The following is a 57671-nucleotide window of genomic DNA, read 5'->3' on the forward strand; positions in this document are numbered from 1 at the left end:
GAATGCTTCGACAATGCGATCGGTGATGGGAAAGTCAGCCATCTTCGGACTTCGATCGTAAGCAACCTTGTCGATGCGATACGACTCAGCGCCGGGAACCAGGCCGGCGGCCAGTTCTCTGGTGAAGTAGAAGGCCGCTTCGATGATCCGCGCGCGCACGGGCGTCGCAGTCAGCGGCCGTGCTTCGATGTCCGGGGTGATACCGCCACCGCCGTAAAACACTCTGCCCGCCGCCGTGCGAAAAGCCGGCGCATTCGAGCTGCGCGGCTCGGATGATTCCACCGGCGAAGGCTGGCCGGGTTGAATGACTTGCGGTTCGCCGCTTTCGTCATGCCGCACGTAGTAGTCGTACAACGAGCCACTCGAATAGTCGCGCTGTAACGAGCGGCCGTACGGCGTGTAGTAGCGCGCCGTCGTCAGCGTTAATCCGGTGGTGAAGGGCAATTGAAATACGTGCTGCACCAGGCCCTTGCCGAAACTGGTTTCACCCACCACCAGGCCGCGGCCATGATCCTGAACGGCGCCGGCGACAATCTCGGAGGCCGACGCGCTGTTGCGATTGATCATCACGACCAGCGGCAAGTCTTCCGGGTCGCTGCCGGTGGATTTGTAAACGGCCGGCTTCGTGTATTCACTGCGGCCTTTAACTGAGACCACAACCTTGTCGCGCGGCAGGAACTCGCTCGAGACATCGATCGCCTGATCGAGCAGCCCGCCCGGATTGTTCCGCAGATCCAGTACGAGTTGCCGCATCCCATCCTTCTTCAAATCGGCGATTGCCTGGCGCAGTTCTTCCTGAGTCGTGTGCTGAAAGCCGCCGACCAGGGCGATATAGCCGGTGGCGGGCGCGATCATGAAAGCGTTGCGAATCGAAGGAAGCGGCACCGCGTCGCGCACGATGCGGAAGTTCGAGCCGGATTGCTGGCCGGCACGCTCGACTGTGATCTTGACTTCCTTGCCACGTTCGCCGCGCACGTTTCGCGAAACTTCATCGCTTGACCAATCGCGCGCGTCTTTGCCGTCAACATCGACGATGCGATCCCCGTAACGCAATCCGGCGCGCGAGGCGGGAGTGTTCTCGACTACCGACTGCACATAGACGCCGTTGTCGCGCCGCAGGATCTGCACGCCTATGCCGTAGAAGCTCGACGCTTGGTCCTCTTTCAGCTTCTTGAATTCAGCGGATGGAAAATAAAGCGAATGCGGATCCAGCGTGAACAGCATTCCCTGGATCGCCGCCTGGGTCGCTTTTTCGTAATCGATGTCGCCCGCGTAGTTCTGTTCGACCGTTTCGATCGCCTCGCTGTAGTCGCCTTCAATTTTCTCGGCTTCGTACTTGTCGGCGGCTGAAGACGCCGAGGAAGTGCCGAGGTTCAACGCCTGGCGCCGGCGAGTCGAGCGCGAATAGAGGCCGCCCGCCAGGGTTGCGGTAACCAGAATCAGCGAAGCGGCGATGGCAAAACTGCGAGTCATGACTAAACCTAAGGTGAAAAATATAGCACAGCGCGGAGGCACACCCCGAGCGGGCTTTGCCTCAAAAGTCAGAGAGTTCCAAGTTCTCATTCACACCGGGCTTTAGCCCCGGTGATCTTTGGCAGGAGAATCCGTGAAACCGTTTTAACGGTTTTCACTTCTCACGGAGCCGAGAGCTTGGTCATCATCCAGTTGCGTTTGCACCGGGAGATACCGTTGAAACGGTTCCTTTACCTCAGCGGCTGTGGATCACCGGGCTGAAGCCCGGTGTGAATGACAGGCGAAACCTGCTTGTGTGCCCGACCGTCTTCACGGACAATGCGTAATTCTATGCCGCCGCAATTGACAATTGTTGTCCCTGCTTACAATGAAGCGGCGCGCCTGGGCCTCTCGCTTTCAAAGATTGTCGAATATCTGAACCAACATTTTGCATCCTCGGAATTGATTGTGGTGGATGATGGTTCAACCGATGACACGGTTGGCGTCGCGGAAAGGGCGCTGGCTCAATCGCAGGGAGTGAGCACCCGCGTAATTCGTTACGAAAAGAATCGGGGCAAGGGCTATGCAGTGCGGGTGGGCTTGTTAGCAGCCGCCGCTGACGTGGTGCTGTTTACCGACGCAGATCTTTCGACGCCAATTTCCGAGACTCCGAAGCTGATCGATCCGATTCGAAACGGCGACTTCGATGTGACCTTTGGCTCGCGGGCCCTGGATCGTTCACTGATTGGAGTTCATCAACCCTGGCGGCGCGAACAGGGTGGGCGGCTCTTCAATTTGATCGTGCGCGCGGCCACCGGCTTGCCGTTTTGGGACACGCAGTGTGGCTTCAAAGCTTTTCGCATGAGCGTCTGCCGGCCTCTGGTCGAAAGCGTCCAAATTGAACGATTCGGCTTTGACGTCGAACTAATTTACGTGGCGCACCTTGCCGGGCTGCGGTTAAGCGAGATCCCTGTGCGTTGGAATAACGATGCGGCCAGCAAGGTTTCGGTAATTCGCGACAGCTTCCGAATGGTCGATGAAGTATTGCGGATTCGGCGCGCCGCCGCGCAAGGTGATTACGACGAGGGGATCAAAGCCGCACGAGCCGCGAAAGACCGAGACATGACGGTCGTTGTGACCGCCTGATTGATCTTTTGCCTTTTTACTTTTACCTTTTCCATTCTTCGAATGACCGCCAGACTCAACGTCAACATCGACCACGTCGCCACGGTGCGACAAGCGCGCCGCACGATTGAACCAAGTGTGGTGGCCGCCGCAATGGCTTGCGAACAAGCGGGCGCCGACGGAATCACGGTGCACATTCGCGGCGACCGGCGTCACATTCAGGATGCTGATCTGTTCGTGTTGCGACAAGCCGTCACGACTTACTTGAATGTCGAGATGGCGGCCACGGAAGAGATGTTGAAGATCGTGATTGACGTGAAGCCTGACGCAGTCTCTTTGGTGCCCGAAAATCCGCGCGAAATTACCACCGAAGGCGGATTGAATGTGCGGACGAATATCGCCATCGTGCGCGCGGCGGTAAGTAAGCTGCGCGAATGCGGCATCCTGGCGAGCCTCTTCATCGATCCCGATCCCGAACAGATAGAAGCCGCCCGCGAGGTGAACGCCCAGCAAGTCGAGTTATGCACGGCCGCTTATGCAGAAGCTACCCTCGGCGCGGTGGGAATACATGGCGAGGGGGCCGCGCGCGCAAATCACGAATTACGACGTCTGCGTGAAGGGGCCGCACTCGCGGCTCAGTACGGCCTGCATGTCGCCGCCGGTCACGGATTGACGACAAGAAACGTGGGCGCCGTCGCGCGGATAAGTGAAATTGCCGAATTCAATATCGGCCATCACATCGTGTCCCGTGCGGTATTTGTTGGATTGGATCAGGCGGTACGCGAGATACGCGATGCGATTGCGTCAGCGTGATGGCTTTGCCACCGCTCATTACGGTGAGCCTTCCGCTTACCGGCTAGCGCACAAAAAATCCGGAGGCCGAGCCTCCGGAATTCTCTTACGTCTTCCTCGGAAAGCCGTCGGCTTTCCGCAATTTGCTGCGGCATAGCCGCACTCTCGTAATTACCGCGATCCTGAAGCCAACTGAAGTCTCACCATCGATCGCTCCAGCTTAACCCGGGCCTTTTCGAAATCTTCCTCAGTCCCGCTCCACGCACTCAATTGCTTTTCACTGTGGTCGCGTGCGAGGCGGGCGCGAGCGGCGTCGATTTCTTCGGGCCGTTCAGCGATTTCGGCGAGTACGGAAACGCGATCATCGCTGACTTCGACGAATCCTCCGGACACGTGCAATTGCTGCGTGGCTCCGTCCTGGTTGTAGGCGAGCACGCCGGTTTTAAGTTCAGAGATCAGCGCGGCGTGGCCCGGCAGAATCTGCATCTCGCCGCTGCGACCGGGGACGGTCACCGAGCTTACGGATTCAGAAAGAACCCGGCGTTCAGGAGTGACGACTTCTAATTTCAGTTGATCAGCCATAATGTGGCACAGGCTTCAGCCTGTGATTTCAACTAAGCCTCGATTCAACGGGGCTGACAACATCGCGACGCAAAAACACAGACTAAAGTCTGTGCCACTACTTACTCCATCTTCTTCGCGGCTTCGATCACTTCCTCGATGGTGCCGACCATGTAGAAAGCCTGCTCCGGAAGCTCGTCGTGCTTGCCGTCGATGATTTCTTTGAAGCCTTTGATCGTGTCTTCCAGCTTCACATACTTGCCTTCGCGGCCGGTAAATTGCGACGCGACGTGGAACGGCTGCGAGAAGAATTTCTGAATCTTGCGCGCGCGTGAAACAACCAGCTTGTCTTCGTCCGACAATTCGTCGAGACCAAGAATCGCGATGATGTCCTGCAGATCTTTGTAACGCTGCAGAATCTGCTTAACCGCCATGGTCGTGTTGTAGTGGTCCTCGCCGACAATGCGCGGGTCGAGAATGCGTGACGACGAAGAGAGCGGATCAACGGCCGGATAAATTCCCAGTTCGACGATCTGGCGCGACAGAGCGGTGACCGCATCGAGGTGCGCGAACGTAGTCGCCGGCGCCGGATCGGTGTAATCGTCGGCCGGCACGTAGACGGCCTGAATCGAAGTGATCGAACCGGTCTTTGTCGAAGTAATTCGTTCCTGCATCTCGCCCATTTCGGTCGCGAGGTTGGGCTGATATCCCACCGCCGAAGGCATGCGGCCTAACAACGCCGATACTTCGGAACCTGCCTGCGTAAACCTGAAGATGTTGTCGATGAAGAGCAGAACGTCCATCCCCTGGTCGCGGAAATACTCGGCGACGGTCAATCCCGACAACGCCACGCGCAGACGCGCGCCCGGCGGTTCGGTCATCTGGCCGTAGATGAGACTTACTTTCGAATTTTCAATGGCCTTGAGATCGGCCTTCGTCATGTCGAAGGCGCCGGTCTCTTCCAGATTCTGATAGAAGGCCTCGCCAAAATCGATAACCTTCGACTCGACCATTTCGCGCAGCAGGTCGTTTCCTTCGCGCGTGCGCTCGCCGACCCCCGCGAACACGGAAAAGCCTGAGCGCGCTTTCGCGATGTTGTTGATCAGCTCCATCACGATGACGGTCTTGCCCACGCCCGCGCCGCCGAACAAACCGATCTTGCCGCCGCGAAGAAACGGCTGAATCAGGTCGATGACCTTGATTCCGGTTTCGAACATCTGGAGTTCCGTAGATTGCTCGTCGAACGCGGGTGCGTGACGATGAATTGGATAGCGCTGTTGATGCGGAATGTCGCCGAGATTGTCCACCGGCTCGCCAATCACGTTCATGACGCGGCCAAGAGTGCCTTCGCCCACCGGAACGGTAATCGGGCCACCGGTGTCGGTGGCATTCATGCCGCGGACCATGCCGTCGGTCGGCAGCATCGAGACGGCGCGCACGCGGCCTTCGCCCAGGTGCTGCTGCACTTCCGCAATGACGTTGATCGGATCCGGGACATCGAAGCCGTCGGACGTGATCCGCAGCGCCTGATAAATCGGCGGCAGGTAGCTTTCTCCAAACTCAACGTCGACCACCGGGCCGATGATTTGCACAACTTTTCCGACGTGACCATTCGCCGCAGCGCCGTTAGACGTAGCCATATTTATTCAGTCAACTCCTTCGAATTAAAGCTGAAGCCTTACAGATCGAAACTGGAAGGGTTTTAAAGAAGGGAGAGGTTAGCACAGGCCTACAATGTTCACAAAACGCCGGAAAACGGGCAAATCCGAGCGGGCTGTCGTGCCGAGCAAAGGAAGCGCCGTAGGCGCTTAATGTCTATAGAAACCACGCTGACCCAAGATGACTGAGCCCGCGAGAACGACAATGTCGTTCTCGCGGGCAACTGTTTCTGGGTACTCGAATTCTATAAACATCTCGCGCCTACGGAGCGAAGAACCAAATCCAACGGAGAATCATTCCTCCGGATCAATCTTGATCTTCATCGAGCGCAGAATCCGCACGTCTTCCTCCGTCAACTCCAGAGATCCGTCACCCTGCGGTTCGCGTTCGTCATCCGTCTGTGGGCGCAAGCCGATTTCAAGCTTCAACGTCAGCTCCATGTCGAACCCGGCTTCGCGTAAACGCTCGATGGCGGCGGCCACGGTGGCCGAGTCCTGAACGGATTCGTTGATGGCCGTGCCAACCTGCTCAGCCAATTCCTTTACATAATCGTCGAGTTCCAAAGTTATTACCTCCTGCTGTTGTACTAACTCAATTCCGGAGGCTTGCGCGCAATCAGATACGCCGTATCGTGATGATGACCGCCTTCGTCTGATTCGCCTTCGCGATAGTACGTGATTTCCCAATCTGCAAACAATCGTTTTAGTTCGCCCGGTTCAAGCAGGAACGCGGGATTCGCAGGCTTCGCGTCCTCTTTCCCATCATTGAGATGAATTGCGCCGACGACCGTGCCGCCCGGCTTCACCCCAGCGCGCATCGGGGAAAACAGATTCCGCTGAAGATAATAGAAGACGCAAATCAGATCGTAGGTACCGGGTTCGATGTGGCACTCGCCTGCTTCGAGATCCCCGACGCGCGCTTCGACAGCCACGCCCGCTTCGCGCGCACGTTGTTGCAGAATCTCGATGCCGACGCGCGAAGAATCGACCGCCGTCACCTGCCAGCCGCGCTCGGCGAGAAAGATCGCGTGACGGCCAACGCCGCATGCAATGTCCAGGGCGCGGCCAGGCTTCAGACTTTTAACAGCTGTGCGGATAAGCGGCGAAGGTTCTTTGGTAGCGTGCTCGCCATTGCGATAACGCTGATCCCAATCAGGCATGTTGGGCTTCAGCGGCAGGATGTTCAGCGATGGCGCCACGGAGATGGCCGGCCACGGTGTCAGGAGCTAACTTCGACGCGGCAAGCTTTCCACTGTCGTCGCGAAACTTGATAGCCGATGCGAGTTCGGTGTCGTCGATTTGCCAGCGACCGGCGGTGCTCTGGTCAAGCTCATTGAACTGGCGAACGAGCGCACTGAAATCTCGACGCGCGATCCGGGGACGCACGACGGTTTCGGCCCAGGAGTAGTACGGATAGTCGATGCGGTAAGCCCAGCCTTCACCTAGCGGCGTCGCGATCAGGAAGAGATCGCCACGCGCCTCGTGCGAAATCGCTGTGAACGGGGCCGCATGGTGATACGGGTCAAAGCCGATAGCCCCAAAAACCTCAGGCGCGAGCGTCACCACGGACAACCGTGTATTCGGGTCTTCTTCAACGCGTGATTCGCCTTTCGCAAAACTGTCGAGCGCGGCTTCGATTCGCGTCCACGATTCGCGCCACAATTCTTCGAAGGCATTCGTGTGGGTAATCACACGCTCCACGTGTGGCAGAACCAGTTCATAAGCGCGCGCCTCGTCAGTGATCTCTTCGCCCGCCAGCTGCCGCGCCAATGGCGACCCCGACTTATCGGTCGGCGAATCCGATCCCTGAATGACGATGCTGGCGCGCACGCCGTCCGTCGTGCTCAATTCGCAAAAATCGCCGGCCTCCGCCGCGGCAATTAATTTCTCGCGCAACTCGGGCGCGCGTTCGCCATTCAGCATCGACCAGACGGACAACACGCCGTCCGTATCAAAGTGATTGTTCGTGACGAGGTCGATCCCCTGCGTCAGTTGATCGCGGTTCGCCGCGCCGACGACGTTCAGGACGATCTCAGTGGAAGTATCGGCCTTCACTGAGGCCGGTGTTTCGTTCCCTTTCCAGTGTGAAAAGTGAATCGCGTTATCGACGGTACCGTCAACCGAGAGCTTCGGCTCGGCGGCGATCGCATCGCTGTAGAACTCAAATCTCATTTTCTTCATCTGGGCCGTAGCAGCCGATCTTTGATCTCAAAATCTGGGGTCTCAGATCTCAATCTGAAATCTCACGTCCCCGGTCACGCGGCCGTGGCCGTGGCCGTGGCGCACTCACGCTGGGAAAGGAAATCGTGCACAGTTTTGATTAGCGTTTCGATGTCGGGTTTACACACGAAGGCGTGCGCCCCGGCGGCCATGGCCTGTTCCCGATGCACTTCGTAAACATCACCCGTGTAAACGATGCTGGGGATACCGGGCGTTAGTGTTTCCAGCTGCTTGATCAATTCCAAGCCCGAGCCGTCCGGCAGACGCTTGTCCACCACGTACAGGTCGAACTCAATCTGCGAAGCCAGTTCCAGCGCCTGCTTGAGGGTGCGCGCGGATTCAACTTCATAGTCCACGTCCGCCAGCACAAGCTTCAGCATCTCAGCACTATCATCATGATCGTCAACGTAAAGGATGCGGCATTTGAAGTCAGACATACCTACCTCCTGTCGGGTCCTAATCCTCTCGGTTTCAGAATGAAAGTAGTAGGGTTAGCGCGCCAATTATAATCGAAGGATGTCATCCGCTGCCAAGGCTTTTTTGACGCGGCCCGGCCCGGCTCGTTAGCCCTGAGCCGATAATGCTATTATGCGCCGCAAAAGGAGTATCCCATGCTTTTGCACCGAACGAATCTTCACCCTGCCACTCACGCTGGAATGCCCAGAATCGGCTTTTTGCTCGCGCTTTTAGTGCTCGCCGTTGTGACCCTCGCGCCAGCTCTTTTGAAGGGCCGGACCGCCCGCGCTCAACAACCCAACGGCGCAACTTACGAAGAAGAGATACAAGCCGGCAACCTGTTCATGCGGCAGCGGAAGTATGAAGACGCGCTCAAGGCTTTCAAACGGGCCAACGATCTAAAGGGTAAGGCCTCAGCCGAAGCTTACTGGATGATGGCGAATGCCTTCATGGGTCTCGAGGCCTATAAGAATGTTGCGCAAAGTGCCGACAAGGTGGTGGAGTTCGGCGCCAACGACGTGGCGTTGCAGGCGCAGGCCCACAACCTGAAAGCCATTGCGATTCAGAAACAATCAGACGCCGGAAAAAATCAGAAGAAGCTGCAAGAAGCAGAAGCAGCCTTGCGCCTGGCCGTGACCGCGAAGGCGGATTACGCCGAGCCGCACTACAACCTGGGTGTCGTGCTGCTTCAGCAAAACCGCGACCCGGAGGGAATAGCCTCGTTAAAGAAGTACCTTGAACTGGCCCCCGATCAATTCTTCTCAGCTGATGCGCGGAAGATTATCGAGAACCCGCGCCGTGCGCGCGAACCGTTCGCACCGGACTTCTCAGTTACAACTTCGGCAGGCGAATTCATTTCGCTCGACGATCTTAAGGGCAAAGTTGTGCTGCTGGATTTCTGGGGGACCTGGTGCCCGCCATGTGTGGCTTCACTGCCGGCGCTACGCAATCTGAACAAGCGGTTTACGAAGACTGAAAAGTTCGTCCTGCTGGGAATCAGCTCAGATGGTGACGAAGACAAGTGGAGTAACTTTATCGTTAAGCAGGAGATGATTTGGCCGCAGTTCCTCGACCGGGAGCGTGCCGTGCAACGCGCCTTCAGGGTCAACAGCTTTCCCACCTACATCGTAATCGACCACGAAGGCGTAATTCGCTTTCGCTCAAGTGGCTTGAGTTTTGAGAAAGAAGCCGAGCTGTCCCACGCCATTGATAAACAAATAAAGATAATGCAGAAGGCGGGGTCGCCTAATTAGCTGGGGTACACCGCTCAACCAACCGCGTAGCAGTTCGTTTAGAGGCGGGCTACTGTCCGCCGGTTTGGCTTCGAACGAGGTGCGCAGTAGCCCGCCTTCTAAACTTTCGGTGCGGTTCGTGCGAAGTCACTGATCGTCCGCCTCGGCGCCACCGGGCCGCCTCGGCGCTGCCGGCGCCGGTCGCTCCGTGTTCAGCGAATCGAAGTTAAGCGCGGCATTCCAGATCAAAAAGAAGCTCCCATGATTCTGATGACGCCACATCGGATTCGTGGCGAACATGACGATGTGGCCCTTGCCGACCGGCACGTCGATCACGGCCGGCGCATTGGCCAGCTCGGATCCACCCGCGAGCATTCCGCTAATCAAAAGGTTCTTTTCGTCGGACGCAAAGCGCAGGATCACGCGCGGCCGTTCTGCCGGCGGCACGTAAAACGCGCCGAGCTGCTGACGCTGTTCCGCCGTCGGCTCGCCCGGAGGTCCGGCCGGTCTTTGCGCCGGCGAAGCCTGCGGCATGGCCTGGACTATGTCCGGATCGGTCAACGTACCGCGTCCCGTTACCCGGCTTCCGGTACCACCTTCACCGCCGCCACCGCCACCACCGCCGCCAGCTCCACCGCCACCACCGCCGCCGGCAACTTGAAACACCGGCGCCTGATTAAAATAGATGGGCAGGGTCTCGTCATAGCCGTACGCGATCGGACTCTTACGATCGGTAAAGCGCGCATTGAAGATCGATCCGCGCGCCTGCAACTGCCGGGTTTCCTGAATCGACACGCCGGTCGTCAATCCATACTCGATCGGAAGTCGGGTCGTGTTCGCGACGGTGATGAAGAGACCGCCTTCGCGCACAAACTTTTGCAGGTTCGCCACGCCGGGCAAGCCCATGCCGCCGCGAATGTCGTCCGATTGATCAGGTGACAGGCCCATGTTGGGGGTTAGCTCTGATCCTTTCCACGGAATGGCGTCGCCGCGCATGGGAATGCCGTTTACGATCGCCTGCGCTGAACCGCCCAGCGGCGGAAAAATGATCACGTCGAATTTCTCACGCAGGTTCGGTGTGTTGCGCACTACTTGATCCGAAATGTAGGAAAACGGAATTTGATAACGATCAAACTCGATCCGATACCAACCGTCGTTCTGGGTGTTCGTCCACGTGTGCAGGATTGCGATGCGGGGAACGGCCAGTTCGTGTGTCTTCACGTCCGGCAGCTTGTCGACGGCGAGCGCCGTTAGTCCCAACTCTTTCACCGCAGCATCCAGGCGTTGCCGCACGTCCGTGGGATTGCCTTCAGTCCTGATGACGAACGAGCCGGCATTGAACTGCTGGTTGCCGATTTTGAACGAGTCTTCAGCCGTGCTCATCTTCACGTCTTTCAACTTGAAGCGCAGCGTCGCCAGATTGTTCTCGGTGTTGTGATTGATTATGTAACCGGCCGTCGAAGCAGTACCCGTGATTTTCCCGACCACGCGCGCATCTGCCGTGAGCATCGTCATCGGGGATTGCAGAACTGCCTTGTCGGTAACGCGCACCGTCTTAACGTTGCGCAACGGACCCATTGTCCAGCCGGTGTCGTCATAGGGTCGCGGATCGTTCACGTTGTAGTACTGCGTGTCGAGCAGCATGTCGGCCATGCGCGAGTAAGGCTGATCCATGCGCACGACGTACGACCCGGCCGGGTACTTCTGGTCCTTGATGCTGATCTCTTTGTCGGCTTTGTGAACTTCGACACCCATTAGCCGAAGCAGATTAACCATGTCCGCGGCTTCTCCCAACCGAGATTGGTCGGAAGGAACCACGTAAGCAGCCGGGCCTTCATTCGTCGCTTTTGCGACCGAACGCTTGCTCTTCAAATAGAAGTTCTGAAGAAATCTCTCCTTGTTATTCGCGACGAAATTCATCGCCAGCAGAATCGCCGACTGCTGCATGTTGACGTTGTTCCGCAGCGACCACTTCACGCGCGGCTGCGGCGGATTCGGCCGAAACCAATCGCGCTGTGACTGTGCGCCGACCGTGCGATCCATCGTGTCCGCGCCGCCGTTGCCAAATGTCTCGTAGAACCGGCCGATCGCGTTGTGACCATTCGCGACATAGAACATGTAATTCGGCGCCCAACCATCATAGAAGCCGTGCGTCCACACACCGGGAACACCCCGCTTCGTCATCTCTTCGATCTCGTGATACGCGAGCAATTGCCACTCATTCACCGTGATCGGATCAAGCCAGGCGTTGTAAGGTCCGGTGCCCGTCGACGTGTAAAGAAACGGCACAGACTCATGCAAGTCGTGCAGAATCGCCGGATGGTATTCGAGGAAAGTCTTCATCTGATTGCGCGAGAGCGCCAGCGCCATTCCCAATCCATCGCGGTTGTTATCGTGCGCGACATACTTGCCCCAAAAGATCAGTCCCGGGGAATTTTTGCCGGGGTTCGCTTTGCGATAGTTGTACAGATCGACCATGCGATCGCGGCCATCAACCTCCAGCGCCGGCGTGATCAGCACAATTACATTTTTCCGGATCGCCTGGATGAAAGGGCTCTCTTCCACCGCCAGCCGATAAGCGAGTTCCATAAGCATCTCTGGCGAGCCGGTTTCGGGAGAGTGGATTGAACCGGAAGCCCAGTAGAAAACTTTTCCTTCGCCGATCAGCCGCTGCGCTTCCGCATCGTTAATTCTGCGCGGGTCGGCGAGCTTGGCAGTGATCTCTTTATAACGATCAAGTTTCGCGATCGATGCTTCGTCGCCGACGGCGATCAGAAGCTGCTCTTTGCCTTCTTCCGATTTTTCCGCCGCGGTGAACGTGCGCACGCGGGGACTCGCGCTGTCCAGTTCGCGATAGTAGCGATGGAGGTCCTTTGTGTAAGTCAGTTTGTTTGGCGTCCCCACGACGTAACCCAGCACTTTCTGCGGCGACGGAACGGTGTCTGACAGCGGCAGGTGATCGACTAACTCAGTCGAGAAGTACGGCTCGGTCGTGTACTCCTTAACTTTCTCGGCGAACACCGGATCGGGATTCGGCGCGTTGGCGCTGGAGAAGAGAGCGTCACTGTTACCATTCTTTTCGACAGACTTTGTTTTCGCGTTCGGCTTTTTCTGGGCCCAGGCGGGCGGCAGAGTGAACGAGAGGAAAAGGGCCGCGGCGCAGAACACGACGAGCGCGACATTTCTGGTTCGATGCATGGCAACCTCCATCGGAAGACTGGTTTGAAGTTGGACTAAACCCTGGCGTGCGGCGGCATATTACGAGCCTCGCCAGCAAGAGTAAAGTTCGACGCTAGTCGGTTGTCCGTGGTCAGTGGTCCGTGGTCAGTTGTCCGTGGTCAGGGTCAGTAGATTAGTTAGTGCCAAAACACGAATCGCCAATTGAGTCGTACAACTGACCACTGACCACTGACCAGTAACTACTGACTACTGACCGACGCGGTGATATTCTCTTGCCGCCTTTCGCGGAGACTCCAATCATGTTTCAAAAGCCCCTTCTGACATTCGTCACTCTTCTGCTCGTTTCAACGATCCAGGCACAGACCGGCGCCAGCCGGCAGCCGTTGATGGCATCCGTCGATCCGTCGTTCTTTCAGGGATTGCGTTATCGGCTGGTCGGTCCTGCGCGTGGCGGCCGCGTCACGACAGTGACGGGGGTACCTTCGCAGCCGAAGACCTTTTACATGGGCGTGGCGAGCGGCGGAGTGTTTCGCACCATTGACGGCGGCGCGAGCTGGGTCCCGATCACGGACGGCAAGGTCCCGTTGGGCTCAACCGGATCGATCGCAGTGGCGGACTCAGATCCGAATGTCATTTACCTGGGCACTGGTTCTGATGGAGTGCGCAGCAATGTCTCAACCGGCCGCGGTGTTTACAAAACGATAGACGGCGGGCAAACGTGGAGTTTTGCCGGGCTCTACGATGCCGGACAGATTGGGGCCGTGCGCATTCATCCGACGAATCCAAACATCGTTTGGGTATCGGCCGGAGGCGACATCTTCAAACCGAACTCGGAACGCGGCGTGTTCAAGACAACTGACGGGGGCAAGACCTGGCGCAAAGTTTTGTTCGTTTCCGATCAGCTCGGCGCGATGGATGTTGAGCTGCAACCGGGCAATCCGAACGTCGTCTACGCGTGGATGTCGCGGCTCGAGCGGAAGCCCTGGACGATCATCAGCGGCGCGCGTGAAGGCGGCTTCTACAAGTCGACTGACGGTGGCGAACACTTCACCAAGATCATGACGGGATTGCCGAGCGAGTTAATCGGCAAGGGCAATCTCGCCGTCACTGCGGCAAAACCGAATCGAATTTACCTGCTGGTTGAAGCGAAACCCGGTGGTGGTTTGTATCGATCGGATGATGCAGGCCAAACGTGGGCGGCGATGAATCCGCAACCTCGAAACGTCGGCGCGCAGATGATTCAGCGGCCGTTTTACTACGTAACGCTGGGCGCTGATCCGACGAACGCTGACGTGGTTTATGCCGGCGCGGAAAGCTTCTTTAAATCGACTGACGGCGGCAAAACATTTTCGGTGATGCGCCCGCCGCATGGCGACCATCACGACATCTGGATCAGTCCCAAAGACGGCAACACGATGATTCAGGCGAACGACGGCGGCGCCAACGTTTCGTACGATGGCGGCCGTACCTGGTCGAGCCAGATGAATCAACCGAGCGCAGAGATCTACGGCGTCTGGGTGGACAGCCAGTTTCCCTACAAGCTCTACGGCGCGCAGCAGGACAACACGACCCTGATCATTTCCAGCCAGGCGAATCCTTACGCGACGGACGATTGGCGCTCCGGCCCCGGCTGTGAAACTGGGCCGATCATGCCGCATCCACGCGACCCGAACATCGTGTACGGCTCCTGCAAAGGGCAGTACGGCGTGATGAACCTGAGAGTGGGACAGGAGAAGAGTTACTGGGTCGGCGCGCAGTCACTCTACGGAAATCCCGCGAGCGATCTGATCCTCCGCTTTCAACGCGTTTCGCCCATGGCGACGTCGCCGCACGATCCGGATGTGCTTTACTACGGCTCGCAACACGTTCATCGCACGCGCGACAAAGGCGTCACGTGGGAGAAGATCTCACCGGACTTAACTGCGAAGCCTGAGTGTTGTCAGGGAATCAGCGGCGAACCGATTACACGCGACATCACCGGTGAAGAGTTTTACAGCACGCTGTACGCGATTACTGAGTCGCCGCTCGAGAAGGGCGTGATTTGGACCGGCGCCAACGATGGCCCTTTTCACGTCACGCGTAACAACGGCAAGACCTGGACGAACATCACGCCGCCTGATCTACCTACGGGCGGTCGCGTGCAGTTCATCGAAGCGTCGCCGCATCGCAAAGGCTCTGCCTACTTCGCCGTCTTTCGCTATCTGCTTGGGGACTATGCGCCTTACATCTATCGCACCGACGATTACGGAAAAAGCTGGACGCGTTTGACGGATGGGAAGAACGGCATCCCAGCGGACTGGCCGACACGTGTCGTGCGCGAGGATCCTGATCGCGAAGGCTTGCTGTACGCCGGAACTGAATTCGGTATGTTCATTTCGTTCGACAACGGCGCGCACTGGCAACCGTTTCAGCTGAACCTGCCGAATGTTCCCATCACGGACATCAAAGTGCACAACCAGGATTTGATTGTCTCGACGCAAGGCCGTGCGTTCTGGATTCTCGACAACATCAGCTCGCTGCATCAGCTGGCACCGCAGATTGCGAGTAGTGACGTTCATCTGTTCGAGCCGCGCGACGGCTATCGTACTCGCGTCGCGCCGGCGAACCTCGGACCGGCCATTGAATACTACTTGCCGGCAAACATTCCGGGCACAGTCACAATCGATTTTGCGGATGCGAAGGGTGCGGTCGTGAACTCATACGCCATTGAACCGGCGACAAGCACGGGCCGGGAAGGTCGCCCGGGCCCCGGCATGCCGGGCTCAGGCGGCGTGACCGCCGACCCGGACGATGCTGACGCGCCTTCATCGCGCCGGGGCGGAGCGCCGCCACCGCGGGTCACCAAACTACCGGGAATGAATCGCGTCGTTTGGGATCTGCGAAACAAAGACGGTGTGGTCGTTCCGCCTGGTCAGTATCAAGTACGGCTGAAGGTCGGCGACAAAACCTTCACTAAAAATATTAACGTGCTGATCGATCCGCGTGTGGCCGCCGATGGCGTCACGGTGGCTGATTTGCAGGAGCAGTACGAACACAACATGCGCATGCGAGCGATGGTGAACGACATGAACCGGCTGGTCGCCCGAGTGCGTGAAGCGCAGCGAAACTCAAACGCGAGTGCCGGGAATGGCGAATCAACCGCGCGGCTGAATGCCCTCGCGGCGAAGCTCATGAATGAGCCGGTGCGTTACGGCAAGCCGGGTCTTCAGGCGCACATCACGTATCTTGCAGGGATGACGGCGAACGTCGATCAAAAGATCGGCCGTGATGCGATTGAAAGATACGCGGTGCTGAAAAAAGAATTCGATGCGGTGAAGGCGGAAGCTGATCAGTTGCTGGGGCGTTAACGCAAGTCACATCCGCGAAAGCGGATGAATTTAATAGCCGGTGGCATGCCTCTCGAACTCGCCTCTTGTGCGTCGGATTCGCGGGCGCGACTGTTTGTACCATTTGCAACTGAGAAAACTTCTCATTCACGCCGCCGCTTTAGCGCGGCGTCGTGGCGTGGACGTCGAACGGGGAAACCGTTTAAACGGTTTCGGTGTGCTTGCTTCGCGTGACACCGGGCTAAAGCCGCGGTGTGAACATTCGAAATCAAACTGAACCACTACCTGCTAGAGGATGCGGTGAGTCTTATCGCGACCCGCTTATTGTTGTCGTGGTCAGAGTCACAAATTGGCTTTCCAGAAGTCGAGCATCAGCCGGTACAAATGACGTGTGGCCGCTGGATCCTCGATCCCATGTTTACGCATCGGGTAGGTCATCATTTCAAACTTTTTGCCCGATGCGACGAGGGCGTCTATAAACGCCAACTGATTCACCGGGTGGACATTATCGTCGTAGCTTCCGAAGACGATGAGAAGATTTCCGTGCAAGTCTTTCGCGCGCGGCAGTAGTGAAGTACTTGCGTAGCCCTCCGGGTTTTCCTGCGGCGTTCGCATGGGTGCCTCAGTCCACTTGGTGTCGTAATAACGCCAGTCGGTACCAGGCGCAACGGCGATACCCGCTTTAAACTCCTGTGAACGCGTCAGCAGATTCAAAGTCATGTAGCCGCCATAGCTCCAACCCCACACTCCGACGCGTTTGTCATCTACCCATCTCTGCTTTTTTAGCCAACGGGCGGCGGCGACCAGGTCGGGCGTCTCCGCTTCGCCCATCCGCTTAAGGACTGTGTTCTCCAACTGTTTGTTTATTGCGGTGGCCGATCGATTGTCGACTTTGACGACGACATAGCCGGCCTCGAGGAGCAGTTGGTTCCACAAGGTGTCGCCTTGCCATGCGTTTGCCACCTGCGGCGCAGCCGGTCCGCCATAGACAAACATGATTACCGGATACTTGCGATCCGTCCGGAAACTCTTTGGTCTCATGATCTGCGCCGGCATCGGAAAGCCATCATCCGCGGGAATTGTGGTCGTGTCGGGAAACTGAACATCGTACGGCGCGATTAACTGCGGACGTGGTTCGGCAATGGTGCTCAACTTCGTCCCGTCGCTGCTATGCACGCGCAATGCGGGAAGCGTGCGCACGTCTGAATAGCGATCCAGAAAATAACGCGCGTCAGGCGACATGGAAATGCGGTGAGTACCAGATTCGTCGGAGAGGCGTTTGAATTCCGAGCCGTCGACGCGCACGCGATATAGTTGTCTTTCGATAGACGATCTCTCGAGCGCAGTGAAGTAAACCCAACCGTTCTTTTCATCGACACCGACAAGTGCCTGCCGCACCCAGAACGCTATTCCACCCGCGCTCGCCAAAGCCCAGGGACCTTTTGTCACCTGGTTGGCAAGCGTGCCGTCCATTCGATAGCGGTACAGATGCATGTAGCCATCACGCTCAGATGGCCAAAGGAAATGCTGTCCGTCATTAAAGAAATAGAGATCGTCTGCCAGATTGACCCAACCGGGATCGGTCTCGGTAAGAATGTGCCTGGCCGCTCCCGTTCGCCGATCGGCAAAATAAAGGGACAGCTCAGTCTGCAGACGCGGCATCGTTTGCACGCTTAAGCGACGGCCATCCGGTAACCACTTTGCCCGGACGATGTACTCAAACGGTTTATCGGTTACGCGAATCCACTGCGTGCGCAGGTTGTTGAGTTCAGCTATTCCCAGACGCACGCGGGGATTGGCGCGGCCCGCTACGGCGTAACGCTGCCGAATCACGCGCGGGGGAAAGGGCGCAATATCGGTGAAATACGCGAGGTCAACTTTCGACTCGTCCGATTGAAGATAGGCGATCGCTTTCGAGTCGGGCGCCCACCAATATCCGATGTCGCGACGGCCGAAAACTTCTTCCCAATACACCCAGGAAAGCGTGCCGTTCAGAATCGTCTCAGAACCGTCCCGGGTAACTCGCGTCTCGCGATTCGTATTCAGATCGAAGTAATAGAGATCGTGATCGCGGACGTATGCGACGCGGTTACCATTCGGAGAAAAACTGGCTGAGGTCTCTTCAGTTACAGTCCTCGTGAGGCGTTGGAACCGCGCACTGGCAAGTTCGAGAACAAGAACATCTCCTTTGAGAACGTACAATGCGCGCCGGCCCAAACCATCGAATGCGATCGGCCAGGGCAACGTATTGACGTCAGCGCCCGCGCCTGACGACTTGAGACTCGCCAACGCCTTGCCTGCATCGACGACTTTCTGTCGGCGCCCGGTAGCCGGATCTAATTTCTCAAATGTTCGCTCAGCCGGCGTCTGGCGATTGTCGAGCATCATCAGCGTGCTGTCTTCGAGCCATGTCGTCGCAGGCACGCCGGCCACTGCGCGACCTTCGGGGCCGAAAATCCATTCGATCGTTAGTTGGCGCTTATCAGTCTGTGCGCTGGCGATGCCGGCACAGCACAAGAGCAAAGCGAGCAGGTTGAGAATTCGACAGCGATATGAAAACCGGTCAGTCATGGCGCGCCTCCTGGCTGGCAATTTAAGAAGTGGCGACGATTCTAGCCGAGCCGGTAAGCGACGGGAAGCTTCTTGAAAGGTGAACACCCGATTGCGACCCGGGTCGTACCTTGTCTTCTTCTCTGACTCTCTTTAGACAGGATTTACATGATTCACACGATTTGCGAGAACAATAAACAAGACCATCCCAGGCCCATCTTGTAAATCGTGTTAACCCTGTCCACTAAACGCTCGAACCTGGCTTAACCAACGGGCGTATAATCCATGGCGATGGACTTCATTTCCACACTGGCAGTCAGCCTGGGCGCCTCATGGGTGTCGGGCATCAACCTCTACGCCACGGTGGCCACACTCGGGTTGTTGAGTCGCTTTGCGAATCTGAAGCTGCCGGGCGAGCTTGATGTGGTGACGAACTGGTGGGTGATTGGCGTCGCGCTGTTTATGTTCGTCGTTGAGTTCGTGGCCGACAAGGTGCCGGTCGTCGACAGCATCTGGGATGTAATTCACACCTTTATCCGCATTCCCGCGGGCGCGGTGATCGCCGCAACCGCGTTCGGCGAATTTGATCGCAGTGTGCAGGTGATTGCTTTACTAGTCGGCGGCGGACTGGCGCTCAGTTCGCACGGAACAAAAGCCGCGACCCGCGCGCTTATCAACACCAGTCCTGAACCCGTCTCGAATGTGGTCGTCAGCCTCGCGGAAGACGCGCTGGTGATCGTCGCGGTGGTGCTCGCGCTGTTTCTTCCCATAGTGGTGTTCTTTGTGATTGGGGCGGGGTTGGCGGTCTCGATTTGGATCCTACCGCGCGTGATTCGCTTCTTCCGAAGTGTCTTCCGGAGGGTGCGCGGGTGGTTCAAGCCGGCGACGGCTTGAAGGCATTTGCTAAAGCAAGCTGGGTCCCCACTAGAAATCTTTGATCAGAATAATGTCCGAAGAGGATGTCCCGCGCGTGATTGCGAACTTCCTGAAGTCACGTGAAGGCGCGAAGTTGTAAGAGTTTTCGGACGTGAATTTGGTCAATTGCTTCGGTTCTCCGCCGTCGATTGGTTTGCTCCAAAGGTTATCAACGTCTGCCTTCTTCATGTTAAAGATGGCGGTCTGCTCATCGGTTAATACCGCTCGATTCACGCCGTCAGGCAAATCAAAAACCTTCACCAGTTGGCCCGTATCGAACGTCACAATTGCGCCCCGCCACCGCGGCGGACTGATTTGGTCGTCGAAATATTCTCCATAGATTTTTGTTCCGTCAGGCAAAAATCCCGCCGCTTGGAAGGCCAGGTCAGTGACCTTTGTCGGCTCGCCACCGTCAATCGAAACTTTCCACTGCCGCGGAGTCCCTGTTTTGAACGAGCCGAAAGCCACCCATTTCCCATCCGGAGAGACCCTCGGCCGGAAATGAAAGTAGTCACCGCGCGCGAGCGGAATGGCATTGGTGCCGTCGATGTTCATCCGCCAGACTTCATCGTTGCCGCCAGCCTGGGCGGAGGTGTACACGATGTAACGGCCGTCTGGTGAGACATCGATATTCGCTTCAGAAGCTGCGTTACTGGTCAGCTGCCGTTTGCCTGATCCATCTTCGTTCATGATCCAGATGTCCAGGTTGTCACCCGTCTTCGCGACGTAAACAATGTGGCCGTCAGGAGTCCAGGCGATGCCGCTCTCACCGTCGGCCTTACCATCCGTCAGTTGCGTGGCTCCGGTTTCGCCCAGCGCTGCCAACCAAATCCGCGAGGATCGTTCCGTAACCAGAGTCATGATGGTGGAAGAATCAGCGGTCAGCCCAAAACTTGACGAGCCATACTCTGCCAGGTCATTAGTGACTCGGCTGACTTCGCCGCCGGGGTAAGACACGCGCCATATTTGAGGTGTACTGACAGTGCGCTCCCGGGCATTCACCACCAGCCCGCTGCCGTCTTTTAACCACATCGGCCGGGCAATATCACCATACCAATTGAATGACGTGAGCGGTTTTTCGCTGCCGCCACCGGCCGGGATTTCGACCAAACTGAATTTTGTCCCGCCGGTATCGGTGCCAACCGGACATGCTATTCGGCTCCCGTCCGGGGACCAGGCCGGAATACCGAGGTAATAATCATTGCCGCTTCGTTTCGCGATCCTTTGTGGCTCGCCACCGTCCAGGTTTCCAATGAGAACTTCAGATTCCCCGGTCTTTGCGTAATCACGGAAAAGCGCGAACCGCTTACCATCAGGCGCAAAGCCGATGATCGAACTAATATGTTCGAGAATCTTGCGTGGGTCTCTTCCGCCTATTACTGGAACCTGATACAGAGTACCAAGCGGACTATCCTCGCGATGGTAGAAGTTGTAGTAGACAAGTTCGCTATCGGGCGAGAAGACCGTGCCGCTGATGTTGGCATTGGCAACCGGCGCGACGATTTCACGATCGCTGCCGGTCGAAACCTGGCGCAGATGCAGGCTGACGGTCTCTTTCTGATAAACCGCATAGGCCACGTACTTTCCATCGGGCGAAATTGATGCGTTACCGACGCCCTTAATTCCGGTCACGAGCCGCGAGATCTTCATCTGGCCGGACGAGGTCGATTTTTCGCGGCCGCCAAACTTTGAGAACAGATAAATGCCGGCTATCAATGCGACTGCGACAACTCCGACCCCAATCAAGATCCCTTTCTTGTGACGGCCGATTTGCGTCGCGAGGTATTCCGCGCTCGATGGGTGCGCGGAAGTGGCCGCCGGTGACAGACTAGTCACCGCCGCCTGGCTCTCAAGTGACGAAGGACTAGCGACGGAATGAGCTATCGATGAACTCGAGGGCGGCGGCACAGTGGTATTGATGCCGACGGCATTCTGTAATTCACGCCGCACGTCTTTAATTTCAAGCGCGACATCCTTGATCGTTTGGTACCGCTCGTCAGGATCCTTGGCGAGACATCGCCGCACGATTCGCTGTAAATCGGCCGGAGCGTTCGGCGCGAGCGTGGCGATCGCCTCAGGCGGCTCACGAATGATCTTGTTCAGCGCGTCGATCGTGTCTTTGCCTTCGAAAGCCTTCCGGCCGGTAATCGCTTCATAAAGAATGCAGCCGAGTGAAAAGACGTCCGAGCGATGGTCGATCTCGTTCACCTCTCCCCGCGCCTGTTCCGGCGACATGTATCCGACGGTCCCCAGCACCGCGCCCGGGGTCGAGTAATGCTGCATCAGCGCCGTGGCGACTTCGCTTCGTCCGTCACTCGCGCGCTGGCCTGAGAGGCTTTGCGGCTCAATCAATTTCGCGAGGCCAAAGTCCAGGGTCTTCGCGTGACCTTCGCGCGTGACCATGATGTTGTCCGGCTTCAGATCGCGATGCACGATACCGGCCGCGTGTGCTTTGGCCAGACCTTCAGCCACGTGTTGCAGCCAGCGCAGAAGTTTCGCCAGGTCCGTGTGCCGATCGTGAATCAGTTGACGCAGCGTGTAGCCGTCAACGTATTCCATCGCGATAAAGCTGATGCCGTCGTGCTCGCCGATTTCGTAAATGTGCGCAATGTTCGGATGGTTCAGCGCCGCCGCGGCCTTTGCTTCCTGCGTAAAGCGGCGCATGCGGTCCTGATTCGCGGCCAGTTCAGCCGGCAGTACTTTCAGCGCGAGCTTGCGCCCGAGCCTCTCGTCGAGCGCCAGGTACACTTCGCCCATCCCGCCTTCGCCGAGCTTCGACTGAATTTTGTAATGACCGAGTTCTGTGCCCGATGAAAGACCCATAGTTCCGACTGTGAGCGATTTTATCGGAGTGATAACCGGGAGGCTAGTTTTAGCTGCGAGAGCTCACTGAGGCCACGACGCGGTTTGCGGGCCCCGCGCCCGGCCCCATTTGTTCAAGCAAATCAGAAGGCAGCTTCAAGCTTATCCTCTGCGACGGATCGAGTAGAGATGATGTTCCGTGCGGATCAGCAAGCGCTCTCCCACGATCGCGGGCGACGCCATGGTGAAATCGTCCAGATCATTCACATGCAATAACTTGAATTCATCGCCCGTTGACACGACGAAGGTCTGGCCTTCCTCGCTTAAACAGAAGAGCTTGCCGTTGTAAGCCCAGGGCGACGTCGTGAAAGCGGTCGCGGCCGGATCGATTCGTGTCTTGTAGATCTGCTTGCCGGTCTTGGCATCAAAGCGGGTAAGGATCCCGGTATGAGTCAAGGCGTAGATGGCGCCTTCGTAAGCCAGCGACGAAGGCAGGTACGTGCCGGCCCGCTCTTGAGCCCAAACGATGTGTTCATTTGAAACCTGATCTTTTTTGAGCGAGATGTCGCCTTTGGCACCCGGACGAATCGCGTATAGGGTTCGCCCTGCTCCGGCATTAAGATAGAGCAATCCGTCGTACGCGAAGGGCGTCGGGATGGCATTCCCTGCCATGCCGGACAATCGCCACAATTCTTTCCCTGCGAGGTCATAACTAATCGCTTCGCCAGGTCCCATCGCCACAATTTCAGTGTTTGTCCCGTGGCGCCAAATGTACGGCGTGGACCATCCCGACCGTATCGGGGATCCCTTAGCGATGTCGCGGTTCGTGCGCCAGACTTGCTTGCCTGTCCGTTTGTCGAAGGCCGCGATGTATTGCTGCTTCTCGTTGTCGCTAACGACTACCAGAAGATTTCCGGCCAGCGCCGGCGAGCCGCCGGTACCGAAATCGAGGTAAATCGGGTTCGCCTCGAGCGGTGTCGTCCACACCTGTTTGCCTTTCAAATCAAAGGCCCATAACCCGAGGTTCCCAACGAAAACGTAAATGAATTTGCCGTCGGTGACCGGCGTCTCTGAGACAAAGCTGTTCTTACGGTGACGCCCGCCCGGAGGTTGACCTTTATAGAATTCCTTCTGCCACTCAATTTTGCCGCTCTTCAGGTCAAGACTATAGACGAAGTAATGCAGCATCACTTCTTTCGGCAGCTCGATGTCGCGTTCGGTGAGGCGCTTCATGATTTCCGCCTGCGACAGTCCCTGTTTCTGCAATTCGGCGGCGTATTCGTTGCTGTAGTCGGTTCCGATTTGCGGCGGCTTGGACTTTCCCTCAGTGGTCACGCTGGTCACATAAACCTTGCCGCCGGTCACAATCGGCGACGACCACCCGCGGCCGGGAATCTCGCGCGACCACTCCACGTTTTCTGTTTTCGACCAGCGATCGGCAAGCTTCGCATGCTTGCCCACGGGATTTGATTCCGGCCCGCGGAACTGCGGCCAATCTTTGGGCTGGCCCCAGACCGTTAACGGCACGGCCAGCAGCACGGCGAACAGCAAACCAGCAAACGACAGAGGGGAGCCTGGGTTAACTTTGCGAATAATTTTCACGGTAGTCCTTTCGAATTTTTGATTTCCGCAGCAGGCGATTCGGTTACAAGTCCAGCCTCATCGACGCGACAATACTTCTTCGTCCGTAATACGGTTAGATCGGGGACAGCGTTTCATTTTGGAGTGCTGCGACCTGTCGCAGCTTTCATTTCAAGTCACGGCTGAAGTCCCATCCGCCGCACAAGGTCGGCGTAGCGCGGGTCTGTGCGGAGGTCACGGCGTAGCCATAACCCAGGCTGCTTAAGAATAGGCCTGACCTGTTCGATAATTCGACCGATTTTTGGAACTCCGCCATGGCCTCTTTATATCGCTTTTGCTTGATGTAGACATGGCCGAGATTCGCATGCGCCGGTGAAAAGTTCGGGTCCAGTCTATCGCTTTCTTGAACTCGCCAACGGCGGCTTCCTCATTATTATTCAGCAGATACGTCATCGCGACGTTGCTGCCGATATTCGCTGACAGCGGGTCAAGTTCTTGGGCCCGTTTCATTTCCCTTAGAGATCCATCGAATTGCCGTTTTGCCCTGAAAGTGATCGAGTACCAATGAGTGGGACGATTAATCTCTGGAGACGTCGACGTGTGCGGCAGAATACTTGTATGAACTTCGCTTGCGTCCGCGGACGAGCCAAGCTGCGCAGTTCCTGCTTCACCCGCGAGGCCGGACGATTCAGTGACGAGCGTCGCGCCGTCGACCCGACAGAACTTCAGCGTCCCGTCGGTCTCAACGCGATTACATTGCGGGCATTTTTTCATTTTGCTGATTCAGTCTAACCCCGACTGATGCAGTAGAGCGTGCTTTGTCCGCGCAGGAGCAACTCTCCGTTCGCAATCACGGGAGAGGCGATGAACACCTGGTCCGCGAGCGTATTGGTGGCTAACACTTCCAGCTTCTCGCCCATCCTGAGCACGACCACATCGCCATCTTCCGTCGCCAGGTACAGCTTGCCGTTCGCCCCGACCGGCGAAGCTTTGAAGTTGTAGGCTTTGGGCAGACGCGTTTGCGCAAAGAAGGCTTCGCCAGTGGTTGCGTTGTAAGCACTGAGCAACCCGTTGTCGGTCACGAAGAAGAGTTTGTTGTCATGCAACACCGGCGAGGTCGTATACGCCAGGCCGCGCGTGTGGCTCCAGAGGACTGAGTCAGTGCCCGTGAGGTCGCCTTCCTTGCCCAACTTGATGGCCATCAAGCGCGGATCGCGAAATCCACTCATCACGTAAAGAATTTCATTCTGATAGGCAGGCATCGGAACCACATTCCCGCCCAGGCCGGCGACCTCCCAAATCACTTTGCCGGTTTCAGGATCGTAACTGCGGACTTTTTTGGTCGCGGCCACGATCACCTGGCGGCGGCCCGCGTGCTCGATTGCCAACGGCGTGCTCCAGGAAGTGAGTTCGTCCCGCGTCACGCGCCAAAGTTCTTTTCCGGTTCGCTTGTCGACCGCCACCATGAACGATCCCGCTTCGTGATCGAAGACCAGGAAAAGCCGGTTACCGTCGAGCAGCGGCGCCGTGCCTTCACCAAAACCCAACTTGATTTTCATCTGCACGCCGAAGTCTTTTTGCCAAACCAGCTTTCCGCTGAAGTCGTAAGCATAGAGACCTCGCGATCCGAAAAACGCATAGACATGCTTGCCGTCCGTGACCGGCGAGTTCGAAGCGAAGCTTCCATAAACGCGGTGATAGCCCTCGTGTGGAGCGGCAACGGTGGCGGTTTTTTGCCACAGGATTTTCCCAGTTTTGCGATCCAGGCACAGCACTTCGAACCGTTGCTCCGGCTGAGGCGCAGTGTCGCCGCCGGCGCCCCGACCGCGTCGGCCTTCACCTTGAACTTCTGGAGATGGCGGGGGGACGGGTGCGGCCGGCTTGCCCGTGGGAATGGCGGTGGTGAGGAATATTAGATCGCCCCACACCACCGGCGTCGAATGGCCTTTTCCCGGAATCTCCGTCTTCCATTTGACGTTGCTGGTGTCGCTCCAGGTGGTGGGCGCATCACCGCGCGCCATGCCGTTAAAGAAAGGTCCTCGCCACTGTGGCCAATGCCCAAGCTGCGGCGCCTGCGCGGGAACCGATAGGTATGCAAGCAGCAATAGAAGTGAGGTCCGGATCGCTTTCGGAACGCTCTTCATTTTATTCTCCTTATCTGCCAAATTCAGGCGCTTCACGAATGCGCATGACGGTTGTCGCCGAAGTAAGAAAAGCTCTCATCCGAGGTAGTGCTAACCTACTCAAATCCGCTTTGCCTCAATAAGCAGAGATTTCCAAGCCTCTCATTAACACCGGGCTTCAGCCCGGTGATCTTCGGCAGGGAGAGATCCGTGTAACCGTTTTACGGTTTACCTTCTCAACGAACCGAGAGAGCTGATCATGATCCAGTTACTTCTGCACCTACAGAAACCGTTGAAACGGTTCCTTTTACTTTGCGGCGTAGGCTCACCGGGCTGAAGCCCGGTGTGAATGACAGGCAGAACCTTCAGACCATGAACTTCAGCCATCGAGCGAACCCTACTTATGGTTGATCTTTCCATTCGGGAATCCGTCCCGGCGTCCAGGGAGCGCCGGCGGCTTCCATTTGCTTTTCCAGCCTCTGAAGATCGGACTCGATCAATTGACGTAGTCTCGTCAGCGTCCCTTCAAACTCAGCAGCGGCGGCGGCGTACTGATCGAAATGAGTTTGCGTCGGCCGCTGTGTTGACAGGCGCTGGCCACCGACGATGCCGTTCACTCGCTGGCTAATCGAGGGTGGCAAGTTGATGTTGCGCGCGCGCAAGGCTTGATCCCCACGCAGCGCACGAAGAATGTCGTTCTTCCGTTTCTCCAGCTGCGCGGCTTCGTCCAACAGGGTCGCCGGAGCGTTCGGAGTTTCCAATAACGCACGTCGAATTGCAGCGAGACGTGGCGTCAGCGCATTCGCGGCATCGAGCGAGCCCTGCACGGCGCGTTGCAGTCGCGCGACTCTTGTTTGAAATTCAACCAGGGCCATGCGGTCGGCCTGCGTCATGCGCTCTTGACCCTCCACCACAACCTGGAAGGACTGCGGCTCGCCCATCGAAGTGGTGACGCTGTTCACCCGCTTCGAGACCGACACCGTGTACGCGCCGGGCATCACCAGCGGCCCGCCGGGAGGTTCGGCAAATGGATCTTCAGTTTCAGGATTTGGCGGGGGCGGAAGATTCGCTGCCGGGTAGCGCAAGTCCCACGTCACCCGTTGTACTCCGGCTGTCACCGGCCCGGTCAAACGCCGCACTACGCGACCGGATGAATCGGTAACCGTAAAAATGATTGCGGGCGGTTCTTCTTCTTCTTCCGCACTGAGTTCCGCGCGGCTCGGCAAAGTTATCGCCGCGCCACTACGGGTCGCGGCGCGCTCGGCCTCCTGGCGCTTCGCTTTTTTGGTCTTCAATTCTTCTTTTAAGTAATAGGTAAACGTGGCGCCGAACGGTGGATTGTCAGCCGTGTAGAACGACTCACCCTGAAAACTTTTGCCGCGGCCGCCCAGCGGTTGCGACTGGATATACATCAACGCGTCCTTAACTGAAAACAGCGCGTCGTTCCTTAACATCGCGGGCGTTATCGAGCGCAGCGCCGTGTAGTTATCAAGGATGTAGATGCCCCGACCGAACGTTCCCAGTACGAGATCGTTTTCGCGTCGCTGAATCACGATGTCGCGCACCTGAATCGTCGGCAGGCCGCCACGTAACTGAACCCATTTCTGACCGCCGTCCACCGTAAAGAAAAGACCAAACTCAGTTCCGGCAAAGAGCAAATTCCGGTTCACATGGTCTTCAGCGATTCCCCAAACCGGCTGATTGGCCGGGAGGTTACTCTTGATCGAGGTCCAGGTTCTGCCGGCATCCGTGCTCTTGAAGAGATAGGGTTTGAAGTCGGCGTTCTGATGATTCTCAAACGCGACGTAGACGGTGTTAGCGTCGTGAACTGAAGTGATGATGCGGCTCACGTAAGCCAGTTCCGGGACGTCGCCAATCTTTTCAACCTTGCGCCAGTTCCGACCTCCATCTTCAGTGATCTGGACCAGTCCGTCGTCAGTTCCGACATAGATCAGGCCTTCCTTTTTGGGCGATTCAGCCAGGGCCGAAGCATTCCCGAAGTGGGCCGTTGAAGCATTCTTCGCCACTGCGTCCATGCTCCACACCTTCCCCATGACCGGCAGCTTGTCGCGATCCAGATCGCGGGACAATTGGCCGCTCACTAATTTCCAGGTGTCGCCTCGATCATCGCTGCGAAACAGTTTGTCAGCGGCGAAATAGAGACGCGTGCGCGCGTGCGGACTGATGATGAAGGGCGAATCCCAATTCCAACGCAGCGCATCTTCGCCGCGGCCTTCCTGCGGTTGAATGCCGACACGCTCGCCAGTGCGTTTGTCGAAGCGCACCAGTCCACCATTTTGGCTCTCTGAATAAATCGTATTCGGATCTTCCGGATCGACCTGACTGCGAAAACCGTCGCCGCCCTGGGTCACAATCCAATCGGAATTCACAATGCCCGAAGCGCTGCGCGTGCGCGATGGCCCGCCGAAACTGTAATTGTCCTGCGTGCCCCCATAAACGTTATAAAAAGGAGTCGCATTGTCTGTGGTGATGTCGTAGAACTGGGTGATGGGCAGGTTGCTCTTGAAATGCCAGAAGGCGCCGCGGTCATAACTCTCATAAACGCCGCCGTCGCATCCCACTAAATAATGATCGGTATTGGCCGGGTCGATCCAGATAATATGATTGTCAACGTGCTTGGACCGCTCGCCGAGCCGGCGCAATGTCCGGCCGCCATCATCTGAGACCATGAGAAAAACGTTCATTACGTAGATCCGATCGACGTCCTTTGGATCGGCGAAAATCTTTCCGTAATACATCGCGGTAGTATCAAACTCGTTGCGTCTTTCCCAACTGCCGCCGCGATCGCTCGAACGAAAGATTCCACCGCGGCGATCAGTTGATTCGATCGTTGCGTAGATCACGTTTGAGTCGACCGGCGAGATCGCCAGGCCGATCCGGCCCATGTCGATGGTCGGCAAGCCGGCGCGCAGACGCGTCCAGGTCGCGCCGCCATCGGTTGATTTGTGAATGGCGCTTTCCGGCCCGCCGTTGATCAGCGTCCACATGTGACGGCGCCGCTGATACGAAGCTGCGTAAATCGTTTCGGGATTGTTCGGATCGATGACGACGTCGGTGACGCCGGTGTGCTCGCTGATTTTTAGAACCTGCTTCCAGCTCTTGCCGCCGTCGGTGGTCTTGTAGAGTCCTCGGTCGCCGCCCGGTCCCCACAGCGGTCCCTGCGCTGCGACGTAAACGATGTTGGAATCCTTCGCATCGATGGCGATCTTCCCGATGTGCTCGGAGGCCTTCAGACCAACATTTCTCCAGGATCGGCCGCCATCGTCTGAACGATACAACCCGTTTCCATAAGAGACACTGCGCTGGCTGTTGTTTTCGCCGGTGCCGACCCAGACCGTGAGCGGATTCTTCTGATCGAGAACCAACGCCCCAATCGAGTACGAACCCTCTCGGTCGAATACCGGCGTCCAGGTCGTGCCGTTGTTAACTGTCTTCCAGACGCCGCCCGAGGCGGCCGCTACGTAATATTTCGCCGAGTTATTTGGATCGACCGCAATTCCAATTACCCGCCCGGAAGTGAACGCGGGCCCAATAGACCGAAAGCGTAATCCATTAAAAGTCGCGGTGGACATCGGATCGCGCGGACGGCCTTCGTCTTCACCCTCAGGTCGCCCCTGCGATTCAGGCGAGGCAGTCGGCAACGGGCTTGGCGATGGAGTCGCGGGCGGCACCGGCGACGGTCCACGTTCTTGCGCATAGACAGTTGTCGCAGTGAGCGTGATCAAACAAAGGGCGATGCGGGCTATTAGCGTAGGGTTACGGAAAGTACAGGGGCGCATGCAAATTTATTCTCCTCAGGAACAGTGGCAAATAATGGCGCGCAGTATATGCGGCGAAGCTGGTTGAGTGAAGTAGAAACTACGGCCGGTGACTGGGTTTCAGTTAAGGGTTGTTGAAGATTGTCAGACTGGACTTGAAAGGTAATTACATATCTGGGTCATCTATCAACTGTGATCGGTCGTGGATTAGGCTCAGCCCGAAGGGCTGAAAAACAGTACGGGGTTGAGCGGCGTCAGCGCGCGATGTCCCCGGATCGGGTATACATGAATTTCTGACCTTTAGTCTTGCACCCCTTCAGGGTGCGAATTCCCCCGACGTTTTCCGGGGTCTACGCTTCGCTTCGACTTTCTTGCAACCCTGCGGGTTTGCGACTTAATTGAGGCGTCAAGGATGTTAATGCAAACTTCCAACTACCACCAGCGGAGCGCCTTCCACCAGAGCGATCCCAACACCGTCCAGATTAAAAGATTGGCCACCGAGGCAACGAAGCCAAGCCACCACCACGTCCTCTGTTTTACATAGCCGGCGCCAAACCAAATTGGTGCGGGTGTCGTGCCGTAGTGGGTGAGCGAGGCATTTAGATTTGAAGCGTAAGCGAGCAGCAGCACCGTCAACGCGACGGGAGCGCCGGCGGCAATAATTACAACGAGGAACGGAATGTACATCGCAGACACGTGCGCCGTGATCGATGCAAAACCGTAATGAGCATAAAAATAGACCAGCAGCAGGCCGGCTAATGCGGCGGCCCAGTACCAGCCTACCGTCATACCTGCGGCTACTTCTGCGAAGCGCTTGGTAATGCCGGTTTCCCCCAACGCTTCCGCCATCCGCACTAGGCCGCCGTACCAGATGAACACGTCCCAAGCGCCGCTTTCCGTGGTGACGTCTTGCCAGGTGAGAACTCCGGTCAGCAACAGCACGCCGATCCCGAGCATCGCGACAACGGCGTAGTTAATTCCATGAAACGCCGTCGTCATCCACAACGTCGCGACCAATCCGAACACAAGCAGCATTAGGATCTCGTGACGCGAGACTCTTCCCATTTTCTGAAGTTCCGTGCGCGCAAACTCGGTGGCGGCGGGCGTGTGTTTGATCTCGGGCGGAAACAGTCGATAGATCAGCGGCGGAACAACCGCGAGTGAAACTAGCCCAGGCACCAAGCCGGCAATCGCCCAACGCGCGTAGGTCAACTCGATCCCGGTGGTCTCTTTCGCGAACTTCGCGATGATTACGTTTGAAGCCTGACCGGTCAGGAACATTGCGCAAATGATTACGTCGGCTTGGTAAAGCAACGAGGTAAGAAAGGCGCCGAGCCGGCGCGCCGTTATTCCCGGCCGTGATTCGTAAGTTTCGGCAATCGATTTGGCGATGGGAAAGATGATGCCGCCTGAACGCGCCGCATTCGACGGAATGATCGTCGCCAACACGAGATCGGTAGAGATGAGCGAGTAACCCAGGCCGAGTGAACGCGAGCCGATTGCCTTCACGAAAAGTAAGGCGATCCGTCGACCCAAGCCGGTCTTGATCATGCCGCGCGAAATGAGAAAGGCCGCGAGCACTAGCCAGACAATCGGATCCGCATATCCGCGCAGAGCATCAACCGGTGACAGTGCGCCGCTCAACATCACCGCGGTGACCCCGAGCAGAACGACCGCGCCACTGGGAATCGGCCGCACGATGCCGCCGACGATCGTGGCCACGAAGATCGCCAGCAGACGCCACGACTGTGGAGTGATGCCTGCCGGAACCGGCAGCACGAGGATAAAAAGAGCGGAACCGAGGACTAGCGCCCATTTCAAGACGCGGATTAAGGTCGAATCAACCTGGCGAGAACCGCTTGACGCGTCGCTTTCGGCTTCGGGATTCGCATAAGACGGTCCGCCAGGTTGTCGATCAGCCATAGATTAATTCAGCTTGTCGTATTCTTTCCTTGCTTCAATCAGAACTGGCAGGCTCGCGTCCGCGTCTTTCCATAGCGCGAAGAAATCCTGATAGGCCTTGCGCGCTTTTGCCGTGTCGCCTTGCAGTGCGGCGGCGCGGGCCAGGCCCAGGTGCGACACCACGAAGATCGGAGAAGTCGGTTGGTAGCCGCGATGGTCGAGAATCTTCTGAAATTCCGTGGCCGCCTCCGCTCCCTTTTTCTGTTTCAGGTATGCCTGGCCGCGCAGATAGGCGATCTGGAAAAGAGCGTATCCTTCAAACGGTCTGGTCGTTTCAAGCAACTGGATTGCCTGCACCGCATTATCTCGCTGCAATTCCATCCGCGCCTGGACCAGCGGTGCCAAAATCTTGTTGAGCACCGTGTCGGTCGGAGAACGCCTGGTCAGTTCCTCAATCAGAGTCTGGGCCTGGCTGAACTCACCGCAGCTCGACAGCGCATTCGCCGCATTGGCGGTGGTCACTTGCCTGTTCGTGAGGCTGAGCGCCTTTGCGGTCTGCTCTTTCAACCGGGTGCAATCACCAAACAGCGCGTCGCGCGCCGCGGCCGCAACCGCGATCTGCGCGGCAACGTCTTTCTGATCGCGCCGTTCCGCTGCCTCCAGCGCGCTGTCAGAAAACTCCTGCGACTTTTTCAGTTGGCCCAAAAACGCCGCCGTCTCTGATTGCCAGCCCTGCGCCAGGTACTCGTCCTGCTTTCCGCTCAACCAGTCGATCTGTTGCTGCATGGTCGCGCTATCGTGCTGGACGAAAGCGATCCGAAACAGAGTCCGGCGCATGGCGGTGCTGTCCAGCTTCTCTCCCTGCGCCTGATTAATAGTCTGTTTAGCTTCGTCAAAGCGATTGACCGCCAGTTGCGCGGCAGCCAAAAGCGAATAGCCGGAGGTCGATCCGGGATTGAGGCGAATCGCTTCACGTGCCTCAGCGGCCGCCTTATCAAATAAACCAAGCTCGTTGTATTTCACCGCCAGGTTGTTTGGCGGTGAGGCATCGCGCGGATAGGTGCTCTTCCACTGTTCGAGCGTTTGCAGATACTTCTCCAGCTCGCCCGTAACGTTGTCATAGTAGGCCTGGGTGATATAAAGCCTTTCATTTTCACCGACTCGATCGCGCAGCTCGTACGCCTTGCGCGAGGCCTCAGCCGCCAGCTCGTACTGTCGCGTGTTGTAGTACATGGACGACATCGCCGCGTAGGCGCGCGCGAAGTTCTGATCGATCTCCGTCGCTTTTTTGAAAGAAGGAATGGCGTCGAGGTATCGGCCTTTGAGCTGCTGCTCGATCCCGTTTGAATAGTATTTAAGAGCTTCAAGCGATGGCGTCGTCGCCTGATGGATCGGCTTGTCATACTTCTGAATTGACGCTAGCGATTCGCCCAGTTGCTTGCGCAGGTTCGTCGCAACCGTTCCCAACGCCGCCAGCACTTGCTCTTTGCTGTCCGCCTCAGCTTGTTCCAGCGCGATCGTGTCACCGGTTTGCGCGTTCGTGGCTTCCAGCGTGATGACGTAGTTGCTGCCGATGTTCGAGATCGAGCCGTTGAGAAATGCTTTGAATCCCTGCCGCAGGCAAATCTGACGCGCGATCTCTTTCGTCACTCGTTCATCCGGCGAGCGATCCATCAGCCGCAGCGCCTCACGCACGCGACTGTCAGAGAAGATGCTCAAGAAAGGCGACTGCTCGAGTTGCGATGCCAAAGCTTGCTTGAGCGTTCCATCGAACACCGGATCGCCGGTAGTGTTGATGAAATCGGCGAGCACGATCGTGTCTTCTCCCGTCAGCGGGGTGGCCGGACCCGATTTGAAGTACCAGAGCAAACCCAACGTCACGGCCAGAGCCGCGAGGCCTGCCGTAATCAGGATGGTGCGTTTTTGAAGTTTCCTTCCCGCGCCCGGCGACTCACTGCTCGCGGCCGGCGGGATGATTGCGGTGACGGTTCCGGGTGTTTCCGTCCTGAGCGCCGCGGACACTTCGGCGGTACGCTGTGCGGCCGGAACGGCTTCGGGCGGTAACGTGCGCTGTAACTCCGCATCAAGCTCGATCCGTTTCTTCAGATTCCGCAGGTCGTTCAGCAAATCATTCGTGGACTGATAACGGTCCTCGCGCGGTTTCGCGAGCGTCTTCGCCACAATGCGCTGCAACTCATCGGGCGCTTCGGGCGCGTACCGCGCCAGCGGCGGCGGTTGGGCATCCCCCAGGATCGACATCAAAACTTCAACGCGATCCGAACCCTTGAACGGCAAGCGCCCGGCGACAATCTCGTACAGCACGATCCCGAAACTAAAGATGTCCGTCCGCGCATCAACCGGCAGACCGCGCGCTTGTTCAGGCGACATGTAAACCGCCGTTCCCATGACGACGCCCGGTTCAGTTTTAATATTGATCGACGTGGGCGCTTCGCTGTCTACAAAAACCGACGACTGTTGCTGCTCAGAAAGTTTCGCCAGGCCAAAGTCGAGGACTTTCACGATCCCATCGCGCCGGATCATGATGTTGTCGGGTTTGATGTCGCGATGGACGATGCCGGCTTCATGAGCTTCGGCGAGGGCACTCGTCGCCTGGATCGCGATATCAAGTACGTCGCCGACCGTCATAGTTGAGTTCGCCGCTCGTTCCCGCAACGTCTGTCCATCGATGTACTCGATCGCGATGAAATGGCCCGACTCAGTCTGATCGATTTCGTAGATCGTAATGATGTTCGGGTGATTCAGCGCCGATGCCGCTTTCGCCTCTTGCACGAACCGCTCCATGCGCACGCGATCGGCGGCGACGTCTGCGGGCAAAATTTTCAGGGCAACGTTCCGGCGCAGGCGCGTGTCTTCGGCGAGGTAAACTTCGCCCATCCCGCCCTGTCCGAGTTTTGACAGGATCTTGTACCGACCGATTTCCGTACCTGGTTCAAGGGTCATGCGGCGGAGAAAAACAGGCGGGCGTCGAATGCTCCCCGCTCAAAGTCTGAGTTCGCGGGGATTCTATCTGAGTTGATGAGGTCAGGCTAGTGCAAAGTGATTGGCGCGCACGACGTGTGAACGGCAACGAGTCCTTGTTCAAGAGTCGCGAAGTTGTGTTGATTGAACATGTAAACGAGTCTGTCGGATTCCTCTTATAAAGAAGCAATGGTGGGCCCCGCCGAAAACGAGGCCCACCATCGCAATGCGAGAGTCAGTACCACCGGCGTGGGCCAGGTGGGTAAAGGAATCTAGAAGAACAGCGAATACAGCAACCGGTTCGGCGAACCCGTTCCGGCATTCGTGACAACCCCGGTCGTCGCATTGTTAACGATCGCATTTCGAATCGTTGAGGGTGAAGCGGAAGGATTCGCTTGTTTGTAAAGCGCCGCTACGCCCGCGACGTGCGGCGAGGCCATCGACGTACCGCTCAACGTCGCCGTTGCCGTGTTCGACGTGTACCAGGCCGAGAGGATGCTTGAGCCGGGCGCGAACAAGTCGAGGCACGTGCCGATGTTCGAGAACGAGGAGCGCGCGTCCGTCGAGGTCGTCGAGCCCACTGTTATGGCGTTGGCGACGCGCGCGGGCGAATAGTTGCACGCGTTCGCGCCATTGCTGTTGCCGGCGGCGACGGCGACCGTCACGCCCGAGTTGATCAGGTTGTTTACGGCCGTGTCCATCGAGGACGAGGCCGGACCGCCGACACTCATATTGGCGACTGCCGGCAGGATCCGATTGGCCGTCACATAGTTGACGCCCGCAATAATGTTCGACGTCGAGGTTGTGCTGCCGCAGCCGAAGACCCGGACGCCGCGCAGAAGCGCGCTCTTGGCCACGCCGTAAGTGCTGCCCCCGACCGTGCCGGCGACGTGCGTGCCGTGGCCGTTGCAGTCCTGCCCGTCGCCGCCGTTCACGTCGAACACGTTCGACGCGCGTCCGCCGAATTGCGTATGGGCAGTGCGAATGCCCGTGTCAATGACGTAAACGCGAACGCCCGATCCGGTCCAGTTGTAAGTGTAGGTGGCGCTAAGCGGCCGATTGCGTTGGTCGATGCGGTCGAGACCCCACGGCGGATTCGTTTGCGTAGCGTCAGTCGTGTAGATGCCATCCTCTTCTACAAACAAGACGCGATAGTCCTGAGCCATCTTTTCGGCATCTTCTTCGGACATTTCCACCGAAAAGCCATTCATGGCGTGCTTGTACACATGCTTCAATTTCCCGCGATATGTTCGGGCCATGTCTTCGGCCATGTAGCCGGCAATTGAGTACTCGCCTCGCTCGCCGATCACCGAGTCGTCTAAAACGACGACGTAGTTGTTCTCGATCTTCTTTGCGCTCTTACGAACTTTCTCTTTCCAGCCCTGGCTGCGCACCGGTTCGTAAAAGAAGATCGTCGCGCAGCAAAAAAGTAGCACCGTAGCGAATAGAACTAGTTTCTTCATTTGTCTTTCCCTCCAGTAAGTAGGCAGGTTTCGTAGCCGTGCGAGCCGTCTCGTGTCGGCGAGAACAGGCGGCAAAAATGAGGCCTGAAATGAATGAAGAGATGATTAATTCGTGCCGCAGGCAGGCTTCGGCGACGCGCGTAAAAGAAAATTGCTAAGCTGCGCAATCCGAACCTTGCCATTGACATGATGGAGGTTTAGGGCGGGGGAAGGCGCAGTATAGTCACTCGCCCTTATCTGCGCAACTGCTTTTTTTCAGCAGCGTCACTCAGGGAGTTCCGGGCCGTGTTATTGCGACCACGGCGCAGGTTTTCGGACCCACCGATGAGCGCGTAGTCGCTCTCGTAATTCCACCGGCAAGGGACCGGCATCGCTCGCGGCGAGGTTGGCTTCGACGTGCGCAAGCTTGCGCATGCCCGGAATGATCGTACTGACCGTCGGATTGGAAAGAATAAAGCGCAGAGCCAGTTCAGGCATGGTGATTTGCGTAGCGTGCTCCTCGTTCCAGACGCGCAACGTTTCTTTTAGCGCTTCGGCTCGATCAACGCTCGCGCTCAAGTTCTCAGGCACAAAATATGTGTTGCGCCAATCGCCTTCGGGCCAGTGGCTGCCTTTGGTCAGCGTGCCGGTCAAGGTACCCTCATCAAAAGGCACGCGCGCAATCACGGCGACATTCATCTCTTCACACGCCGGAAACAACTCGTCTTCGGGATTCTGATCGAAGATATTGTAAATGACCTGAACGGCATCGATCTGACCGGTTCGCACCGCGCGCATTCCATTCCAGGGCTCCCAGCGATTGATACTGATTCCGATCGCGCTGATTAGTTTCTGACTGCGCAAGTCGTCGAGTTTGTAGAACCAACGATCGTCGCGCAGCCACTCGTCATTCCAGGTATGGAACTGGATCAAATCGAAGTTCTGCAGATCAGCATTCTTCAGACTGCGGTGCACGTATTCTTCGACGTGGTCGGGCGGATAGGATTCCTTCAGCGTGGCGTCCGCACGCGCCGGCCATTCCCGGTTCATCGGAGGAATCTTGGTCGCCGTGTAGAGACGCTTCTGCGGATTCGCGCGCACGGTTTGGCCCAGCAACTGTTCGCTGTGCCCTTCGCCATAAGCGTAGGCCGTATCGAAAAAGTCGCAGCCTAGATCGACTGCGGCCTGCAGTGATTCCAGAGACTGGTGATCGTCCGAGTTTGACCAACTGGCCATCCCCCACATGCCATAGCCTATTTCGCTGACTTCCCAATCGGTGCGGCCAAAGGTTCTGTTTCGCATTATATTTTTATCGGCTCCAATCCGACCCGCCGAAGCAAGGCCGCGAGCCGTGGATCGCCGCGCAGATTGTCGAACCGCGGATCGGCCACCAAATAGTTGAAGTTGATCGAACGTTCGGCCATTGCCTTTTCCAGCCAGGCGAAAGCCTGATCGCGATCATTCAGGCGCGTGTAGAACAGCGCAATATCCGCGGGCGACACATACGCGGTTTTCGAACGTTCAAGCAACACGTTCAGTCGATTCTGCCAGACGCCTTTGATCCCGGAGGCGGCGAAAACCTTTCTCAGCTCGGCCACGGTTTCGGGCGACGAACCTTTCAGTCTTTCTTCGAGCAATTCTTCGTGTTTGCCTTGCGCCTCGTACACTTTTGCGAGCGTGCCGTGCGCGACGCCATAATTCGGATCCAACTCTAAAGTCTTCCGCAGTTGCTCGATCGCTTCGTCGTACCGGCGCGCGAGGTACAAAATGTCACCCAGGTTTTCGTTAACCGGCAATGCAAGTGGATCGACGTCCCGAGCTTTTCTGGCTTCGGCAATCGCTTCGTCAAAGCGGCCGAGCGCGGGCAGGAAAAGTGAGTACCGCTGGTGCGCCGTCGCGTAGCTCGGATTCAGTTCAATGGCGAGTTTGAACTCGCGCTCCGCGCCCGCCCAATCCCAGTCATAGACCGTCTTAATGGCCGCCAGAATCGCGTGCCCCTCAGCCAAACGCGGATCGAGTTCGAGGGCCCGGTTCGCGGCCACCCGAGCCTTTTCATACGCCTGCTTTGGTTCGACATACCGGTACCAACCGCGCGAGTACCAACTATCGGCCAGCCCTGCATACGCCAGAGCATAGGTGGGATCTTTTGCGATCGCCTGATCGAAGTACTCGACAGATTTTTCCAGTGACTCGCTCGTGCGCTTATTCCAAAGAAAGCGGCCTTTTAGATAGAGCTGATAGGCGTCGGTGTTCTGCGTGTAAACCCGCGTGACCCGGCTCTGATCCGATCCGGAAAGTTTGAGCCGCAGGTGATTGGAAATCTGGCCGGCAATGGCGCGCTGCATCGAGAGAATGTCGGCTACCTTCTCGTTGTATTGCTCGCCCCAGAGCTGTTTGTTTTCTCTGACATCAAGCAGCTCAGTGCTGATTGTCAGGCTGTCGCCCCGTTGCACAAGCCTGCCGGTCAGCACCGCATGCACACCCAACTCTTGTCCGGCTTTCAGCGGATCGATCTTTTGTCCCTTGTAACGAAACACTGAACTGCGGGCGATCACTCTGACGTTTGGCAGCTGGGCCAGGCTGTTGATGATGCTTTCGGTGACGCCATCGGAAAGATATTCGGTTTCGGGATCCTGGCTCTGGTTTTCAAACGGCAGCACCGCGATCGACTGAATGGCTGCCCCTGAATTACGCGAGCGCTGAAGAAGGATGACCAGGCCCACCAATCCGAAGAACACCACCAATGACGTGACGATTGCCGCGCGCTTGTGTTGCTTGATTCCGGAGACCACGTATTCGGCGCTCGAGGGAGCGGGCAGAGCGGTCGCCGGCGTTTCGCGTGTCGCAGTCAGCGGGCCAACCAGCCGGCTGCTGTCGGAAGTTGACCGGCGGAGCTCAGGCATGACGCCGGACGTCTCAGCCGTAGCTTCCAGCTTCCGTTTCAGGTTGCGTAGGTCGGCGACTAATTCTTCGGCGGCTTGATACCGGTCGTCCAGCTTCTTGGTCAGCGCCTTCGAAACAATACGCTGCAACTCAGGCGGCGCCTCATTGACGTAGCTGTCCAGCGGTGGTGGCTCCCGCTGCAGGATCAGCGAGATTATTTCCGTGGGCGTCTCGCCCCCGAACGGTTCGTTGCGCGTGATCATCTCGTAGATGACTGCGCCCAGGCTCCACAAGTCAGTCCGCCGGTCGACCGCGATCCCTTTTGCTTGTTCCGGTGACATGTACTTCGCCGTCCCGATCACGGCGCCGGCGCTGGTATTTATCATCGCCAGCGTTTCGGCCTCAGCATCAGTCGAAGAATCAGAGACAATTAGTTTGGCCAGTCCAAAATCCAGCAGCTTAACGTAGCCATCACGGCGCACCATGATGTTGTCGGGCTTGATGTCGCGGTGAATGATTCCCGCGGCGTGGGCCGCAGCCAGCGCGCTGCCGGCCTGAATCGCGATTTCGAGAATGTCGATCAGTTTAAGGCCCGACTCGATGCTTCGCCGCAGCGTCTGGCCGTCGATGAATTCGGTAGCAATGAAACGAATGTTTTCGCTGCTGCCGATCTCGTGGATGGTGAGAATGTTTGGGTGATTCAGAGCGGAAACAGCTCGCGCTTCCTGAGTAAACCGGTGCAGGCGTTGCTCATCCCCGGTGACGTCGTCCGGCAAAATTTTTACCGCCACCGTTCGATCCAGTTCGGTGTCCTGGGCCAGATAAACATCGCCCATGCCGCCCGCGCCAATCTTCGAGCGAATTTCGTAACGGCCGAGTTTTGTGCCGGCTTCGAGACTCATCAAGTGACGAAGGTGAATCGCCGAGCTGTCTTAACTACTCTGCATCACTCTGAGGACACTGAAACATATTTCTTTTGAGTAGCGTCTTAATTCAGAATCTCTGTGCAACTCGGTGGAACTCCGTGTCTCTGTGGTGTATTTGTCTCAGAAATTATCACCACAAAGACTCCGAGAACCACAGAGTAGGCACGGAGAAAAACAATTCGACCCTACCATCTTTGATACAGGTTAGCGATCCACATTTTCTAAAATCCAGATACCGCCCGAGACCTCCATAATCGGCACCACCAACCGGTCCTGAACCAGCGACATTTCCAAGGGAACAATTCGGGGCGGAATCATTCTCCCGGGGCTGTCGAAGTTTGTCAGCCGGCGCACCTCTCCCACGGGTTGACCGTTGACGGGATCAAAGCTTCTGGCCCAGAGATTGAAAAATCCTGTTCGGTTGGAAATGAAATAGATGGTGCGGCCGTCAGGTGACCATCGCGGTTTGTCGTTAAACTCACGGCCTTCGGTTATGCGTATCCACTCTCCACCCACTGCGGGCACCACATAAATCGCCACATCGCCGGCGTCATCGCTCTTGCCACCAATGAAACAAATCCACTTCTCATCAGGAGAGAACCGCGCATTGAAAGCGCCAAAGCCCGGTCGGCTGGAAACGAGCCTCACTTGGTTCTCAGCATTGGGAGCGGCCCCCAGCGGAAAGAGATAAAGACCCCACTGTCCGGGCGTTTGACGCGAAGAGCTGCCGAGGATGTATTGTTCGTCCGCCGTCCAATCCCAACTCCACCCCTGAAGTTGATGATGCGAAGTCAGCACCTGTTCGTTACCGTTGCTGAGATCCAAAACCATCATCGAATGTTCGAGCGTATGTTCATACTGTCGGCTTGCCTGGTTCAAAGCGCGGCTGCGAACGTAGGCCAGGCGTTTGCCATCTCGCGACCAGCGCGCAGCCGAAAACGAAAACGCGTCGGCGGCCGTCAGCAGTTTTTCCTTACCATCCGCGAGAGTGCTCTCGCGCAACTCATGCCTCCCCGCGCGTGTCCCGATGAACGCCAGCCGCTTGCCATCACGCGAAAGGTCAAAACTGAGGGTCTCCATTCCGGTGGGCGTGATCGGCTGGCCTGCGTCTTTGACTTGACCAGTAAGGGCGTTGAACTTGAATGACCACAGGCGCGTTTCCTGTGTGCGCGTCGTGAATGCCAGGTTGTGACCGTCAGGCGAAATCGCTATATCGGTATCGGGACCTGCGGCAGTGGTCAATCGTTCGGGACCGGCAATCCAACGGAGACTCTGCGGATCGACTTCGACCTTCCAAAGATTGCGAACCTCGCGCGAAATACCCTCGAAATAGAGGACGCGGCCCGACGGCCCCCAGCGGAAATCGAATAAGTCGACGCCTGCCGATTTGATTTGCTGGACAACCTCGGGATTGATTTCGGACTTTGCCCGGCCACCGCCCACCAGCGCAACTGTTTCGAACGCAAGTTCACCGCTGTTATCCGACCAGAGCGAGACGCGCTTTCCGTCCGGATGCCACGACACTCTAAGGCGTCCTGTCATCCCGCTGAGTGCTTCACTTAACACTTCGCGGGGCGGAGCGCCGTCCAACCCCACCAAATAAAGTTTCGGAGGCGACGGCGTGTTGTGAAAGTCCACGCTGTAGAAGAGGATCTGCGAGCCGTCGGGCGACCAGTGCGGTCGATATCCAAACGAAGAGATTTTGCGTTCGTTGCCGCCGGTCGGCGCCGGCACGACGAACAAACCGCCGCCATCGCGCTCAGAACGAAACACGATTCGTTTGCCATCCACAGACCAGTCCGGCTGCCAATCGTGCGCAGATGATTTTGTCACCTGGACCGGATCGCCTTCACCCAACGGCTTTACCCAAATATCAAAATTGCCGCTGCGGTTTGAGCTGTAAGCAACGAACTGCCCATCCGGCGACCAACTGGGCTCGCTCTGTAATCCCGCGTCAAAGGTCAGGCGCGCCAGCGCTCGCTGCGTGGGCGGGCGAGCAACCGGTGATCTTCGACTTAAGAGGACTGCGGTCGTGACGATCGCGATTGCGATCAGAGCGGCGCCGGCAATACCGATATACAGCTGCCGTCGTTTCTTCCCGTAAATCTGATCTTCAGCATTCGCAACCGCGCGGGATTCCATCGTGGCCGAACTGAACGAGCCGCTCGCATATTGCGCCGCTCGATTCTCAGTTCCCGTAGCTGTTTTGAAGAGACTGGCATCCGTGCCCCGGCTTCGTTTTATTTCCGATTGAAGGTCGAGATCGCGTCGCAGGCTGTTCAGATCAATCAGCAGATCCCGGGCCGTTTGGTATCGCTGCTCACGATCTTTCGCGAGCGTCTTGCGCACAATCCGTTGCAGTTCAGTCGGAACGTCTTCCGCTAATGTCACCAACAGCGGCGGCTCGCGTTCGAGTATCGAAACGATGATGTGACTGGACGTCTGGCCGGAAAACGGTGGATGTCCCGCGAGCATTTCATACAGAACTACGCCGACTGCCCAGAGATCAGTGCGTTGGTCAATCACGTCTCCGCGCGCTTGTTCCGGCGACATATATGAAGGCGTTCCGATGAGCATACCCGGTTCAGTTTTCAGTCTGGTCGCGGTCGGCAACTCGGATCCGATGTCCAGCGTGCGCGGTTCATTGAGTTTGGCCACACCAAAGTCGAGGACCTTCACCAGGCCATCGCGGCGAATCATGATGTTCTCCGGTTTAATGTCGCGGTGAACGATGTCCGCGGCATGCGCGGCCGCTAAAGCTCCGGCAACCTGAGTCGCAATATCAAGCGCGGTCGTGAGCTTAAGGCGCTCTGCCAACATTCGTTCGCGCAGCGTGTCGCCGTCGATAAACTCAGAAACGATAAAGCGCAGGCCATCGGCTTGAGCAATCTCATGGATCGTTATGATGTTCGGGTGATTCAGCGCTGAGATGGCCCGTGCTTCCTGCTCAAAGCGTCGCAGCCGACTTTGGTTCGTCGCCAGTTCGGCAGGCAATCGCTTGATGGCGACTTGGCGATGCAACTCGATGTCTTCCGCCAGATAGACTTCGCCCATGCCGCCTTCGCCGATAAGCGCGCGTATCACGTAATGCGTTATCTGCTGACCGACAGAAAGCTTCCCGTCACCGGCCAGTGAACGGGCCGCTGATTGCACGGCGGGCGTCTCCATGAAACTCTCCGCGTCTTCGTAAGAGCGCAACAGCGATACGACTTCTTGCCGGAGCTCCTGGTCATCGCCGCACGCATCGCGTACAAACGCCGCTCGCTCGCCCGCCGGCCGGGCCAACGCCTGATCAAAAATCTCTTTTACTTTCGGCCAGTTATCAGGATTCACTGGGGCCGTTCTCCGGTGATCTCGCGGTATAACCAAGCCTTCGCGACGCTCCAGTCGCGCTTGACCGTGGCCGGTGAAACGCTGAGCGCCGCTGCCGTCTCTTCCACGTTGAGGCCGCTGAAGAAACGCAACTCGACCACTTTGCTTTGCTGCTCGTCGATTTGCGCCAATCGATCGAGAGCGGCGTCGAGCGTCACTAGATCGATCTCTCGATTCGCCGCAATCGCCATCGCTTCGTCGAGCGTGACGCGGAGATCCCCGCCGCCGCGCTTCACGCGCTGCTTAGCGCGCGCGTGATCAACCAGAATCCGCCGCATCAACTGCGCCGCGATGCCGAAAAACTGCGCCCGATTTTGCCACTGCACTTTTTTTTGATCGACAAGACGCAGGTAGGCCTCGTTTACCAATGCGGTTGTCTGCAACGTGTGCCCGGCGCGTTCGCGGCGTAAGTATCGCGAAGCCTGGCGTCGCAGTTCGTCATGGACGATCGGCAGCAACTCATCCAGCGCAGCTTTATCGCCGTCGCTCCAGGCGTGCAGGAGTTCCGTCACATTGACGGGGGATTTCGGCATCGTGGGCCTCTCTATTGAGCCGGCAATTCTATCCTGATGACGCGGCGAGCGGTAGCGGATTCTTTCCCGCCTTCGGCAAACTTCAATAGCGTTAAGTCGTTGCTGTTGTTCGGCTAAAGTCCCGCGCGATCCTCTGAAAAATTAATTTGAGCCCGTTTCTCGATTGACGTCGCGTTAGCAGATGAAGGCGATAACAGCTCGCCCAAACTAAAAGGAGATGAAGATGAAAAAGAACACCCTAACAATGCTCGCTCTGGCGAGCGGATTCTGATGATCGCTTGCGTTTCGGTTCAGGCTCAGTCGAAAACGACCCGGGCGAGTATCTCTTTCGATTTCGCGGCGGCGAACAACCCGATGAAAGCCGGCGAGTACACGGTCCAACACGTCAGCGCGCAAACCATCCTGCTGAAGAGCGCCGACCGGAAGTCGCAGGTTTACGTGATGACGCCGCAAAGCGTCAATTCCACAAACCGCCGGCCTCAGCGATTGGTTTTCCGTCGCTACGGCAACAGCTACTTTCTCGGTGAGATTTGGACGACGGAATTTTCAGGCATGCGAATCGCCCCGTCGAAGGAAGAAAAAAGCATCGCTAAGACCAGCGATCGACCGCAGACCGTCGAAATTGCCCTGCGATAAATTCCGTCAAAACCGAATCGATGTGGCGACCTGAAGCACGACGCTTCAGGTCGTCGCGTCTTTAGAACGTGCTTCTCACGCGGCTACCGTGGTGGCTTTGCCTCAAAAGTCATAGAGTACCAAGTCTCTCAGGCGGAACCTTCAGGCCATGAACTTTCGATTTTTGACGCAGCTACCTGCGGTAGAGGACTTTGCCCGGCCGCGCCCCAGTCATGGCGCCGGACTGGAAAATAATCTGCCCGTTAACAATCACGAATGAAAAACCTTCCGCGTATTGATGCGGCTTTTCGAAGGTGGCGAGATCGCGCACGATGGCTGGATTGAAGATCGCAATGTCGGCTTTCATGCCGGGACGAAGCAATCCTCGATCTGTCAGCCCGAGCCGCTGCGCCGGGAACGACGTCATCTTCCGCACCGCTTCTTCGAGCGGGATCACTTTTTTTTCGCGCACGTAAACGGCGAGCACGCGCGCGAAAGTGCCGTAGCTGCGCGGGTGCGGACTGGCGGCGCCGAAGATTGGAATCTCGCCGTCCGATCCGATCATCGTGGCCGGATGACGCAGAATCCGTTTCAAGTCTGCTTCGCTAATCGCGTGAAATATTCCGGAGCATCCGCCCTGCTCCACCAGCCACAGCGTCGCTTCGGCCGCATTGGGAATCGTCACGGCCAGCTGGCGCAGACGCGTGATGTCGGAAAGATTTTTGCCCGCCAGCGAAGCGTCCCAACTGCAACTCGCGATCTGCACGTTGCGAGGATCTCCGCCGCCGCGCTCTTCACGAATCAGCCGCATCGTCTCAGCTTTAATTTTTCGTCGCGTGGCCGGGTCTTTGAGCCGCTTCAAGAGCTCTTCGCGGCCGCCTTCCTGCGCCCATGCAGGAAGTAGGGCGGCGGTGACACTGGTGCTCGAAGCCGTGTAGGGATATTGATCGATAGTGGCATCAACGCCCCGCGCGCGCGCTTCATCGATCAGGCGCAGCGTGGTGATGCTCTTACCCCAATTTTTCTTGCCGATGATTTTGTGATGCGTGATCTGCGTCGGCAGGCCGCCACGTTCGCCGATCGCGATCGTCTCTTTTACGCTGTCCACACTGCGGGTCGCTTCGTCGCGCATGTGCGAGATATAAATGCCACCGTAACGCCCCGCTACTTTTGCCAGCTCAATGACTTCATCGGTTTCCGTGAACGTGCCGGGCACATAGAACAGTCCGGAACTTAAGCCGAACGCGCCGTCTTCCATTCCCTGCTTCACGAGGGCGCGCATCTTGTCGAGCTCTTCCGGCGTCGGTTTCCGATTCACCTCACCGATCACGGCCGCGCGCACTGAGCCCTGACCAATGAACATGCCAAAGTTCACGGACTTCGGCAGAGCTTCAAGTCGCTTGAAGAACGGTGCGAGCGGGACCGGTGATCCGCCATCGGGGCCTTCGATCAAAGTCGTCACACCCTGCCGCACATAATTCTCAGCCGTGGGCACCTCGAAGATCCCGCGCCGCGCGTGCGTGTGTATGTCGATGAAGCCGGGCGTCACCACCTGGCCTTTGATGATGATGGTATGTTTCGCGGGTTCGGTAATAGAGGGCGCAATGCGCACGATCTTGTCGTCCTTAATGGCCACGTCGGCGCGATACCACGGGCTACCGCTGCCATCCACCACCAGGCCGTCGCGAATAACAAGGTCGTAGGTCGCGTTCTGCGCACTCGGCGTTGCAGAAAAGCCAAGCAGCGCGATTGTGGCGATGGCGAAGAGGATTAATTTCCGCACCGGTAACATTTCTTCTTTCGGCGGCGGAGATTCTACTTCATGTCTATATCGGCTAATAGTCATTTGAGCTATTGCCGGTTCTTAGTTCTTGTCCGTGTCTCTGTGAGTTCTCTGTGACTCTGTGGTGAAAGTCCTGGACAACACCCACCACAGAGACACGGAGTTTCCACAGAGACAAGAGCAAAGCCGCCCGGGCGCTCTTTACTGGCCGCTGATGTTCCTGTATTTTTCGTCGCGATTCGCAAGCAGCGAGGCTCCCCGAGGTAGCCCCCCATGCCCTCTCAAGCACTGCTTCCTTCACGACGCTTTGTCCTGCATCTGCGCGCTGCGTTCTTGATACTTGTCGGTTGTTTCCTGTTTGCGGCGTGTGCGCCGGCTCAAACACCTGCGCCAACGCCGCCCCCTGACGCAACGCCACACGCGTCGCGCGAAGATCAACAGCTCAGCGAAGCACGCCGCCAAAACGAAGAGGCCCTGGCCGAGTACTACCGTACGCTAACCAAGAAGGTCACTGAGCAGACGACAAGAACTCTCTGGCGCACTCTTCTTGATAATGCAGCCCTCCTCGGTGCGCTCACCGCTGCGTTAGTTGCCCTCTCCACACTCCTGGTTAACCAGCGCACAGCACTACGGGCGCGAAAGGACACCGAATTCTACGAGGCGTTGAAGCGCTTCGGCGACAAGGACAGTCCTACCGTTCGCGCCAGCGCCGCCGCGATGCTGGCGCAGATTGGTGATACTTGGTTTTACACCTTCCCGCGCCGTCGACCAGATAAGCGCTGGAACGTTCTCAAAGGCAAACCGTGGTCGAAGGCAAAAGAGTGGCTGAAGAAAAGGGTTAGAACTTATCCCTATTTCAATACCGCGCTCGACCAACTCGTTACCGGGTTACTGATCGAAGAGCACACCGTGGTCAACCATGCCATCGTCACCGCGCTCAAAAGCATCTGGCCGAAAAGCATTAAGCGCGCAGCGGAGCGCTTGTACGACTCAAACCTCCGGCTGACGGCTGATCTGAAGACCCTTCTGACGGAATACTTCGCCGCCAAAGGCTCGACTAAACCTGACCAGGTAGGAGAGGAAGCTTGGAAGGAAGCGACAAACCTTACACGGTGTTCGCTCGAGGGTCTCAAGGCCCTTGTGACTCAATACAGCTCCTGGGAAGAAAGCGAAAGGATTACGAGTGCTGCTGAAAAGCGACTACGAATGAAAACAATTAAAAGCGGCCTCAAAGACCTGGGTCGACGCCTGAATCAAAACATCCGAATGTTTGAGATGGTTTTCCGGGAGCGGCCGGACACGGCGAACGATTCCCTGAATTTCTTCAGCGCTTATCTTGCCAACGCTAGTTTGAGCGGCGCTAATTTGCGAAACATTAACTTCGCCCGCGCTGTAATGCCGGGGGTGTTCTTAATGGGCGCGTCACTGGGAGGCGCGAAATTAGAGGACACTAATCTGGAAGGGTCTCATTGCCATAGTGTCGACTTTACTGATGCAAAACTGTACGGCGTGCGCGTTAACCGGGAGAATTTACCGTTTGAATACACAAATTGGTGGCAGGCAAATTACGAAGCCGGCTGGTGGAAGGAAACTCCTGCCGTCATAGACGAAGATTTGATCACGAAGCTGATAGAGCAGTTCGGAGAGTTATCTCCAGACAAACTAAAGGCAGCACACCGCTCGGTTAAGGCATACGTCGAAAAGCGGAACCGTCTGAAAGATGACGAGGTAGCGAATCAGAACACCTAACCTCCTCCTTCCGCGACCTCCTAACTTTCTGGCGCAGATCCAACTTCTCTCGCGAGATTCTCCCTTTACTGTGCTCCAAGCTTCCTGTATTTTTTGCTACTCCAAACGAACAGGAAAGCCCGGTCGAGGAACCTACGGAATGCGAAACAACACGCGCTCGTTAGTTGTCATCATTGTTGCCCTTCTCGCTTTTGTCACGGCGTCGGCCCTTCGCAGCGGCGACGCTCAACGGCGCACCGGCACGGACACTTACGCGATCACTAACGCACGCATCGTGACGGGTTCCGGGTCGGTGATCGATCGCGGCACAGTCGTGTTTCGCGATGGGTTGATCGTCGCTGTCGGAGCGAATGTCACGGCGCCGGCTGACGCGCGCGTGATCGACGGCACGGGCCTGACCGTCTATCCGGGCATCATCGACGCTAACACCACGCTCGCAATTCCGCGCCCGTCACCGACGCCCGGCGGGGGCGGAGGCGCATTCGCCGGTCTGTTTGGACAGAGTGCACCTTCAGCGACTTCGCCAAACTCGCCCAACCTGCCGGGAATGCAGCCGGAAATTCTCGCTTCCGATCTGGTTCGTCCCGGCGGCCCGGAAATCGAATCAGCTCGTAACACGGGCATCACTGCGGCGCACACGGCGCCGCGCGGCAATGTGTTTCTGGGACAGTCCGCGCTGATCAATCTTGCCGGCGATTCGCCGCAGCAGATGATCGTGCGTTCGCCAGTAGCACAATACATCGGACTGCAACCGCTCGGCGGCGGCCAATATCCAGGTTCGTTGATGGGCGTGTTCGCGTCCGTGCGGCAAATGCTGCTCGACACGCGTCGCTATCGCGAGATGAACGAGATTTACGACCGGAACCCGCGCGGACAGAAGCGCCCGGCGCAGGACAAATCGCTCGAGGCTTTGTTGCCCGTCGTTGCCGGGCGAATGCCGATCGTCATGCAGGCCGACAGTGAACGCGAGATCGAACGCGTGCTTGATCTCGCGCGCGAATTCAATGTGCGCGTAATAATTAATGGAGGGCGACAAGCAGATCGGGTTGCGGCACGCTTGAAGAGCGCCAACATTCCGGTGCTGCTGTCACTGAATTTTCCAAGACGCACGACTGCGGCTTCACCCGATGCCGACCCTGAGCCGATGCGTGTTTTGCGCGAGCGCGTCGAAGCTCCAAAGACCGCCGGTCGACTCGCCGCGGCTGGAGTACGTTTCGCGTTTCAATCGGGTGGCATGGCTTCGATGAACGACTATCTGGCGAACGTGAGCAAGACTGTCGAGAACGGTTTGTCGCGTGACGATGCGATTCGGGCCCTGACGATTTGGCCCGCTGAGGTGCTCGGCGCTGCGTCACAGCTTGGCACGATCGAGGTCGGCAAGATTGCTAACCTGACGGTTACGCGTGGCGATCTGTTCGCGAGAGACCGTCGCATTGCGCACGTCTTCATCGATGGCAAACCAATCGATCTGCGACCGCCGGCAGCTCCCGCCGATCGAGGCGCCAGCGCGTCGGGCACCTGGTCTTTGACTGTGAGTCTTACCGGGGCTGGAAACGAGAAGCAGGAACTGACGGCGACGCTGAGCCTGCAACAGGAAGGCGAGCGTCTGACGGGATCGCTTCAAGGACCACTCGGCTCCGGCAGCATCGCGACCGGATCGATCTCCGGCGCAGAAGTGAATTTCACAGTTCCAATTACATTGCCCGCGCCGGCAAGTCAGACAACCGACGCGATCTTCGTCGGCACAGTTAGAGGAAACCAGATGAGCGGCACGGTTCAGGTTGTCGGCCGCGGTCCAGGAACATTCACAGCCACACGTGCCGGACGACCAGAGCCCGCAGCGTCACCGAGCCCAACGCCTTAGGTACCTCATTTGGAGTGGGCGGCGGCTTGACGCCCTTTGACTTATTTGCGTTTAGAGGCGGGCTACCGCCCGCCAGCGGAGGGCAGTAGCCCTCCGCTAAACTTTGTCGGGAAGATTTGTTATTCTCGACTCCGTCGCAAGCAACTTCTCAAATCCAGCGTGCTTGCGCCTTTGAAGTGGGGCAGTAGCTCAGTTTGGCAGAGCGCCGCGTTCGCAATGCGGAGGTCAGGGGTTCGATCCCCCTCTGCTCCACCAAATTAATCAATGATTTAGGGCAAGGCAGCGACCTTGCCTTTTTCATTTGTCACCGATTCGGCACTCATTGTGAACTTCCATCGATTCATTAGCTGATCACGTCTCACTTAAAGGGCGAGATGCAAAGTTTTGTGCAGGGAAGCGCAAGATCAGAATCGCACTGAACGGCTTCTTCTTACGCCCGGTAGCGAATCTTTTCATTTTCCTTCCACTTGTCGGCCACAGACGAGAGTCCGCCATGAGTGAAGTACGACTCAACCTTATCGATTCACAGCAGATTCTCATGATTCATCCGATAAAAAGACCTTGAAAAAGTTTTAGCAAGACCCCCGAAATTGCTTGACAGGTTTAGGGTGACTTACTAGGATGCGCGGACATAACGGATCATTAGACTTGCTCAATGCTCCCTGCCGAGAAGTCCCAATACGACCTTGCGAACTTCTGACCCCCGGCTACGAAGAGCATTCGATTATTAACCCGAGGCCGATGTCTCGGCACAGACCGCCCTTCCCTCGCAGAAGGAAACCTTTAGATGTCCGACTTGAGGTTTCAATTATTCGGCAAGTTTACGGCCGAGCTAGATGGGTCGCCCCTGAAAGGTCTGGATGCGAGTAAAGAGCAGGAATTACTTTCTTACCTCCTCGTGGCTCGCGGACGTCGCCACTCTCGCGAGTCGCTCGCGAGCTTGCTTTGGGGCGAAGTTCCCACCAGCAAATCAAAAAAATACTTACGTCAGGCACTCTGGCATGTGAAAACGGCCCTTGAAAGTAACGGGTCTCCGCAGGAACCTGTACTGATCGTAAGTCGGGATTGGGTACAGTTGAATTCGCAATTCGAATGGTGGGTTGATGTCGATCCGTTCGAGCAGGCCGTGGCCGCCGCCAACGGCGTGCGCGGCGAGTCTCTGGACGAGTCAAAAGCCAAAATGCTCAAGGAGGCGGTGCGGCTGTACCGCGGCGACCTGCTCGAAGGCTGGTATCACGACTGGTGCCTCTTCGAGCGCGAACGCTTTCAGAATATGTATCTGTCAGTGCTCGACAAGTTAGTTAACTATTCCGAAGTGCACTCGGAATACGAAGCCGGCCTGGACTTCGGGACAACAATTCTCAGATACGACCCGGCCAGTGAACGTACCCACCGGCAATTGATGCACTTACGTTACCGATCGGGCGACCGCACTGGCGCGCTTCGCCAATACGAGCGTTGTGTCAAAGTGTTGGACGAGGAATTGGGGGTCAAGCCCGAACGTTCAACGACGGCGCTCTACCAGCAAATCCGTGACAGTCGACTGGGCGATCTCGACTTGCCTCTCTCTCCATCGCAATCCGCGCTGTCGTCAGTGTCTGCGCCGGAAGTTCTGGGCCTGCTGAAACAGCTCCAATCAGTTCTCACGACCGCGCAGAAATGCATTCAGCAGGACATCCAAACAATCGAGCAAAGTTTGGACACACTCAAGCGTTAAAAACGAATCCCGAATGCTTGGTCCACGGCCGGCTGCGGTCTGCGTTCCGAGATCCTGCACGTCAAACTTCCGCTAAAACACTCAAGACGCTTCGCTGACGCTCCCGAGACGTTCCGACAACATCGCGTCTGTTAAGACAGTCCAGCATTGAAGGGTGGCATAGGAAAATGCGCTCGGGCTGTTTAGGTCTGCGTACATCTTCAATGTTTTATCTGTTCGAGTAAATGGATGGAAACACCCGAGTCGAAGGTGCATTCGTTCATTGTCAAGCTTTGGCTTGAGGTTCCAAACGACCGCAAGCGACCGCCGTCCTGGCGAGGGCAGGTAACCCACGTGCCGAGTGGCAAGCGACGGTACCTGCAAAGGCTCCAGGACATCGTGACGTTCGTCGGGACTTATGTTCCGGAGCTTAACTGGATGCACGGTTCGCGCGATCGACGATGGTTCCGGTCATGGAGACGCAAAGAGAGATAGACGCGCGGCGCCATCGTTAGCCGACATCGATCAGGGAGAACACAGTGGCTGGTTTTGCCGGAATTGCGGCCGCAGGCAAAAGCATAGAGATGTTGGTGAGCGCCGGGTTTGAAGAATTACAGCCGGTCGGCAACCCAGCGCTGCCGGGTTTTAAGAAGACAAGCGTCCGATTGGTGAACACGGTAGATTTTGAAAAGTCAGCGCTCAATATCGGAACTCCCGCGTTGTCGATCTTTCTTTATCGCGTCGACTTCAACAAGGTGATGCGGGCAGCGCTGTCGGCAGCGGCCCTCGAGGATGGACGTTCTCATCTGGGGTTGGACCTTCATTACATGATTACGCCATGGGCCGACAATGCCGAGGACGAACACCGGATTCTGGGACGGGCGATGCAGTGCATGGAGTCATCGCCAATCCTGAACGGTCCAATGCTGCACTCCTCGGGTGAATGGCAAGCCAACGATTCGATCCAAGTTGTGCTGGAAGAAGTTTCGACGGAAGCACTCATGCGCATCTTCGATTCGCTGCCGACGGATTACCGTTTAAGCGTCCCGTACATCGCTCGCATCATGCGGCTGGACGGCCGAGAGGTGCCGACCGAAGGGCCGGTGATCAAAGCCTTTACCGGATTAGTACCGACCACGCAGTTATGAATCAGTTTCTTCCCGAACGATTCGACGAGATCATTCACCGGCTGGCTCTGGGTATCGAGCCCATCGATGCCCAACGCGGCCGTCGCCTGAGTTACGAACTGCAGGTGGGTTATGACGCTACTCTGGCGGGACTAAGACGCCCACCTATCGAGCGACATAATTCAAATCTATTCGCTTTGCGTTACCAGCCTGGTGTTCCTGACTCAACCGGACGAGTCGATCTGCGTTTCTTTGATCAGGGCGACTCTACCTACCGAGCCGAAAAGGACCGGCGCCGGATTGTGCCGCGGCGCTTGCGAATCCCGATCTTAACAGAGTCTGACGTCGAGGCGCAGGAACAAATTAGCCGCCTGGATTTCCGGCGCCGCACCCGACGTCCCCAATTTTTTCCCGGGGCCGCCTATGACTTTACCGGCAGCTCAACCTGCATGAGGGGGCGCGTAGTTCGCGCGGGCGCGGCGATGCGCTGGGCGCGGGTCGTGGCGAGGCTAGCAGGTTCGCCGGTGGTTGTGGGCCGCGCGCACGGCGACGATCGCGGCGAGTTTCTGCTGCTGATCAATGCCGCGGTCACCAGCGGTAGCGCCTGGCCCGACCCTCTGGAGATCACGGTCTCAGTCTTTGGTCCGGATCCTTTTCCACCGGTCGTGGCCGCCGATGTCAAAGCGCGAGATCCGCTATGGGACTTGCCGCTGGAAGCGCTGAGCGCACCCGGTGCTGCAGTGGACAACGTCGCGACCGGCGACCAACTGCCGGGCGAGTACACAAAGAGTGTCACAGATACTTTCACGTTCAAGTTAGGGAAGTGCCTTTACCAGGAGTTTGAAATCACCTAGCGCCGCGCGCGCCAAAAAAGGAGTGCTTCAATGCCTGAATACTTAGCTCCAGGAGTTTACGTCGAGGAAGTCAGCTTCCGATCGAAGTCAATTGAAGGCGTGCCCACGAGCACGACCGGATACTCGGGAATGACGCGTTACGGGCCGGTGCAATACACGGGCGGTCCAAAAACCAGCGAGCCACGGCTGATCACAAGCTTTACCGAATTCGAGCGGGTCTATGGCGGTCTGGAACCGCTGGGCGTCGGGCCCACCGGTGCTGACGAACATCTCTGCTTCATGGCCCACGCGGCGCGCGCGTTTTTCGACAACGGCGGCAAACGGCTTTATGTCTCGCGGGTCTTTACTCCACGCACACCAGCCAGTCCGACTTCCGGCGGCATAGCCAGTCGGATTGTGAACGTGGGCGCATCTACGGCGACATGGACGGCACGTTGGCCGGGCGCTTATGGAAATGTAGTAGTCGAAACCATAATCGTACGCGGCGGCAATATTGCGTTTCTCGACGGCGCCACGGTCAAAGTGAAAAGCGCAAAAGCCGGCGCCGTGGTCGAGATCTTGCCCGCACCCCCGCCCGGCACGTCTTTGCCGGCAGGCAATGCCGTGCCCAATCCGGCAACACTGGCCGTACTCGAGATCGATAACGTCGGCAACCAAACGTTTCAGGGGACCGGCGGCGCGATCGTTCCCGGCAACACCGACGTGATCCGGTTGATCGAAATGCAGGTGTTCGTGACACCGGATGGTGAAAGTCCCCTTGTCTACACCGAACTGGCCGCCGATCCGCGTCAGAAGAGATTCATCGGCAAGATTCTTCAGCCCGACGATCCGGAAGATGAAAACGGGATCGTCTGGCTTGATTATGATCCCGCCACCGCGTCGGCGATAGAGCTCATCGTTGGTTTGCGCGGGACGGACGTGAACGGCACACCTCTTCGTTTGCAGAATGGGCACGACGGCCTGCTCGTCACTCCGGACGATCTAGCCGGTCAGGAAGCCGACCCGGACGATGCAACCAAAAAAGCCACGGGTCTCGCCGCGCTCGGCGAGATAGACGACATCGCCATCGTGGCGTTGCCCGATGGCGGAGGGTTTGACGATTCAGAGACCTGTGTCCAGGCGGCGGATCGGTTGATATCGCATGCTGAACGCCTGCGTTATCGGATCGCCGTAGTTGACGCGCCGACCGGCAGCTCGATGACTGAGATCCGCGCTTTCCGCGGCCGGTTCGACAGCAAGTACGCCGCGCTTTATCACCCGTGGATTGAAGTGTTTGATCCACTCGAGCGGCCGACGCAGGGAGCTCCGCCCAAACGTCTCTTGTTACCGCCTTCCGGCTTTGTCACCGGCATTTATGCGCGCTCAGATATTGAACGCGGCGTGCACAAAGCGCCGGCCAACGAAGTCGTCCGCGGTTTGACGCGCTTCGAAGCCAACATCAACAAGGGCCGCCAGGATGTGCTCAATCCTGAAGGCATCAACGCGCTGCGCTTTTTTGAAGGGCGCGGCAATCGCGTTTGGGGAGCGCGCACGATGAGCTCCGATCCCGAATGGAAGTACGTCAACGTGCGCCGGCTGTTCATCTACATCGAGCACTCAATCGACAAAGGCACCCAGTGGGCGGTGTTCGAGCCAAACGGGCCACGTCTTTGGGCCAACATTCGGCAGACGGTTGAAGACTTTCTGCTCGTGTTGTGGCGCGACGGCGCGCTGCTCGGCGACAAGCCGGAACAAGCCTATTTCGTGCGTTGCGATCGCACCACGATGACCCAGAACGATTTGGATAATGGCCGAATGATTTGTCTGGTGGGAATTGCGCCAGTCAAACCTGCTGAGTTCGTGATCTTCCGCATCGGCCAGTGGACGGGCGACGCAAAGGTTTAGGGCCCGCGCAGAGGAGGAAAAACAATGCCGACAGAACGTGCAAATCCCTACGGCGCTTTCAATTATCTAGTCTCGCTAAACGACAAGAACGACGATCCCGCGGATGTCTTCGGCGGCTTTTCGGACGCCAGCGGACTGGGAATGGATGTCAACTATTCCGAGTATCGTAACGGCAACGAAAAGTTCAATACCGCGCGAAAAATTCCAAACACTCACAAGCTGGATGACGTCACGCTCAAACGCGGTCTGGTCGGAAAGACGAAACTATTCGAGTGGATCAAAGCGGTCGCCGACGGGGCGTACGCGCCGACTAATGTGACGGTCACCTTGCTCGACGAAGCGCGCCAACCCGTAGCGACCTGGGTCTTACGCAATGCACAGCCCAAGAAGTGGACCGGGCCGACGTTGGCGGCCAAAGGTGGTGGTGAAGTAGCCATGGAGGAGCTTCACCTGGTGCACGAAGGAATTGATTACAAGTAAGTAATCAACGTCGCGCGCGAACGCTGTTTCCGTCAGTCCACATTTTTGAGTGGGCAACTTCGCCGGCGCTGCTGCTTAGCGCGATTTACGCCGGCTTGTTGCAGGTCCATCGTCCATGGCTTCTCCGATTCACATACCTCTCGGCGCTCCGGGAATCTACCATGTCCCGACTTCACCTTTGCACGCGCTCACGGGCGTGCGAATGGATGTCTGTGCCTTCGTGGGAGTAGCGCCACGCGGTCCGGTGCGCGCGCCGGTATTTAACGAAGAGTGGCAGGACGATGGTCCCTGTGTCGAACCGGAGCGACCGCGTCGTCGCAGCGTCCCGGTGGCGGTTGAAGATTTCAATGAGTACCGCCGGTTGTTTGGCGGCTTTGAAGGGCCGGGGTTGTTGCCGTACTCGGTCGCCGCGTTCTTTGAACAAGGTGGGCGGCGAGCTTACATCGTGCGGATCGTCCACGACTATCGCGACCCACTGGCTCCGGCAAAACCCGATCCGGTCAAGAACGCGGGCGGGGTTGCCTGGGGCGTCGTGCCGCTCGAAAGCACAAACCATGTGCTTCTGCGACTTGGGGCACGGAATGAAGGCAGTTGGGGAAACCTGCTGCGTGCGTCGCTCAACTTTGCGACGCGACCTCTGGATTTTGAACCGACAGGTTCGGTAACGTCGATTACCGTTGCCGACGGCAGTGAATTGCCGCCGGGGACGTTATTGCGACTGACATTGGACGACGCGACGCGCGCACTCCGACTTGTTGAAACCGTGACTCGCGAAAGACGCGACGATCGGTCGGGCTTCAGAAAGGTCGGCATCTTCAATTTTGCGTTGCCGACGAAGGTCAAATCGGCCGAAGTGGTCGAGGGCGTCCTGGCGCTTGACGACGGCGATGGCCGGTTCGAGCGACACGAACGGCTCGGGTTTTCAAAACATCACCCCCGTTGGATGGCGACAGTTCTCTGCTACGAATCGTCACTCGTTTATCCGGCTGCGAGCTGGATTGACGACGCATTCATTCCTACGGACCTGGATCTACTTCCGATCGCCTCGTCGAGTTTCTTTTCCGGAGGTGAAGACCGTTATCACGAAATCGAGCCCGCGGACTTCTTCAGTGATTGGGTCCTGGGAAATGACGAGCCGGGCGACGGCGTCCACGCATTAGTCCAGCTTTCCGATTTGTCATCGGTGGTTGTGCCTGACCTGTACTCGCCGGCTCCGCTTTCGCCCTCCAAAGATGTCGCGGATCCCGCGTCGCACGCCGGACCGGAATTCGGACCGTGCGTTACTACCGCTAAGCCGGAGCAAACAAAAAAAGAAATCGATCTGAAAAAACTACGTCTGGATCCAAGGCTCCCGGAAGATCTGAAAAAGATCATCGGCCTCCAGAAGGAGCTGGTGGATCTCGCCGACCGATTGCATTCGTTCATTGTGCTGCTCGACGTTCCGCCCGGATTGAGTCAGCGGCAAATTCTGACATGGCGCACGAAGTTCGATTCCGCTTTCGCGGCCGCCTATCATCCCTGGCTGCAAACCTCGCGCAATGACGATGAACGCGAGCTTCTCAGAGTGCCGCCTGCGGCGGTCGCGGCCGGCATAATTGCCCGGCAGGAAATCAGTTTCGGAGTGCCCACCGGTCCGGCGAATGTGCTCGCGACCCAGATTGTGAACGTTGACGATGTGGTGTCGCCCGAGCGTCACGACGAGCTACATCCCGAAGGCGTCAACGTTTACCTGCGCGAGCGGGACGGCATCCGGTTAACTGCCGCGCGGACCATCAGTCGCGATCCGCAGTGGCGACAACTGAGCGTGCGCCGTCTGGTCACGATGATCGA

At 57.4% G+C, this 57671-nt stretch carries 37 protein-coding genes and 1 tRNA gene (2 of these 38 running past the window's edge); 16 read left to right on the forward strand and 22 right to left on the reverse strand.

Going from position 1 to position 57671, the window contains the following annotated elements:
• Window positions 1-1473 carry the 5' portion of a S41 family peptidase gene (locus VFX97_09915; protein ID HEX5703501.1) on the reverse strand. The gene continues 306 nt to the left of window position 1, outside the view, so the window shows 1473 of its 1779 coding nt (coding positions 1-1473); it begins with the start codon at window positions 1471-1473; the stop codon falls past the left edge of the window.
• A gap of 318 nt (window positions 1474-1791) precedes the next feature.
• Here VFX97_09915 and VFX97_09920 point away from each other — a divergent pair, with 318 nt between their 5' ends.
• The gene (locus VFX97_09920) at window positions 1792-2598 is read left to right on the forward strand and encodes a dolichyl-phosphate beta-glucosyltransferase (GenBank protein ID HEX5703502.1); all 807 of its coding nucleotides are present in this window, start codon (window positions 1792-1794) and stop codon (window positions 2596-2598) included.
• A gap of 42 nt (window positions 2599-2640) precedes the next feature.
• Window positions 2641-3390 carry a pyridoxine 5'-phosphate synthase gene (locus VFX97_09925; protein HEX5703503.1) on the forward strand — a complete coding sequence of 250 codons (750 nt, stop codon included), beginning with the start codon at window positions 2641-2643 and terminating at the stop codon, window positions 3388-3390.
• 150 nt (window positions 3391-3540) lie between these two features.
• On the opposite strand, the gene VFX97_09930 is transcribed toward VFX97_09925, so the two are convergent.
• The 6 genes from VFX97_09930 to VFX97_09955 form a co-directional block, all read right to left on the reverse strand.
• The gene (locus VFX97_09930) at window positions 3541-3951 is read right to left on the reverse strand and encodes a F0F1 ATP synthase subunit epsilon (protein HEX5703504.1); all 411 of its coding nucleotides are present in this window, start codon (window positions 3949-3951) and stop codon (window positions 3541-3543) included.
• A 101-nt stretch (window positions 3952-4052) separates the two neighbouring features.
• The gene (gene atpD, locus VFX97_09935; GenBank protein HEX5703505.1) at window positions 4053-5570 is read right to left on the reverse strand and encodes a F0F1 ATP synthase subunit beta; all 1518 of its coding nucleotides are present in this window, start codon (window positions 5568-5570) and stop codon (window positions 4053-4055) included.
• A gap of 312 nt (window positions 5571-5882) precedes the next feature.
• Window positions 5883-6152, reverse strand: coding sequence for a hypothetical protein (locus VFX97_09940; GenBank protein ID HEX5703506.1), 270 nt, complete (start codon window positions 6150-6152; stop codon window positions 5883-5885).
• A 23-nt stretch (window positions 6153-6175) separates the two neighbouring features.
• Window positions 6176-6748 carry a methyltransferase domain-containing protein gene (locus tag VFX97_09945; protein ID HEX5703507.1) on the reverse strand — a complete coding sequence of 191 codons (573 nt, stop codon included), beginning with the start codon at window positions 6746-6748 and terminating at the stop codon, window positions 6176-6178.
• Window positions 6741-7760 (reverse strand): DUF6687 family protein, encoded by a 1020-nt coding sequence (locus tag VFX97_09950; protein ID HEX5703508.1) that lies wholly within the window; start codon window positions 7758-7760, stop codon window positions 6741-6743. Before VFX97_09950 ends, VFX97_09945 begins: the two co-directional genes overlap by 8 nt.
• 83 nt (window positions 7761-7843) lie before the next feature.
• Window positions 7844-8245 (reverse strand): response regulator, encoded by a 402-nt coding sequence (locus tag VFX97_09955; protein HEX5703509.1) that lies wholly within the window; start codon window positions 8243-8245, stop codon window positions 7844-7846.
• 219 nt (window positions 8246-8464) lie between these two features.
• On the opposite strand from VFX97_09955, the gene VFX97_09960 reads away from it, so the two are divergent.
• The gene (locus VFX97_09960; GenBank protein HEX5703510.1) at window positions 8465-9517 is read left to right on the forward strand and encodes a redoxin domain-containing protein; all 1053 of its coding nucleotides are present in this window, start codon (window positions 8465-8467) and stop codon (window positions 9515-9517) included.
• Between the two features lie 126 nt (window positions 9518-9643).
• Here the strand turns inward: VFX97_09960 and VFX97_09965 are convergent, their stop codons facing one another.
• Entirely contained in the window at window positions 9644-12694 is a 3051-nt protein-coding gene (locus VFX97_09965) for a M14 family zinc carboxypeptidase (GenBank protein HEX5703511.1), read from the reverse strand.
• Between the two features lie 281 nt (window positions 12695-12975).
• Between VFX97_09965 and VFX97_09970 the strand changes: the two genes are divergently transcribed.
• The gene (locus VFX97_09970; GenBank protein HEX5703512.1) at window positions 12976-16023 is read left to right on the forward strand and encodes a hypothetical protein; all 3048 of its coding nucleotides are present in this window, start codon (window positions 12976-12978) and stop codon (window positions 16021-16023) included.
• A 321-nt stretch (window positions 16024-16344) separates the two neighbouring features.
• On the opposite strand, the gene VFX97_09975 is transcribed toward VFX97_09970, so the two are convergent.
• Window positions 16345-18573: a S9 family peptidase gene (locus VFX97_09975; GenBank protein HEX5703513.1), complete on the reverse strand. Its 2229-nt coding sequence runs from the start codon at window positions 18571-18573 to the stop codon at window positions 16345-16347.
• Between the two features lie 264 nt (window positions 18574-18837).
• On the opposite strand from VFX97_09975, the gene VFX97_09980 reads away from it, so the two are divergent.
• Entirely contained in the window at window positions 18838-19446 is a 609-nt protein-coding gene (locus VFX97_09980) for a DUF4126 domain-containing protein (protein HEX5703514.1), read from the forward strand.
• A gap of 30 nt (window positions 19447-19476) precedes the next feature.
• Here the strand turns inward: VFX97_09980 and VFX97_09985 are convergent, their stop codons facing one another.
• The 12 genes from VFX97_09985 to VFX97_10040 form a co-directional block, all read right to left on the reverse strand.
• The gene (locus VFX97_09985) at window positions 19477-22290 is read right to left on the reverse strand and encodes a protein kinase (protein HEX5703515.1); all 2814 of its coding nucleotides are present in this window, start codon (window positions 22288-22290) and stop codon (window positions 19477-19479) included.
• A gap of 141 nt (window positions 22291-22431) precedes the next feature.
• Window positions 22432-23871 (reverse strand): PQQ-binding-like beta-propeller repeat protein, encoded by a 1440-nt coding sequence (locus VFX97_09990; GenBank protein HEX5703516.1) that lies wholly within the window; start codon window positions 23869-23871, stop codon window positions 22432-22434.
• A gap of 240 nt (window positions 23872-24111) precedes the next feature.
• Window positions 24112-24624, reverse strand: coding sequence for a hypothetical protein (locus VFX97_09995; GenBank protein ID HEX5703517.1), 513 nt, complete (start codon window positions 24622-24624; stop codon window positions 24112-24114).
• A 14-nt stretch (window positions 24625-24638) separates the two neighbouring features.
• Entirely contained in the window at window positions 24639-25994 is a 1356-nt protein-coding gene (locus VFX97_10000; protein ID HEX5703518.1) for a PQQ-binding-like beta-propeller repeat protein, read from the reverse strand.
• A gap of 380 nt (window positions 25995-26374) precedes the next feature.
• Window positions 26375-29773 (reverse strand): hypothetical protein, encoded by a 3399-nt coding sequence (locus VFX97_10005; protein ID HEX5703519.1) that lies wholly within the window; start codon window positions 29771-29773, stop codon window positions 26375-26377.
• Between the two features lie 411 nt (window positions 29774-30184).
• Window positions 30185-31675 carry a DASS family sodium-coupled anion symporter gene (locus VFX97_10010; protein ID HEX5703520.1) on the reverse strand — a complete coding sequence of 497 codons (1491 nt, stop codon included), beginning with the start codon at window positions 31673-31675 and terminating at the stop codon, window positions 30185-30187.
• 3 nt (window positions 31676-31678) lie between these two features.
• Window positions 31679-34615, reverse strand: a complete 2937-nt coding sequence (locus VFX97_10015; protein HEX5703521.1) for a protein kinase — start codon at window positions 34613-34615, stop codon at window positions 31679-31681.
• A 290-nt stretch (window positions 34616-34905) separates the two neighbouring features.
• Window positions 34906-36096: a S8 family peptidase gene (locus tag VFX97_10020; GenBank protein HEX5703522.1), complete on the reverse strand. Its 1191-nt coding sequence runs from the start codon at window positions 36094-36096 to the stop codon at window positions 34906-34908.
• 288 nt (window positions 36097-36384) lie between these two features.
• Window positions 36385-37377, reverse strand: coding sequence for an aldo/keto reductase (locus tag VFX97_10025; protein ID HEX5703523.1), 993 nt, complete (start codon window positions 37375-37377; stop codon window positions 36385-36387).
• Window positions 37377-39860 (reverse strand): protein kinase, encoded by a 2484-nt coding sequence (locus VFX97_10030; protein HEX5703524.1) that lies wholly within the window; start codon window positions 39858-39860, stop codon window positions 37377-37379. The genes VFX97_10025 and VFX97_10030 overlap by 1 nt, the downstream gene beginning before the upstream one ends.
• Before the next feature lie 228 nt (window positions 39861-40088).
• Window positions 40089-43217: a protein kinase gene (locus VFX97_10035; protein HEX5703525.1), complete on the reverse strand. Its 3129-nt coding sequence runs from the start codon at window positions 43215-43217 to the stop codon at window positions 40089-40091.
• Window positions 43214-43789, reverse strand: a complete 576-nt coding sequence (locus VFX97_10040; GenBank protein HEX5703526.1) for a sigma-70 family RNA polymerase sigma factor — start codon at window positions 43787-43789, stop codon at window positions 43214-43216. The genes VFX97_10035 and VFX97_10040 overlap by 4 nt, the downstream gene beginning before the upstream one ends.
• Window positions 43790-44059: 270 nt before the next feature.
• Here VFX97_10040 and VFX97_10045 point away from each other — a divergent pair, with 270 nt between their 5' ends.
• Window positions 44060-44425: a hypothetical protein gene (locus VFX97_10045; GenBank protein HEX5703527.1), complete on the forward strand. Its 366-nt coding sequence runs from the start codon at window positions 44060-44062 to the stop codon at window positions 44423-44425.
• Window positions 44426-44597: 172 nt separating this feature from the next.
• Here VFX97_10045 and VFX97_10050 read toward each other — a convergent pair whose 3' ends face one another.
• Window positions 44598-46187, reverse strand: coding sequence for a D-aminoacylase (locus VFX97_10050; protein HEX5703528.1), 1590 nt, complete (start codon window positions 46185-46187; stop codon window positions 44598-44600).
• Window positions 46188-46460: 273 nt separating this feature from the next.
• On the opposite strand from VFX97_10050, the gene VFX97_10055 reads away from it, so the two are divergent.
• From VFX97_10055 to VFX97_10100, 10 genes are all read left to right on the forward strand, one after another.
• Window positions 46461-47936 (forward strand): pentapeptide repeat-containing protein, encoded by a 1476-nt coding sequence (locus VFX97_10055; protein HEX5703529.1) that lies wholly within the window; start codon window positions 46461-46463, stop codon window positions 47934-47936.
• Window positions 47937-48075: 139 nt separating this feature from the next.
• Entirely contained in the window at window positions 48076-49800 is a 1725-nt protein-coding gene (locus tag VFX97_10060; protein HEX5703530.1) for an amidohydrolase family protein, read from the forward strand.
• A gap of 178 nt (window positions 49801-49978) precedes the next feature.
• A tRNA-Ala gene (locus VFX97_10065) sits at window positions 49979-50055 on the forward strand.
• Window positions 50056-50587: 532 nt separating this feature from the next.
• Window positions 50588-51517 carry a BTAD domain-containing putative transcriptional regulator gene (locus VFX97_10070; protein ID HEX5703531.1) on the forward strand — a complete coding sequence of 310 codons (930 nt, stop codon included), beginning with the start codon at window positions 50588-50590 and terminating at the stop codon, window positions 51515-51517.
• 228 nt (window positions 51518-51745) lie between these two features.
• Window positions 51746-51991 (forward strand): hypothetical protein, encoded by a 246-nt coding sequence (locus tag VFX97_10075; GenBank protein ID HEX5703532.1) that lies wholly within the window; start codon window positions 51746-51748, stop codon window positions 51989-51991.
• Between the two features lie 44 nt (window positions 51992-52035).
• Window positions 52036-52644 carry a DUF4255 domain-containing protein gene (locus tag VFX97_10080; protein ID HEX5703533.1) on the forward strand — a complete coding sequence of 203 codons (609 nt, stop codon included), beginning with the start codon at window positions 52036-52038 and terminating at the stop codon, window positions 52642-52644.
• Complete coding sequence (locus VFX97_10085) at window positions 52641-53477, forward strand: hypothetical protein (GenBank protein ID HEX5703534.1); 837 nt, start codon at window positions 52641-52643, stop codon at window positions 53475-53477. The genes VFX97_10080 and VFX97_10085 overlap by 4 nt, the downstream gene beginning before the upstream one ends.
• Before the next feature lie 30 nt (window positions 53478-53507).
• Window positions 53508-55361, forward strand: coding sequence for a phage tail sheath subtilisin-like domain-containing protein (locus tag VFX97_10090; GenBank protein HEX5703535.1), 1854 nt, complete (start codon window positions 53508-53510; stop codon window positions 55359-55361).
• A 24-nt stretch (window positions 55362-55385) separates the two neighbouring features.
• Window positions 55386-55841 carry a phage tail protein gene (locus VFX97_10095; protein HEX5703536.1) on the forward strand — a complete coding sequence of 152 codons (456 nt, stop codon included), beginning with the start codon at window positions 55386-55388 and terminating at the stop codon, window positions 55839-55841.
• 115 nt (window positions 55842-55956) lie between these two features.
• On the forward strand, window positions 55957-57671 hold the 5' portion of the coding sequence (locus VFX97_10100) for a phage tail sheath C-terminal domain-containing protein (GenBank protein ID HEX5703537.1). It continues 304 nt past the right edge of the window; the window shows 1715 of its 2019 coding nt (coding positions 1-1715); its start codon is at window positions 55957-55959; its stop codon lies beyond the right edge, outside the window.

This window comes from Pyrinomonadaceae bacterium (assembly GCA_036277115.1).
Classification (GTDB): domain Bacteria; phylum Acidobacteriota; class Blastocatellia; order Pyrinomonadales; family Pyrinomonadaceae; genus UBA11740.

Bases quoted from the DNA above. Each gene is read 5' to 3' on its own strand.
- VFX97_09920 (HEX5703502.1), top strand. From the start codon at position 1,792: ATGCGTAATTCTATGCCGCCGCAATTGACAATTGTTGTCCCTGCTTAC.
- VFX97_09925 (HEX5703503.1), top strand. From the start codon at position 2,641: ATGACCGCCAGACTCAACGTCAACATCGACCACGTCGCCACGGTGCGA.
- VFX97_09930 (HEX5703504.1), bottom strand. From the start codon at position 3,951: ATGGCTGATCAACTGAAATTAGAAGTCGTCACTCCTGAACGCCGGGTT.
- atpD (HEX5703505.1), bottom strand. From the start codon at position 5,570: ATGGCTACGTCTAACGGCGCTGCGGCGAATGGTCACGTCGGAAAAGTT.
- VFX97_09945 (HEX5703507.1), bottom strand. From the start codon at position 6,748: ATGCCTGATTGGGATCAGCGTTATCGCAATGGCGAGCACGCTACCAAA.
- VFX97_09950 (HEX5703508.1), bottom strand. From the start codon at position 7,760: ATGAGATTTGAGTTCTACAGCGATGCGATCGCCGCCGAGCCGAAGCTC.
- VFX97_09955 (HEX5703509.1), bottom strand. From the start codon at position 8,245: ATGTCTGACTTCAAATGCCGCATCCTTTACGTTGACGATCATGATGAT.
- VFX97_09960 (HEX5703510.1), top strand. From the start codon at position 8,465: ATGCCCAGAATCGGCTTTTTGCTCGCGCTTTTAGTGCTCGCCGTTGTG.
- VFX97_09965 (HEX5703511.1), bottom strand. From the start codon at position 12,694: ATGCATCGAACCAGAAATGTCGCGCTCGTCGTGTTCTGCGCCGCGGCC.
- VFX97_09970 (HEX5703512.1), top strand. From the start codon at position 12,976: ATGTTTCAAAAGCCCCTTCTGACATTCGTCACTCTTCTGCTCGTTTCA.
- VFX97_09975 (HEX5703513.1), bottom strand. From the start codon at position 18,573: ATGACTGACCGGTTTTCATATCGCTGTCGAATTCTCAACCTGCTCGCT.
- VFX97_09980 (HEX5703514.1), top strand. From the start codon at position 18,838: ATGGCGATGGACTTCATTTCCACACTGGCAGTCAGCCTGGGCGCCTCA.
- VFX97_09985 (HEX5703515.1), bottom strand. From the start codon at position 22,290: ATGGGTCTTTCATCGGGCACAGAACTCGGTCATTACAAAATTCAGTCG.
- VFX97_09995 (HEX5703517.1), bottom strand. From the start codon at position 24,624: ATGAAAAAATGCCCGCAATGTAATCGCGTTGAGACCGACGGGACGCTG.
- VFX97_10000 (HEX5703518.1), bottom strand. From the start codon at position 25,994: ATGAAGAGCGTTCCGAAAGCGATCCGGACCTCACTTCTATTGCTGCTT.
- VFX97_10005 (HEX5703519.1), bottom strand. From the start codon at position 29,773: ATGCGCCCCTGTACTTTCCGTAACCCTACGCTAATAGCCCGCATCGCC.
- VFX97_10010 (HEX5703520.1), bottom strand. From the start codon at position 31,675: ATGGCTGATCGACAACCTGGCGGACCGTCTTATGCGAATCCCGAAGCC.
- VFX97_10015 (HEX5703521.1), bottom strand. From the start codon at position 34,615: ATGACCCTTGAACCAGGTACGGAAATCGGTCGGTACAAGATCCTGTCA.
- VFX97_10020 (HEX5703522.1), bottom strand. From the start codon at position 36,096: ATGAAGAAACTAGTTCTATTCGCTACGGTGCTACTTTTTTGCTGCGCG.
- VFX97_10025 (HEX5703523.1), bottom strand. From the start codon at position 37,377: ATGCGAAACAGAACCTTTGGCCGCACCGATTGGGAAGTCAGCGAAATA.
- VFX97_10030 (HEX5703524.1), bottom strand. From the start codon at position 39,860: ATGAGTCTCGAAGCCGGCACAAAACTCGGCCGTTACGAAATTCGCTCG.
- VFX97_10040 (HEX5703526.1), bottom strand. From the start codon at position 43,789: ATGCCGAAATCCCCCGTCAATGTGACGGAACTCCTGCACGCCTGGAGC.
- VFX97_10045 (HEX5703527.1), top strand. From the start codon at position 44,060: ATGATCGCTTGCGTTTCGGTTCAGGCTCAGTCGAAAACGACCCGGGCG.
- VFX97_10055 (HEX5703529.1), top strand. From the start codon at position 46,461: ATGCCCTCTCAAGCACTGCTTCCTTCACGACGCTTTGTCCTGCATCTG.
- VFX97_10060 (HEX5703530.1), top strand. From the start codon at position 48,076: ATGCGAAACAACACGCGCTCGTTAGTTGTCATCATTGTTGCCCTTCTC.
- VFX97_10070 (HEX5703531.1), top strand. From the start codon at position 50,588: ATGTCCGACTTGAGGTTTCAATTATTCGGCAAGTTTACGGCCGAGCTA.
- VFX97_10075 (HEX5703532.1), top strand. From the start codon at position 51,746: ATGGAAACACCCGAGTCGAAGGTGCATTCGTTCATTGTCAAGCTTTGG.
- VFX97_10085 (HEX5703534.1), top strand. From the start codon at position 52,641: ATGAATCAGTTTCTTCCCGAACGATTCGACGAGATCATTCACCGGCTG.
- VFX97_10090 (HEX5703535.1), top strand. From the start codon at position 53,508: ATGCCTGAATACTTAGCTCCAGGAGTTTACGTCGAGGAAGTCAGCTTC.
- VFX97_10095 (HEX5703536.1), top strand. From the start codon at position 55,386: ATGCCGACAGAACGTGCAAATCCCTACGGCGCTTTCAATTATCTAGTC.